The organism is Verruconatronum alginivorum, assembly GCF_056590205.1.
On record NZ_JBWPVQ010000001.1, the window covers coordinates 4,092,147 to 4,149,817 of the forward strand.

Annotated in this window: 38 protein-coding genes (2 of these 38 cut by a window edge); 25 read left to right on the forward strand and 13 right to left on the reverse strand. The window is 58.2% G+C overall.

All coding sequences use genetic code 11. From position 1 onward, the window contains the following. Together uvrA and ACWUI2_RS14740 are read right to left on the reverse strand one after the other, a co-directional pair. A protein-coding gene (gene uvrA, locus ACWUI2_RS14735; protein ID WP_486983613.1) for an excinuclease ABC subunit UvrA crosses the window boundary here: on the reverse strand, positions 1–4,586 show its 5' portion. It extends 1,024 nt beyond the left edge of the window; the window shows 4,586 of its 5,610 coding nt (coding positions 1–4,586); its start codon is at positions 4,584–4,586; its stop codon lies beyond the left edge, outside the window. Positions 4,587–5,394: 808 nt separating this feature from the next. Beyond that, complete coding sequence (locus tag ACWUI2_RS14740; RefSeq protein ID WP_486983614.1) at positions 5,395–6,273, reverse strand: polyprenyl synthetase family protein; 879 nt, start codon at positions 6,271–6,273, stop codon at positions 5,395–5,397. A 41-nt stretch (positions 6,274–6,314) separates the two neighbouring features. Between ACWUI2_RS14740 and ACWUI2_RS14745 the strand changes: the two genes are divergently transcribed. The 5 genes from ACWUI2_RS14745 (at position 6,315) to tatC (ending at position 10,197) form a co-directional block, all read left to right on the forward strand. Next, positions 6,315–6,932 carry a DUF4013 domain-containing protein gene (locus ACWUI2_RS14745; protein WP_486983615.1) on the forward strand — a complete coding sequence of 206 codons (618 nt, stop codon included), beginning with the start codon at positions 6,315–6,317 and terminating at the stop codon, positions 6,930–6,932. A gap of 14 nt (positions 6,933–6,946) precedes the next feature. Further along, positions 6,947–7,273 (forward strand): FmdB family zinc ribbon protein, encoded by a 327-nt coding sequence (locus ACWUI2_RS14750; RefSeq protein ID WP_486983616.1) that lies wholly within the window; start codon positions 6,947–6,949, stop codon positions 7,271–7,273. A 44-nt stretch (positions 7,274–7,317) separates the two neighbouring features. Then, positions 7,318–7,980 (forward strand): hypothetical protein, encoded by a 663-nt coding sequence (locus ACWUI2_RS14755; protein ID WP_486983617.1) that lies wholly within the window; start codon positions 7,318–7,320, stop codon positions 7,978–7,980. Continuing rightward, entirely contained in the window at positions 7,977–9,161 is a 1,185-nt protein-coding gene (locus tag ACWUI2_RS14760; protein WP_486983618.1) for a hypothetical protein, read from the forward strand. The genes ACWUI2_RS14755 and ACWUI2_RS14760 overlap by 4 nt, the downstream gene beginning before the upstream one ends. Before the next feature lie 193 nt (positions 9,162–9,354). Then, on the forward strand, positions 9,355–10,197 hold the full coding sequence (gene tatC / locus ACWUI2_RS14765; protein WP_486983619.1) for a twin-arginine translocase subunit TatC: 843 nt from the start codon (positions 9,355–9,357) through the stop codon (positions 10,195–10,197). Positions 10,198–10,574: 377 nt separating this feature from the next. On the opposite strand, the gene ACWUI2_RS14770 is transcribed toward tatC, so the two are convergent. From ACWUI2_RS14770 to ACWUI2_RS14780, 3 genes are all read right to left on the reverse strand, one after another. Continuing rightward, positions 10,575–12,509 carry a M48 family metallopeptidase gene (locus tag ACWUI2_RS14770; protein ID WP_486983620.1) on the reverse strand — a complete coding sequence of 645 codons (1,935 nt, stop codon included), beginning with the start codon at positions 12,507–12,509 and terminating at the stop codon, positions 10,575–10,577. 74 nt (positions 12,510–12,583) lie between these two features. After that, complete coding sequence (locus tag ACWUI2_RS14775) at positions 12,584–13,183, reverse strand: LemA family protein (RefSeq protein ID WP_486983621.1); 600 nt, start codon at positions 13,181–13,183, stop codon at positions 12,584–12,586. Positions 13,184–13,339: 156 nt separating this feature from the next. Beyond that, positions 13,340–14,506, reverse strand: a complete 1,167-nt coding sequence (locus tag ACWUI2_RS14780; protein WP_486983622.1) for a PQQ-dependent sugar dehydrogenase — start codon at positions 14,504–14,506, stop codon at positions 13,340–13,342. Positions 14,507–14,867: 361 nt separating this feature from the next. Here ACWUI2_RS14780 and ACWUI2_RS14785 point away from each other — a divergent pair, with 361 nt between their 5' ends. Next, positions 14,868–16,769, forward strand: coding sequence for a TonB-dependent receptor plug domain-containing protein (locus ACWUI2_RS14785; protein WP_486983623.1), 1,902 nt, complete (start codon positions 14,868–14,870; stop codon positions 16,767–16,769). A 34-nt stretch (positions 16,770–16,803) separates the two neighbouring features. Here the strand turns inward: ACWUI2_RS14785 and ACWUI2_RS14790 are convergent, their stop codons facing one another. Further along, on the reverse strand, positions 16,804–17,562 hold the full coding sequence (locus ACWUI2_RS14790) for a PEP-CTERM sorting domain-containing protein (protein WP_486983624.1): 759 nt from the start codon (positions 17,560–17,562) through the stop codon (positions 16,804–16,806). Positions 17,563–17,890: 328 nt separating this feature from the next. Here ACWUI2_RS14790 and ACWUI2_RS14795 point away from each other — a divergent pair, with 328 nt between their 5' ends. Continuing rightward, positions 17,891–22,429 carry a CBM96 family carbohydrate-binding protein gene (locus ACWUI2_RS14795; protein ID WP_486983625.1) on the forward strand — a complete coding sequence of 1,513 codons (4,539 nt, stop codon included), beginning with the start codon at positions 17,891–17,893 and terminating at the stop codon, positions 22,427–22,429. Positions 22,430–22,741: 312 nt separating this feature from the next. On the opposite strand, the gene ACWUI2_RS14800 is transcribed toward ACWUI2_RS14795, so the two are convergent. Genes ACWUI2_RS14800 through ACWUI2_RS14820 form a run of 5 tightly spaced genes read right to left on the reverse strand, consistent with a single transcriptional unit; the run spans position 22,742 to position 28,614 of the window. Then, positions 22,742–23,848 (reverse strand): Gfo/Idh/MocA family protein, encoded by a 1,107-nt coding sequence (locus ACWUI2_RS14800; protein ID WP_486983626.1) that lies wholly within the window; start codon positions 23,846–23,848, stop codon positions 22,742–22,744. After that, positions 23,835–25,154 (reverse strand): glycoside hydrolase family 2 TIM barrel-domain containing protein, encoded by a 1,320-nt coding sequence (locus tag ACWUI2_RS14805; protein WP_486983627.1) that lies wholly within the window; start codon positions 25,152–25,154, stop codon positions 23,835–23,837. The genes ACWUI2_RS14800 and ACWUI2_RS14805 overlap by 14 nt, the downstream gene beginning before the upstream one ends. Before the next feature lie 30 nt (positions 25,155–25,184). Further along, on the reverse strand, positions 25,185–26,519 hold the full coding sequence (locus ACWUI2_RS14810) for a sulfatase-like hydrolase/transferase (RefSeq protein ID WP_486983628.1): 1,335 nt from the start codon (positions 26,517–26,519) through the stop codon (positions 25,185–25,187). Positions 26,520–26,533: 14 nt separating this feature from the next. Beyond that, entirely contained in the window at positions 26,534–27,895 is a 1,362-nt protein-coding gene (locus ACWUI2_RS14815; protein WP_486983629.1) for a sulfatase family protein, read from the reverse strand. Continuing rightward, positions 27,892–28,614, reverse strand: coding sequence for a hypothetical protein (locus ACWUI2_RS14820; RefSeq protein WP_486983630.1), 723 nt, complete (start codon positions 28,612–28,614; stop codon positions 27,892–27,894). The genes ACWUI2_RS14815 and ACWUI2_RS14820 overlap by 4 nt, the downstream gene beginning before the upstream one ends. Before the next feature lie 294 nt (positions 28,615–28,908). On the opposite strand from ACWUI2_RS14820, the gene ACWUI2_RS14825 reads away from it, so the two are divergent. The 7 genes from ACWUI2_RS14825 to ACWUI2_RS14855 all read left to right on the forward strand — a co-directional run bounded on the left by ACWUI2_RS14825 (position 28,909) and on the right by ACWUI2_RS14855 (position 38,950). Next, complete coding sequence (locus ACWUI2_RS14825) at positions 28,909–30,453, forward strand: sialate O-acetylesterase (RefSeq protein WP_486983631.1); 1,545 nt, start codon at positions 28,909–28,911, stop codon at positions 30,451–30,453. A 45-nt stretch (positions 30,454–30,498) separates the two neighbouring features. After that, entirely contained in the window at positions 30,499–30,729 is a 231-nt protein-coding gene (locus ACWUI2_RS14830) for an AbrB/MazE/SpoVT family DNA-binding domain-containing protein (protein WP_486983632.1), read from the forward strand. Continuing rightward, positions 30,726–31,130, forward strand: a complete 405-nt coding sequence (locus tag ACWUI2_RS14835; RefSeq protein ID WP_486983633.1) for a type II toxin-antitoxin system death-on-curing family toxin — start codon at positions 30,726–30,728, stop codon at positions 31,128–31,130. The genes ACWUI2_RS14830 and ACWUI2_RS14835 overlap by 4 nt, the downstream gene beginning before the upstream one ends. A 187-nt stretch (positions 31,131–31,317) precedes the next feature. After that, positions 31,318–33,105 (forward strand): sodium:solute symporter family transporter, encoded by a 1,788-nt coding sequence (locus ACWUI2_RS14840; protein ID WP_486983634.1) that lies wholly within the window; start codon positions 31,318–31,320, stop codon positions 33,103–33,105. A gap of 792 nt (positions 33,106–33,897) precedes the next feature. Further along, entirely contained in the window at positions 33,898–34,101 is a 204-nt protein-coding gene (locus tag ACWUI2_RS14845) for a hypothetical protein (protein ID WP_486983635.1), read from the forward strand. Between the two features lie 27 nt (positions 34,102–34,128). Further along, positions 34,129–36,369 (forward strand): TIM-barrel domain-containing protein, encoded by a 2,241-nt coding sequence (locus tag ACWUI2_RS14850; protein WP_486983636.1) that lies wholly within the window; start codon positions 34,129–34,131, stop codon positions 36,367–36,369. A 241-nt stretch (positions 36,370–36,610) separates the two neighbouring features. After that, positions 36,611–38,950, forward strand: coding sequence for a hypothetical protein (locus ACWUI2_RS14855; RefSeq protein ID WP_486983637.1), 2,340 nt, complete (start codon positions 36,611–36,613; stop codon positions 38,948–38,950). Positions 38,951–39,218: 268 nt separating this feature from the next. Here ACWUI2_RS14855 and ACWUI2_RS14860 read toward each other — a convergent pair whose 3' ends face one another. Beyond that, positions 39,219–39,791: a hypothetical protein gene (locus tag ACWUI2_RS14860; RefSeq protein WP_486983638.1), complete on the reverse strand. Its 573-nt coding sequence runs from the start codon at positions 39,789–39,791 to the stop codon at positions 39,219–39,221. Here ACWUI2_RS14860 and ACWUI2_RS14865 point away from each other — a divergent pair. The 9 genes from ACWUI2_RS14865 (at position 39,756) to ACWUI2_RS14905 (ending at position 54,822) form a co-directional block, all read left to right on the forward strand. After that, positions 39,756–40,985, forward strand: coding sequence for a right-handed parallel beta-helix repeat-containing protein (locus ACWUI2_RS14865; RefSeq protein ID WP_486983639.1), 1,230 nt, complete (start codon positions 39,756–39,758; stop codon positions 40,983–40,985). The two genes, ACWUI2_RS14860 and ACWUI2_RS14865, sit on opposite strands and share 36 nt — an antisense overlap. 76 nt (positions 40,986–41,061) lie before the next feature. After that, the gene (locus ACWUI2_RS14870; RefSeq protein WP_486983640.1) at positions 41,062–43,422 is read left to right on the forward strand and encodes a glycoside hydrolase family 95 protein; all 2,361 of its coding nucleotides are present in this window, start codon (positions 41,062–41,064) and stop codon (positions 43,420–43,422) included. Next, positions 43,419–46,277 carry a glycoside hydrolase family protein gene (locus tag ACWUI2_RS14875; protein ID WP_486983641.1) on the forward strand — a complete coding sequence of 953 codons (2,859 nt, stop codon included), beginning with the start codon at positions 43,419–43,421 and terminating at the stop codon, positions 46,275–46,277. Before ACWUI2_RS14870 ends, ACWUI2_RS14875 begins: the two co-directional genes overlap by 4 nt. Positions 46,278–46,288: 11 nt before the next feature. Further along, complete coding sequence (locus ACWUI2_RS14880) at positions 46,289–48,475, forward strand: Sip1-related alpha-galactosidase (RefSeq protein WP_486983642.1); 2,187 nt, start codon at positions 46,289–46,291, stop codon at positions 48,473–48,475. Then, the gene (locus tag ACWUI2_RS14885) at positions 48,472–49,425 is read left to right on the forward strand and encodes a metallophosphoesterase (protein WP_486983643.1); all 954 of its coding nucleotides are present in this window, start codon (positions 48,472–48,474) and stop codon (positions 49,423–49,425) included. Before ACWUI2_RS14880 ends, ACWUI2_RS14885 begins: the two co-directional genes overlap by 4 nt. Positions 49,426–49,497: 72 nt before the next feature. Beyond that, positions 49,498–51,990: a right-handed parallel beta-helix repeat-containing protein gene (locus ACWUI2_RS14890; protein ID WP_486983644.1), complete on the forward strand. Its 2,493-nt coding sequence runs from the start codon at positions 49,498–49,500 to the stop codon at positions 51,988–51,990. A 28-nt stretch (positions 51,991–52,018) separates the two neighbouring features. Further along, the gene (locus tag ACWUI2_RS14895) at positions 52,019–52,588 is read left to right on the forward strand and encodes a sugar-binding domain-containing protein (RefSeq protein ID WP_486983645.1); all 570 of its coding nucleotides are present in this window, start codon (positions 52,019–52,021) and stop codon (positions 52,586–52,588) included. A gap of 81 nt (positions 52,589–52,669) precedes the next feature. Then, positions 52,670–53,890, forward strand: a complete 1,221-nt coding sequence (locus tag ACWUI2_RS14900; protein WP_486985070.1) for a glycoside hydrolase family 2 TIM barrel-domain containing protein — start codon at positions 52,670–52,672, stop codon at positions 53,888–53,890. Between the two features lie 14 nt (positions 53,891–53,904). After that, positions 53,905–54,822 carry a hemolysin III family protein gene (locus ACWUI2_RS14905; protein ID WP_486983646.1) on the forward strand — a complete coding sequence of 306 codons (918 nt, stop codon included), beginning with the start codon at positions 53,905–53,907 and terminating at the stop codon, positions 54,820–54,822. A 236-nt stretch (positions 54,823–55,058) separates the two neighbouring features. On the opposite strand, the gene ACWUI2_RS14910 is transcribed toward ACWUI2_RS14905, so the two are convergent. Beyond that, entirely contained in the window at positions 55,059–55,766 is a 708-nt protein-coding gene (locus tag ACWUI2_RS14910) for a hypothetical protein (RefSeq protein WP_486983647.1), read from the reverse strand. Positions 55,767–56,159: 393 nt separating this feature from the next. On the opposite strand from ACWUI2_RS14910, the gene ACWUI2_RS14915 reads away from it, so the two are divergent. Then, positions 56,160–56,945 carry a polysaccharide lyase family 7 protein gene (locus ACWUI2_RS14915; protein ID WP_486983648.1) on the forward strand — a complete coding sequence of 262 codons (786 nt, stop codon included), beginning with the start codon at positions 56,160–56,162 and terminating at the stop codon, positions 56,943–56,945. Positions 56,946–57,243: 298 nt separating this feature from the next. Beyond that, positions 57,244–57,671 carry the beginning of a TIM-barrel domain-containing protein gene (locus ACWUI2_RS14920; RefSeq protein ID WP_486983649.1) on the forward strand. Its footprint extends 895 nt past the window's final position, so only the first 428 of its 1,323 coding nucleotides appear in the window; the start codon lies at positions 57,244–57,246; its stop codon lies off the right edge, out of view.

Genomic DNA, 57,671 nt, shown 5'->3' on the forward strand with positions numbered 1-57,671 from the left:
CGCAGGACGAGCCAGTCATCGGAAATCTTGCGTTGGCGCGGACCCGGCTTCGGCGAGAGGGAACGGTAGTTGCCGAGCAATGGATGGCGCATCCCTGACTTTAAATAACGTCCGGTCAGCGACGCCTCGTTGCGGGAAATCTCCTCGATGGTTCCCTGGGCCAGGATTTCGCCCCCATGCCGTCCGGCGGCGGGACCGAGGTCGATCACGGAGTCGGCGTGGCGCATGGTGTCTTCGTCGTGTTCGACGATCACGAGGGTGTTGCCCTTGGCCCGCAGATCCTTCAGGGCGTCGATCAGCCGGTGGTTGTCCCGGGCGTGTAATCCGATGGACGGTTCGTCGAGGACGTAGAGGACGCCGGAGAGGTTGGACCCGAGTTGCGCGGCGAGGCGGATCCGCTGGGCTTCGCCGCCGGAGAGGGTTTGGGCGGACCGGCTCAGGTTCAGGTAGCTGAGACCGACTTCATCCAAAAAGTGGAGACGCTCCGCAATTTGGGGAAGGATGTCGGTGACGATCGCCTTGCCCCGCTTGTCGAGGCGGAGGCGACGCAGGGAGGCGACCAGATCGCCGGCGCTCATTTCGAGCAGTTCCGGGAGCGAGCGGGCGGAGCTGTCATTGAAATACAACTTCACCGCGCGGCTGACCGGGTTGAGCCGTTCCCCCTGGCAGGTGCCGCAGATCGGAGCTTCGTCGGACCAGGTGGAGTCCGGCTCGACGTCGACCAGGGGAGTTTCCCCTTCCTCGTGTTCAAAGAGCCACGGGTAAAGCCGTCCGTAACCGCGGCACTCCGGGCACCAGCCGCGGGAGGAGTTGAACGAGAAATGTTTCGGATCGAGCTCGGGAAACGCCTCGCCGGTGACCGGATCGGTGCGGGTGGTCGAGAACCAAGTGAGGATCTTTCCCTTCGGATCGAGCAGGCAGCAGGAACCTTTGCCGAGGGTGATCGCCTCCTTCAATTTCTTGCGCAGATCGGCGGGACTCAACGCTTCCCCGGCGGAGCCGAGATCGGCGACCACCACTTCGATGTCGTGTTCGCGATAGCGGTCGAGCTTCTTGAAGGCGGCGACCTCGATCAGGCGGCCGTCGACCCGCATCTTTTCGAAACCGTGCTGGGCGATCCAGGTGGCGATCGGTTGGTGGTGACCCTTGCGTCCGCGGATCAGCGGACTGCAGAGGTAAAGCTGCCGCATCTTGCGGACGTCGGGTTGGGCGAGGACCTGTTCCAGCCGTTTGTTCAAGGCGGCCTGGGAAAGGGCGGCGACCGGTTCGCCGGTGAGCGGACTGTGTTGGACGCCGATCCGGGCGTAAAGGAGGCGAAGGTACTGGGCGACCTCGGTGACGGTGGCGACAGTCGATTTGCGATTGCCGGTGGTGACCCGTTGCTCGATCGCGACGGTGGGCGGGATGCCGGTGAGGGAATCCATGTCGGGACGGGGGAGTTGCTCGACGAACTGCCGGGCGTAGGCCGACATCGATTCGAGGAAGCGGCGTTGTCCCTCGGCGAAAATGATGTCGAAGGCGAGCGACGATTTTCCGGAGCCCGAAACTCCGGTGATCACGGTGATCTCTTTGTGACGGATCGACGCGGTGATGTTTTTCAAATTGTGCTCGCGGGCTCCGGAGACCAGCAAGGTGCCCGGGTGACTGGCGGCGTCGCCGTTGCCATTGCTTCCAAAGGAAGCGGGCGATTCGGCGGCCATGGCGGGGGTGAAACTGTCGGCGGTGGACCCGTTCAAAGCGGCCTGCAAGAACCGCGCGGTCGGGGCGTCGCTTCCGGCGATCTCCTCCGGGGGACCGGCGGCGACGACCTTCCCTCCGCCGGCGCCGGCTTCGGGGCCCATCTCGATCACCCAGTCGGCCGATTTGATGACATCGGTCTGGTGTTCGATCACCACCAGCGAGTGACCCTGCTCGACCAGTTTTTGCAGGACTCCGATCAGGCGGCGGATGTCGTCGCGGTGGAGACCGGTGGTCGGTTCGTCGAGCAACAACAACGCGTGGGCGGGCGGGGCGTCGCCGTTGACCGCTTTGCCGTTGCCGAGTTGCGGCAGGTAACGGACCAGTTTGAGCCGCTGGGACTCGCCCCCCGACAGTGTGTTCAACGGCTGCCCGAGGGTCAGGTAACCGAGACCGACCTCGCGCAACGCCTGGAGGCGGGCGGCGATCTTCGGTTGGGAGTCGAAAAAGGCGTGGGCGTCGTTCACGGTCATCTCCAGCACCGCGCTGATGGAGCGACCTTCCCAGGTCGCTTCGAGGATCTCCGGTTTGAACCGGCTTCCTTCGCAGACCGGGCAGGTGACGAAGACGTCGGAGAGAAACTGCATCTCGACCCGTTCGTAGCCGAGGCCCTTGCAATGGTCGCAGCGGCCGTCGCCGGCGTTGAACGAAAAGCTGGAAGGCGTCAGGCCGGATCCCTGGGCGATCTCGGTCGAGGCGTAGAGTTTGCGGATCTCCTCCCAGGCGTTGCAGTAAAGGACCGGGTTGGAGCGGGGCGTCCGGCTGAGCGGGGATTGGTCGACCAGGACCACCTCGTCGATCGTATCGCCGCACTGGATCGAGCGGATATCGGCAGGGTCCTCGGCATTTTGTCCGCGATGGCGGAGCAGGCCGTCGTAAACGACGTGGTTGAGCAACGTCGATTTGCCCGATCCGGAAACGCCGCTCAGGCAGACGAAACGTCGCAACGGAATGGATACATTGAGATCGCGGATGTTGTGTTTGGATACGCCGGAAAACTTCAGCCAGCCCGACCGGGCGCGCGGCTTGGGCGGCTCGCGGCGGAGGGCCGGAGGATCGATGCGGAGGCGGCCGGAAAGGTAGCCGCCGGTCAGGCTTTCGCCGCTGGCGAACAAAGCTTCGCGGTCGCCCTGGAAGACGAGTTGTCCCCCCTCGCGTCCGGGGCGCGGGCCGATCTCGATGATTTGGTCGGCGGCGGCGATGATCGCCTCGTCGTGTTCGACCACCACCACGGTGTTTCCCTGGTCGGTCAACCGCCGGAGGATCGAGACCAGACGGTCGATGTCGCGGCAATGGAGTCCGACCGACGGCTCGTCGAGAACGAACAAGGTGTCGACCAGCGAGGTGCCGAGGCAGGCGGTGAGGTTGACCCGCTCGACCTCGCCTCCCGACAACGTGCGGGAGGAACGGTCGAGGGTCAGGTAACCGAGTCCGACCTGGTCGAGGTAACCGAGGCGCGACAGAATCGACTCGTAGGCGATGTCGACCTGGCGGTTGCCGGCCGGGGAGAAGCGCTCGCGCAGGAGGGGGAGCAATTCGGAAATGGGAGTGGCGTAAAGCTTGGGCAACGTCCTGTCGTTCCATTTCCAATACAACGACTCCGGCTGCATCCGGCCGCCTCCGCAATCGGGACAGGTGACGTAGGCCCGGTATTTGGCGAGGAAGATGCGGACATGCATCTTGTAGGTCTTGGTTTCGAGCCAATCGAAAAACCCCTTCACGCCGTACCAGGCCTCGGGCCATTCGCGGCCGTTTTCGCCGTATCCATCTTCACCCTCCATGACGAACTTCCGGTCGGCCGGGGAGAGGTCGCGGAACGGCACGTCGAGCGGCAGATTCCGTTTGCGGGCGAAACGGACGAGATCCTTGTAGGACTCGCCGTAAACGCTTCCTTGCCAGGCCTTGATCGCCCCCTCGCGGAGGGTGAGCGATTGGTCGGGGACGGCGAGATTGTAGTCGATTTCGATGATCCGTCCGAACCCGCGGCAGCGCGGGCAGGCGCCGAGGGGGGAGTTGAAGGAAAACAAGGCTGGCGAAGGGGCGCGGAATTTCTGGCGGGTCACCGGGGATTGCAACCCCTGGCAAAACCGTCCGAGCGGGGCGCCCGCTTTGGTGAAGGCGATCAATTCGCCATGGCCGTAGTGGAGGGCGGTTTCGGCCGCTTCGAGGAAACGAGCCCGGCTCTCGGGGCGGAGGGCGAGGCGGTCCTGGATGACGAACAACGGTTCGTCGCCGGGGAGCGCGGAGGAATCGCTGGAGTTGCGGGATTCGACGTTTTCCAAGCGCTCGACTTTTCCGTCGACGACGGCCCGGGTGTAGCCCTGTTTCTCGAGGTTTTGGAGAATTTCGGAGAGTTCGAGATTCTCCGGTTTGGCGACCGGGAAGGTGATCAGGATCTCCGCCGCGGGATGGGAAGCCGACAATTTTTCCCAGATTTTGGACGGATTGTCGTCCTCGATTTTCTCGCCGGTGACAGGGTCGAATAATTCGGCGGCGCTGGCGAACCAGACTTTAAAGAAGTCGCAAAGCTCGGTCATGGTCCCGACGGTGGAGCGGGAGTTGCGGACCGTGTTGGTTTGTTCGATGGCGATCGACGGCGGGATGTTCTCGATCGACTCCACCTTGGGGCGGTCGAGAAGTTCGAGGAACTGGCGGGTGTAGGGGCTGAAAGTTTCGACGTAGCGGCGTTGGCCCTCGGCGTGCAACGTCTCGAAGACCAGCGACGACTTGCCGCTGCCGCTCAATCCGGTGACGGCGATGAGCTTCCCGAGCGGAAGGTCGAGGTCGAGATTCTTCAGGTTGTTCTGCCGGACACCCCGCAGACGGATAAAAGACTGGTCGTTCGCCATGTTGGAATAAGGAAGAGAAAGAAGGTAAAACAGTTAGTAGCGGAACGCCATCCCGCAACCGTTGGAAGAAGAAAAGAGAGTGAATTCAGAAGTTATCGCGAAGAAGCGGACGCAAGTTGGAGTCCCGCATTTATGCGGTCCGGGCATGCCACCCGAAGAATCGGATCCCCGTCGCGTCGGGCTTTCGTCTAATGACCCGGTTTCCCAATCTTCGTCCCTTGCGCAGCGCTCATCCGGCGAAAGCCGGCATGCTACGTTTCCCAAATCTAAATTCCAAAATCTAAAATCCGCTCCGCTTTCCTCCTTTGCGCGGCACCCATCCGGCGAAAGCCGACATGCTACGTTTCCCAAACCTAAAATCCAAAATCTAAAATCCGCTCCGCTTCCCTCCCTTGCGCGGCGCTCATCCGGCGAAAGCCGGCATGTTACGTTTCCCGAATCTAAATTCCAAAATCTAGAATCCGCCCCGCTTTCGTCCCTTGCGCGGCGCTCATCCGGCGAAAGCCGACATGCTACGTTTCCCGAATCTAAATTCCAAAATCTAAAATCCGATCCGCTTTCGTCCCTTGCGCGGCACTCATCCGGCGAAAGCCGGCATGCTACGTTTCCCAAATCTAAATTCCAAAATCTAAAATCCGCTCCGCTTTCCTCCCTTGCGCGGCACCCATCCGGCGAAAGCCGGCATGCTACGTTTCCCAAACCTAAAATCCAAAATCTAAAATCCGCTCCGCTTCCCTCCCTTGCGCGGCACCCATCCGGCGAAAGCCGGCATGCTACCCGAAGGACCGGAATCCCCGTGACACGCTCGTTATGAAAGCCGGTGTTCGAGTTTCCGGACCAAAGTGGTGAGAAAGGCGGCGTCGCCGGGGAGCGTTTCGCAGAGGGCGGCGGCGTCGCGGGTGAGGGCACGGGCGATTCGGCGGGATTCTTCGAGCCCGTGGACCTTGATGTAGGTCGTTTTTTCGGTTTTGGCGTCCCCGCCGGCGGTTTTCCCGAGGGATGCGGAGTCGCCGGTGGCGTCGAGGATGTCGTCGATGATCTGGAAGGCGACGCCGCATTTGCGACCGATTTCGCCGAACAAGTCGATGACGGCGGGATCGCCGCCGGCGATACGGGCTCCCATGGTGAGCGAGGCCGAAAGGAGGGCGGCGGTCTTGTTCAGGTGGATGAAGTCGAGTTGTTCGGCGGTGTAATCGGATTTTTCGCCCAGGATGTCCTCGACCTGGCCGCCGATCAGGCGACGACTGCCGGCGGTTTCGGCCAATTCCCGGACCAACTCGGTGGCCAAGGCGGGTTGGGAGGCGTAATGCCGTCCGATCAACTCGAATGCGAACGTGAGGAGGGCGTCTCCGGCCAGGACGGCGGTCCATTCATCGAACTGGCGGTGGCAGGTCGGCTGGCCCCGCCGGAGGAGACCGTCGTCCATGCAAGGCAGGTCGTCATGGATCAAGGAGTAGGTGTGGACGCATTCGAGGGCGACGGCGGCCGGGAGGGGGTCGGTTCGGGTGTCGAGAATCTCGGCGGCGGCGAGGCAGAGGACAGGGCGGAGCCTCTTGCCGCCGGCTTGCATGCTGTAGCGCATCGCCTGGTGGATTCTCTCCGGACGGGTGTCGCCGGGAGGGAGGAGGCGGTCGATCGCCTCTTCTACCCGCTGGGTGTAGTTTTCGAATTTTGCTTTGAACTCCATCGCTCTTGATCTATTTTGCGCAAATCGTCAGAGTATTGCTTATGCCTGAATTCGAGCAAGTTTGCCGTCGATTATTTTGCGATTCGGCGTGGCTGGGAAAGTGCCTTCTCGGGGCGGTCCTGATGGCGGTGCCGATTTTGCACTTTTTTGCCTTCGGTTATTTCGGGCGATTGGCGGCTGGAGCGGCCCGGGGGGAGCGGTTCGATCTGCCGCAATGGCGGGATTGGCGGGAGTTATTTATCTCCGGCGTGATGTATTTCGTCATTTTTCTTGGATTGGCGGGCGGCATATTCCTGATCGCGTGGATATTGAGCCTGCCATTCCGGCCGTGGACGGGGGTGTTGGCGTATCTTCCCTACATGCCGGCGATGATCGTGGCGCCGCCATTGGTGGGGGCGGGATGGTATCGGTTCGCCCGGACCGGTGACCTGGTGGAAGCCTTCCGCTTCACGGAGTTGTTCCGGTTGCTGCACGATGCGGGATTCGGATTGATCCTGCCGACGCTGGCGTTCGTCGGTTTCCTCTTCGTGGGAGCCCCGCTTTTTCCGCTTGCCTTCTTCATCGGGGGGCTTGTTGTTTTTTATTTTTACAGCTCTATATTCTGTCACATCGATGCCGGGGGGGCGGACCAACCGGACATTCCTTTTTCAGTTTTGTAGTCTTTCAGCAACCTATGCCAACTTACGAATACGCCTGTGATCTTTGCGGTCATCAAATGGAGGTCTTTCAATCGATCCTCGCCGAGCGGCTGGTCACTTGTCCGGCCTGTTCCAAAGAGGGACTGCGCCGCCTGGTCGGGACTGGGGCGGGGTTGATCTTCAAAGGCTCCGGTTTTTATCAAACCGATTATAAGAACCAAGCCGCGCCCAAGGCGGAAGGTGGCGGAAGCGCCGAAAAACCTGCCGCGGCGGGGGGAGGAGATTCGGCGGCCAAACCGGCGGCGACCTCCTCCGGCGGAAATTCGGGGAGTGCGGCAACCACCTCGGCCACGGCTGGTTGAGCCTTTCCTCCAGCGAAACCCATCGATCCAACCGACATTGATTTATGCCCAAGCCCTCAGATAAAGACAAAGGACCGAAACCGGTCGAAATCGCCGTCGCCGCGGTCCTCAGCCTCATCGTGGGAGTGATCGGGGCAGTGGCCTTTCTGGCATTGCAGGCCCCGGAACGCGTGAGTGAAATGCCGGAACCGGAAGACCGGGAACTCGGCCGCCTCTACTATGTGGAAGAAAAAGCGGGTGGGGCGTCGCACGACACCTGGCAACCGAAGGAGACGGCGGTGCAGGTCGGACGTTCCGGGCGGATGACCTTGGTTGAGGAAGAATTGAACCGCTGGGCGGCGGCGAAGGAGTTTGAACGGGACGACAACGGCGACGGCGGTTTTCTGACCCTCGTTCCCGGAACGCCGCGGTTTCGGATCGCCGATGGTGAAATGACGATCCGGGCACCTTTGCGGTGGAGTGTTTTTGGGGCCAGCCGAACCTTCGACGGATTGACCAGTGGCAATTTCGTCCAGTCGGGCGGGACTTATGCGTTCGACCACGGTCGGGTTTATGTCGGGTCGTGCCCGGTTCCGGGATTCCTCGGCAACCGTCTTTTCCGCGACGTGGTGGCGAGTTACGCCGTGTCGGACGAGCTTAGGACCGGCTGGGCGGGATTGGAACGGGTCGAGCTCGAAGACGAGAGCTTGAGGCTCGTGATTCCGTGACGCAGGGGCGGCGGCAGGCGATTTTCCCTCGGGCCCTCCTGCTATGGGCGGCGACGGTGGTTCCGGTTTTCGCCGAGGTCGCCGATGAGGAAATTTTGTTGCCTGAACCGCCGGGAGTGACCGCTCGCAACGCCTTCTTCGAGGTGACGGCGGACGACATGTTGAGCGCCCAGTTCGTGGCGATGACCGGCGAGCTTTTCGCCACTCGATTTTCCCGGATATTGCCCCGTCCTTCCGGAGCTGGAATCATCCATCCGGTCCGGATCGATCTGTTTCCGGTGGGCGAGGATGAGTCCCCCGCAGCGTTTCAGACGCGGATTCAGCCGAGCGGGGAAGTGAATGTCTCGGTTGCCTGGAGTGATCGAACCACCCGTGCATGGATGGAGCGGGGGGTGGTGCAAGGGTATCTGACCTACCTATCCGGAGCGTATTCGGCCGGGACCATCACGGTCCCACTTTGGCTGGAGTTGGCGGGTCAGCATTTGGCGCGGGCCCAGGCGATTCCGGCTCACGGACATTCGCTCGCCCGACGGGTGGTGGAAAAAGGGCCGATGCGCTTGGAGACGATTTTAAACGCCCAGCGAGGAGAAGGGATCGACGAAGAGTTGGCCGCGCAGGCGTATTGGCTGTTGCTTTTCCTGGAGCGGGAAGGGCGGGGCCAAGGACGGGTCCGGAATTTTCTGATTCGAATCCTGCGGGGGGAGGAGCCGATGGTGTCGTTGGCCGCGACGTTCGGCGATCAACTCCGGTCTACGGCCGACGCCCAGGCGTGGTGGCTGGTTGGGGTGAACGAACTGCTGCGGGCGCCCGGATCGCCGATGCCTCCGGCCCGGGAATCGAGGGCCCGGGTGGTGGAGTTGTCGGGATTTGTTTTTACCACCCGCGACGGCACCATCCGGCTATTTCCGGACGATTTGTGGCAATACCGGGCGAGCGCGCGGCTTCAGGACGAACTGCAGTTCCGGATCCGGGTCTTGCGGGTCGAGACGGCCGCGACGCATCCCTATTACCACAATGTGCTTTTGTCATTGGAGCGGCTGTTTCAATCGGTACTCGACGCCGACGAAGAGGAATACCGGCGGGCGGTCCTGGCGGTTCGCCACGATCTGAGGACCGGCGACGAGTTATTGGAAGACACCGCCTCGATGCTGGACGACTTGGAAAAGGAATTGGCCCGGTAAGCTGCGGGGAGGCGGGGAGATTTCTGGACGAGGAGGAGAGCCAGTTTTTGAGCTGACCCGCCTCAGCAAGGGATGGCAACCTGCCGTTCGCTTTCGGCTTCGTTTCGGCTGAAGCGGTCTTTCGAATTCGGAAGTTGCGATTTTGGCGGGATGCATTCTCTCTTTTTGTTTCCAAGCTAAGGGAAGAGTCGCGATGAACAGCTTACCGACAGAGAACGAGCCGGAGCTGGACGAGGAATCGTCCGGGGAGGAAGAGCGTGGGCAGATGGGATTTCTTGACCATCTGGAGGAATTACGCTGGACGCTCTTCAAGTGCCTGGCGGTTTTTCTGGTGGCGGTCGGTCTGGTCGGTGCCTCGATCAGGACGGCGTCGGGATTACTGAATTGGCCGTTGAATTGGGCGAAAGCCCAGCATGGTTTGGAAATCGGGGGCCTGATCACCAATTCGCCGATGGGCGTTTTTTCGGTGTTGATTCAAATCTGCTTTTTGGGCGGGTTGGGCTTGTCGTTGCCGTTTATGATTCTTTTTCTGGCCCGGTTCATCGCCCCGGCTTTGAAGAAGGAGGAAGTCAAAATGTTGACCCCGGCGTGCATCGCGGCGTTCCTGTTGTTTCTCGGCGGGGCTGCGTTTAGTTACGGTTTCATCGTGCCGCACGCGTTGAAGTTTTCCATTGGGTTGAACGCCATGCTTGGTTTCGAAATCCTCTGGACGGCCGACCGGTATTACGGGCTGCTGGTTTGGACGATTTTGGCTCTCGGGTTCTGTTTTCAATTTCCGCTGATCATCTACATCCTTGTGCACATGCGGGTGGTGAGCGCTCAAAAGCTGGCGGTTTCGCGGCCATATATGATCGTCGGATTTTTCTTCATGGGAGCGCTTTTGACGCCGACCTGGGATCCGGTGACCCAGGCGATGGTGGCGTTGCCGATGTGGCTGTTGTTTGAGGTTTCTCTGGTCCTGGCGAGGAGACTCGAAGCGCGACGTATCGCGGAAATTGAACGGGAACTGGGCGAAGCCGGCGACGACGGGTTCTGATCTGACGGCGGGATCTGGGATTTGAACCGCAGATTGCTTGGCGCGGCGACTGATTGATCCGATAGGAAAGCAGAGGTTTAGAGCGATTCTCAAAAGTTTTCTGAAATTGTGCTGGGAGGGCTAGCGCGAAGACCGCGAAGCCGGGACTCCAACCTTGAACGGCTTGTCAGGTTGGAGTCCCGCATTTATGCGGTCTTCACGGAGCGGGAGCCCCCCCGGGAGAAGCATATTGGAAACCGAGATTCATCGACGGGATTTCTTAGGGAATTTTCGAGAATCGCTCTAACCGCAAAGGGCGCAAAGGAAGAATGTGCCCTTGAGTTCCGGCTAGATGAAATAGCCCTGCCGGGACGGCGGCTGAAGCGCACCGCTCCTATTTAAATCGGGGGCATCGGACAATCGAGGCTGTCGGCGATGGCGCGGATCAATTCGGCCTCCTCGGGGGCGATTTTTCCGTCGGAGATGACCACGGCCAGGGCGGCGTCGAGGAGACGCTTTTTCACCGGGAAGGCGGCCAGGTCGAGTTTGGTCAGGGCTTGATCGATTTCTTGGAGAGAGCAGTCCTTTTCGTCGAGGAACGTGAGGGAAATCTGAGGAAGGCGGGATTGGCCGGCGGCGAAAGCCCGTTTGGTTTCTTTGTCCCCGGCGTGGGCCAACGCGGATAGGAGAATGGAGAATTCGGGGAGGAGGCCGCCTGGGGCGTAATATTGGACGGCGGTTCGGCGCTGTTCGCTGAAATGATTCTCCAGGTGGCGCATCAAGACCTTTTCCAGGGAAAATTCGAACAGGGAGAGATGGTCGTCGCTGGCGATCAGTTGGGCGATCGTTTCGCGGAAAGATTGGAATTGGCGGGCGGAAAGTTGGCGGAGGGCGGGGATGGCGAGGTCGACCAGCGGCAGACGGGTGCGCGGGGGAAGGGTGGAGATGAGGGGCTGGAGTCGTCCGATCTCGGTGGTGACGGCTTCTCCGGAGGATCCGGCGGTCACGATCGCGAGTTGTTTTTCGCGCAGTCCGGATTCGGGGGAAAGCAACAAGGCGTAAATGATCGCCTCGGCAGAAACGGGGTCGGTGGCGGCCTGTTTCAATTCGGCGGGTATTTCTCGCAGAATTTGTTCGGCGCGGGAGATGTTCTCGGCGCCGAGGGTGCCGATGGTGGCCAGGAGGACCTCGGGCTTCATCGGCAGCGGGCCGGTGACGGCGTCGAATGGGCTGCGCTTCGCGGGCGGGGGTTGCTGTTTTTTCGAGCTCTGGCGTTTGGAGGGTGGTGTTTCGGGAGCGATCCAACTTTTGCCGTCGAAGGAAGGGTCGATCGCCTGGATCCGCTTGGTCAGGGGCGGATGGGTGGCGAACATGTTGGAAAAGGAGGAGGTGATGCCGTTGGCGAAAAACATGTGGCTGGTTTCCATGGCATGGCTGGCCTGGATTCGCGACCCGTGGCGGACGCCGCCGATCTTTTTGAGGGCTCCGGAGATGCCCCCTGGATTACGAGTGAACTGGACCGCGGCGGCGTCGGCGAGGTATTCGCGTTGCCGGGAGACGGCGGCCTGGATCATTCGGGAGCAGAGGACGCCGATGTAGCCGATAATCATTAAGGCGAGGCCGACCAGGATGATGACCAGGATCAGACCTCCCCCACCGCCCTTGCCGCTGCCACCCCTCGAACGTCCGCTGCTGAGGGCGGAGAAGCGGAAGGAGCGGACGACGATATAGCCGATGAGGTGCAAGAGGAGAATGCCGTTGAGGATGCCGATGAGCCGGATGTTGAGGCGCATGTCGCCATTGAGGATATGGCTGAATTCGTGGGCGATCACCCCTTGTAATTCATCGCGGGAAAGCTTTTGCAAGGTGCCGCGGGTGACGGCGACGGCGGCGTCGCTGGGGGAATAGCCGGCGGCGAAGGCGTTGATGCCGGACTCGTTGTCCATGACGAAAATCTCCGGCACGGGAGTCCCCGAGGCGATTGCCATTTCCTGGACTACGTTGATCAGCCGCTGTTCGTCGGGATCCCGGGTGCCCGGATTGACGCGGCGGCCCCCCATCATTTCCGCGACGCGGCTGCCGCCCGAGCGGAGCTGGACGATCCGGTAGAGCGAGCCGAGGAGGATGACGCCGATCACTCCGGCGCTGACGCCGAAGAAGGTCTCGGGGTGCCAGAAGAAGTGGGGTCGCTCGAACCGGACGCCGCTCCATTCGCAGGCGAAGAGGACGACCAGATAGACGGAAACGACGATCAAGGCGACCGCGAACAGGTAAAGGAAGATCAGGCGGCCGGTCCGCTTCCGGGCTTGATCCTGGGATTCGAAGAAGTCCATCGGGACGGCTTGGGCCCGGCTGCCGGAGGCCTCGGGAGCCGGGTGTCAGTGGTCGGATTGTTCGCGCGGGTGGGTCAGAAGGAGATTTTGGGGGCTTGGCCTTCCTGGGCGCGGTCGATTTCGAACAATTGGGCTTCCTGGAAGTTGAACATTCCGCTGACCATGTTGTTGGGGAACGTTTCGCGGGTGGTATTGTAGGTCATGACCGAATCGTTGTAGGCCTGGCGGGCGAAGGAGATTTTGTTTTCGGTGGAGGTCAACTCCTCGGTGAGTTGCATCATGTTCTGGTTGGCCTTGAGATCGGGGTAAGCTTCGGACAAGGCGAAGAGGCGGCCGAGGGTGCCGGTGAGGCCGGCTTCGGCGCCGAGGAGGTTTTTCATCGCGTTCGGGTCCTCCGGGTGGGCCGCGGCTTTTTTGCTGGCTTCGCTCGCGGCGTTGCGGGCCTGGATGACCGCCTCAAGGGTTTCCCGCTCATGTTTCATGTAACCTTTGGCGGTTTCGACCAGATTCGGGATGAGATCGTAGCGCCGTTTCAGTTGCACGTCGATTTGGGCGAAGGCGTTCTTGAAGCGGTTGCGGAGGGTGACCAGCCGGTTGTAAATGTTGATGAGGGTGAGGGCGAGAATCACCATGACCGCCACCAGCACGAGCAGAACAATCGTCGAAGTATTCATAATATCAAAGCAGGGTTATCGGTTAAAACTACATCTTCTTAAGAGACTTGCAGCCGGAGAAGCGAGTTTTTTTGAGGAAAAGAATGCAGCGAATGAACGCGGTGGAAAGCCGTGGTCGGGCGGAGGAACCAACCCGACCACGGAGGGGGCGGGGGGTCACTCGACCGGTTCGAGGCGGTAGACGCCCCCGTTGGATTCGTCGGTGACGAGATAGACGAAACCGTCCGGACCGGTGCGGACGTCGCGGATGCGGCCGATTTTGTTTTTGAGTAGTTCTTCTTCGCGGACGAAGGATTCACCATCGAGCTCGACGCGCCGAATGTGTTGCTGGCGGAGGGCGCCGACGATCAAGTTGCCGCGCCATTCCGGGAAGGCGTCGCCGTCGTAGAGGGTCATCCCGGATACGGCGATCGACGGAGTCCAGTGATGAACCGGATGGGGCCCGCCTTCGAATTCGTCGGGGGTGACTCCGATTTCGCCGCCGCGGTATTCCTCGCCGTAGGTGGAGAGGGGCCAGCCGTAATTTTCCCCTCCCTTGACGAGGTTAAGTTCGTCTCCGCCACGGGGGCCGTGTTCATTGAGCCACAACCGGTTGTTTTCCGAGTCGTAGACGAGTCCCTGGGCGTTGCGGTGTCCGTAACTGTAGATCTCCGGAAGGGCGTCGTCGCGGTCGGCGAACGGATTGTCGTCGGGAGCGGTGCCATCGTCATTGAGCCGGAGGGTGGTCCCGTGGTGGGAACCGAGGTTCTGGGCTTCGTACCGTTCCCCGCGGTCGCCGATGGTCATGAACAGATAACCGTCGTTGTCGAAGACCAGCCGGGAACCAAAGTGTTGGCCCCGGTTTCCGGGCGAGCTCATTTGAAACAACTCTTCGAAATCGGTCAGGCGGTTTTCCTCGAGGCGCGCCCGGGAAAGGGTGGTTCCGACCTCGCCGTTGTAGGTGGCGGAATAAGTGAGGTAGATCCAGCCGTTCTCCTCGTAATCGGGGTGGAGAATCACGTCGAGCAGCCCGCCTTGCCCCGTGGCGGTGATCTCGGGCAGTCCTTCGATCTCAGTCAGTTCGCCGTCGGCGAAGAGTTGGAGGCGACCCGGGCGTTCGGTGATCAAGAGCCGGTCGTCGGGCAGGAAGGCGACGGCCCAGGGATTTTCGAGGCCATTCACGACTTGGACCAGGCGAAACGTCGCTTTTTCGGACTCGATCCGTTCGTCGAGTGTTTCCTGCGCGGCGCAGGCCGAAAAAAGGCCGGTTCCGAGGCCCGCTGCCAAAGCGATCCGGCGACCGAAAAAACCGAGGAACGCCGGGCGAGAGTGTCGTTTTTCCATTTGCATAAGTGGTCAAGGATAGCGCGGGCGGGGGGAGATGACAAGACCGGAGCGAGCTGGGCCGGGAAACTGGGTGTAATCAGACGTGGTGGGATCACCGTCGTGTCATTGCGAGGAGGCTTTGCCGACGAAGCAATCCACGAAACAGCGATCCGTGCCCCTTTTCCAGAACGTGGATTGCCGCGTCAGTCGTTCCTCCTTCCTCGCAATGACAGACGGTTGTCGTTTTTTCCACCACGTTCAATCACGTGGCGGGAAACTCTTATTCGCTTGACGGTCACCAATCCAGGAGAAGAGATCTTCCCGGGTGAAATCCATCGCTCTTTCTCAAGTTGCCCGACAGAACCGCCTCCGGTTTCGAATGGTTTGTTTCGTGGTGCCGTTGACTCTATGGGCGGGCGTTTTGGTGAATCCGTCGAATGGTTCGATTCTCCAATACGCCGATTTGTCCCTGGATGAATTGATTGATCTCCGGGTGGTCTCGGTCTCCAAGCGGGAGCAACCGCTCAACGAAGCCGCCGCCGCCATTTACGTGCTGACCGAGGATGAGATCCGGCGGAGTGGGGCGACCACGATTCCGGACGCTCTCCGGGGGGTGCCTGGAATGAACGTCGCCGCCCTGAACGCCAACAATTGGGCGGTCACGGCCCGCGGATTCAATCAACTCTACGCCAACAAACTCCTGGTGCTGATCGATGGTCGGGCGGTCTACAATCCGTTGTTTTCCGGGGTGTTTTGGGATTTGCAGCAACCGATGCTCGAAGACCTCGATCGGATCGAGGTCATCCGGGGACCGGGGGCGACTCTCTGGGGTAGCAACGCGGTGAACGGAGTGATCAACGTGGTCAGTCGCAGCGCCCGGGAGACTCAGGGAGTGGCGGTCTTCGGCGGCGGGGGCGACATTCATCGGGCGATGGCGGGGGTCCGGTATGGCGGACAGCAAGGGGATGTTTATTATCGGGTTTTCAGCGGTTATCAGTCGACGGACGATTTTCCGCTGCCTGACGGCGCTCCGGCGGGCGACGCTTGGGAAACCTGGCATGGCGGTTTCCGGACCGACCGATATTTGGAAGGCAACCGCCATTTGACGGTTCAGAGTTTGGCCACCGTGATCGAGAGCGACGGTCAGGAACTGTCGGCGCACGATATCAATCTACTGGGCCGGTGGACCCAGGAGCTGCCCGATGGATCGGAACTGGAAATCCAGAGTTATATCGACCGGTTTGACCGGGACGCTGGTCCGGTCGGGGATGGCTATTTGACGACCTTTGATGTCTCGGCCCAACACCGGTTCGAGGCGGGGGATCTCAACACGATTATCTGGGGCGGCGGTTACCGTTTCGCCACGGCGCGGTTGCGGGAAGGCGGGCAAATTGAACCCCGGCGCGAGCGGGAACGATTCAATCTATTCAATGTGTTTGTGCAGAATGATCACGAATGGATCCCCGACGAAGTGGTCCTTACGACTGGACTGAAGGTCGAACACAACGATTACACCGGATTCGAGTTCCAGCCGAATTTCCGGGCGCTTCGGAAAGTGGACGAGCGGCAGACGGTATGGGCGGCGGTTTCGAGGGCGGTGCGCATCCCGAGCATGATGGAAGGATCGCGTTTGATGGCGATGGAAGTGGATCCCGGTCCGCCGGCAACGAGATTCGTTGGTGACCCGGACCTGGACTCCGAGATCCTATGGGCGTATGAGATCGGTTACCGCATCCAGCCGAACCGGCGGACCAGTATCGACATCGCCACCTTTTACAATGACTACCGGCGGTTGATCCTGATTGATCCGGCGGCCGCGCAAGTCAACCCAGGGCCGCCGCCGGCCGCGGAGTTGCCGTTTCAAAACGTCGGACGCGGGGAAACCTATGGAGGCGAAGTCGTTCTCGCGATGATCCCGGGCGAGGCGGTTCGGCTGGCTGTCGCTTATTCGCTTTTGCTCGCGAACATCGAAAGCCCGCCGACCGATACGTCGGAACGATCTTCGCCGGTCCATCAAGTCAGTTTCCGGCCCACCCTGCAGTTCACGCCGAGCGTCTCCCTCGACACCCATATCCGTTACGTGGATACGGTTCATTACGCGCCATCCTACGTCACGGCGGACTTCCGGCTCGCTTACATCCGGCCGCACGAGCAGTTGGAACTCTCCCTGGTCGGGAGGAATTTGTTCCAGTCCCAGCACCCGGAGCGCCAGTTCGACTATTTCGTGACTCCGGCCGAGGTCCCCCGCAATTTCTACGCGAAAGCGACTTGGCGGTTTTGAGCGGGGGAATCCTGGGCAGGTCCCCGGGCCCGGTTCAGCAAATCGACCGAATGGACGGAGTTTTTTTCGCGCGACGGCGGATCAACGCCGCGGCCAAGACCGTGAAGCCGCCGAACAACGCATAAGTCGATGGCTCGGGAATGACTTCGATGAACGGTTTGTTGGTGGCGTGGTCGGCGGTGTGGAAGAGATAGCGGTTGGGAATCGTATCCATGATCGGAAAAATATTCCCGGGATTCGCTTGGAAACGGAAGGCGAGGATCGTGTTTTCGTTGGCGATTTCGTTCTTGGCGAATCCGGTGATGTCAAATGAGAGAAAGCCGTTCGGCGTGGATGCTGTCACCGCATTCGCATGAAGAAGGGTGACACTGAGGTTCTGGTAATCGGAGATAAAACCACCGATTTGGGTCCGATTGGTGAAGCCGTAAATGTCGACATTGAAGCCGCTAACATTCGTTTTTTCTCCCAAGGAAATATTCAAGGTGATTGCTCCAGGAACATTCGGGGCGTTCGCGATGGCGGTGATTTGCTCGGCGGTTAACACGCCGAAAGGCAGGAAATATCGGCTCTGGTCGTTGTCCGTCCCGGTCTCGCCCACGGCGGCGGTTGTTGGAGGAAGATTGCCGGCGGCATTGCCCACATTGTCGCCGGGATTCGATGTGTCTCGAAGCACACGGTCGTTGGTGTGGCCGAAAATCACGATCGAGGCGTCGGCGCCCAAGGCTGAGCCGAGAATGGCGGCGGTGGTGAAGAGGGCGATTGAAGGGATGGAAGGCAGATTTGTTTTGTTCATAACTGCAGCCAAGTGGTGGGTTGTGTTGGAGAGAAAACAATCCGTCTATGGGACGGATATCTGGCGCCAATCGTATCCGATTTCCCGGCACTTCTCCATGACAGTTACTATCAAGTCCGTTGTCATTTCCTGCCCGTAGGGCCGACGGGCCTCCTTTAATGTCGAATTTGAAATCCTCCGGAATGTTGGATTCCTGCCGAATCAATGAGCGGTTGAGCAGGTTCTGAAAGGAATTTGGGCAGATAGTGACATTGGTTTCAGAGGCCGCCCTCTAGTAAACTGGCGGGGATCGAAAAACCCTTTCCCATCGCCCTTCGAGGCTCTTTTTATGATCTTTCATCAGCAGACCTTTCTTTTCGGGACGTATCTGCGATCCCGGTTCCTTTCCACTGTAGCTTCCGCTCTCGCGATTCTTGTGTGTTGTGGAGGCGCCACCGCGACGGGGTGGGCGGCGACGACCATTTTTGAACATAACGCGGGCCGCATTTTAATCGATTCCAACGGCGACGGCCTTGGCAATACCGTTGGCTCGGCCGCGGGGGTCGCGCGGGTCGGGGAGGTGGACACGGACGTAAACCAAGGGCGCTATTTCATGCCGTTTGTGTTGACCGAAGCCGACCGCCAGGCGATCGCCGCCGGCCGACGGGTCAATCTCCGGATTTCCTATGGCGCGGCCGGAAATGTGGCGAATGTGGCGGTGCCGGGCGGCGGTCCGGTCGATCTTCGGGTTGATATCTTCGGTTTCCGGGGCCGAACCAGCGCCGTGCCGTTCGCGGCGGATTACCAGGCGACGGACGGGGACTTGTTGCACGCGGGGGCGATCACTCCGCAAATGTCGCCCGGAGGATACCGCAGTTTCGATGTCACCGATTTCGTTCAGGAGGAGAGTGCCGCCGGAAACGTGGTTATCTTCCGGTTGCAGATCGATCCCCCCTCGGTGTTGCCGAATTCGGACACCCTGGCGAATCGTTACAGTTTCCACACCCATGCCGACGCGACTCGGAAACCGCACCTGGAGATTCAATCCGGACCCCCGATCGCCATGGAAGGGCGGGTGTTGGTCGATAACAACGGGGATGGACAAGGGAATACCATCGCCGCGCCGCACCGATTGAATTGGGTCGGTGAGGTGAACACGGATGCCGACCAGGGACGGATGTTTATTCCGTTCAAACTCAACTCGGCTGACCGTCAAAAGATCGCCGCCGGCAGCGAGGTCAGTTTGAAAGTCTCCCTCGGCACTTCCTCAAGTGTGACCAACGTGCAATCGGCGGCGGGAGGAACTGTCGATTTGCAGGTCGACCTCCTGGGGTATCTCGATCGGACAGCCGAATCGCCGGTGCCGGCGGATTACCATAACCCGGGCGTCGTCCTTCTTCGCACGGGCGCGGCGACTCCCCAAACACCGACCGGATATCTCACCTTTGACGTGACCAATTTCGTACGGGACCAGGCGGCCACCGGAAACGTCGTCGCGTTTCGTCTGCAAGTCGATCCGGCCACGGCCGTGCCAAATTCGGACGAAGTTCCGAATCGATACATCTTCCATAGTTATCTGGAATCCGATCGCGAACCGTTTTTGGAAATCCAGGAGCCTCCTGAAACCCCCGACGACCGACTGCTCGGCACCGACGGATTTCGCAATGTCGATTACGCGAGCTCCATCGTTCGGGGGGCGAATCCCATCATCGCCGGATTCGATGGCCCATGGATCGGGACGACAGCCAGCGCGGTGCAATTGGCCGGGACCAGTTTATTGTATCCCGGTTACACCACGTCGCCGGGCGGCGCGCATGTCACCGCGGGAAATCGTCGGTTCTCGGTCAACGCCAACACCGCCCTCAGCCGCCGTTTCCTCACTGGCAACAACGGGCCATTGGGCAACTTCGTCAATGCGGATCGGGTGATCTCCAATTCCCGAAACGGCCATTCTCTTTATCTTTCATTTCTGATGCGGGTGACTTCGACCGGGACGACTCCGACGGAAGGAGCCTTTTCGCTCTACAATGGAGTGGCTTCCTCCGAGAACGAGCAGTTTCGCATCGCCTATTCGGGTGACCGGATGGTGGCCGTGGCAGGCCCGTCCGGGACTCCGGTCGATATGGGAGCGCGGAGTGCGGCCACCCGGTTGGTCGTGGTGAAAATCGGTTTTGGGCCCGGAGACGATCGGATCGACGTTTGGCTCGATCCGGAGATCGATGGGGCTCAGCCGACTCCCGACGCCACGCTTTATTACGACCTCTCCTTTGACCGGATGGGGCTGACGTTTGAACGCCCGGCGGGAACGGATTCCGCTGGCGAGCTTGAGCTCGACGAGTTTCGGATCGCCGCCGACTGGGCGGTCCTTCTCGATCCGCAATCGGTCGTCGATTATCCGGCGCCGGTGCCCGCGCCTCCGCAGTCGGAATGGGGGATGGCTGGGTTTCCTCCCTCGCTTCGAGCCGACGGATTGTATCCGGAAGGATTCTTCCCGTTTATCGATCGTTTCGGGCAGTATCGCCACCAGGATTGGGAGGATAAGGTTTATTCGGTCGCCGATTTGGTGGCCCGAACCCAAGCGGAAGCGCAAGAGTTGGCGGCGTATCAACCGCCGGGACGAAGTCGATTCGGCGGATGGAGTCAGGGACCGCGCCTTTTCGGAACGGGATTTTTCCGCACGGCCAAATACAATGGTGATTGGTGGCTGGTCGACCCGGACGGTTATCTCTTCTTTTCAAATGGCATCACCACCGTCGGCAGCGTGGTCAGGACCGAGACCGGCGCGCTCTCGTCTCAAAAGACCGGAATCACCGGACGGGAACGCTTTTTCGCGGATTTCCCGGCCTCCGGCGAAATGGCTCATGCCCTCGGATTGTTCGGCGAGGAAACGGCGACCGTGACTTCCGGATTTTACCATGGCACCCGTCCTCTCGCGCAGAATTTCTTCGCGACCAACGCGCTCCTGCAGTTTCCGGAAGCGACGAGTGTCGGTGCCTTGCGGGAGATCACGGGTCAGTTGGCGCTCGACCGGCTGCGTAGTTGGGGATTCAATACAGTAGCCGGATGGTCGGATTTTCTCTACAACATCCATCCCGACCGCCTTCCGTATACGCCGGTCTTGTTTCCGGCGAATCCTCCCGGGATCGGTAGTTCGGGCAATCTCTTTCCCGATTACTTTCGCGACGTTTATGCCACCAATGTGAGAAATCGTTTGTTGCAGGAAGCCGACGGATCCCTCGGCGATCCCTGGAATATCGGGTACTTCATCAACAACGAGCCCGACTGGGCGAAGTCGAATGTCGCCGACATCGACGTCGGACTGGTCACCCTGCAATCACCTCGGCTGCAATTGGCGAATTACGCCAAACAGGCCTTCGTCGAATTGATGCAGCAACGGTATCCGAACATTGATGCTCTGAATGCCCAGTGGTTGTCCAATTACGCTTCCTGGAACGCGATGCTCGATCGGACCGACCTTTCCTTCAACGTGGGGAGGGCAACCGCCGATTTGGTTGCGTTCAGCCGGGCTTACGCCGAACAGTATTTCAGGACCAACCGCGACGCTATCCGGGAGGTGGCCCCGCAACATCTTTACCTGGGCACCCGGTTCACCAGTGGAGTGATTCTGCGGCCGGAAATGAGCCGGGCGGCGATCCTTTATTGCGACGTGTATTCGATGAATCGTTACGCGACCACGGTCGGGGTGTTCGAGGGGATGGAAGGGGACGTCCCGATGATGGTAACGGAGTATGCGACCTGGACGACCGACACGGGTCTCTTCGGCAACACCCAGGGTCCGCAGCGGTCGGAGGCCGCCCGCCCCGGCACGTTCGGCGACCAGCTTCACAGTGCGATCGTTCATCCCCGCCATGTCGGAGCCCACTGGTTCCAGTATTTTGATTTCCCGCCGAGCGGACGGCTGACCGGGGTCAATAACAACAGCAATTACGGTTTTGTCCAGGTGACCAACGTGCCGTATTCGGCGATGGTCGACGAAGCCCGCAGCCTCGGTTATCCGATGTATGAACTGCGGGCTGGGGTGACTCCGGGGGGACCGGTGGCGGACGCCTACGTCGCGGACGGATCCGCCGCAGACCAAAATTTCGGCGAGGCACCGGAATTGTTGGTCGGCACCGGTGGAACGGGGATGAATCGAATCGCTTACCTCCGCTTCGCCACGACGGGTGCGGTTGGCCCGGTCGACCGGGCGATCTTGACTTTGTATCCGACTGAAACCGCCGGAGATCCCCGGCACACGGTTACGGAGGTCCCGGATGCTTCCTGGGCGGAGACCGGAATCACCTGGATGAATCGTCCGGCGGCGTCCGGCGGTGGACTCGCGACGTGGAGCCCGGTCGCGGGGCAACCGGTCGATCTGGATGTGACTGATGCTTACAATGCGGCTGTCGCGGATCAACGGCCGTTGAGTGTCCGAATCGAGGCCCGGGGCGGATCGGGTTTTGCGGCGTATGGTTCCCGGGAAGGTGCTCTGGCGGACCGCCCGCAACTCCGGGTGGTTTCCGGTGCTGACGATTTGGAAACGTGGAGGCGTCAATATTTTCCAGTTGGCGCACCGGAAGGGGACGATTCCGCCGATCCATCAGGCGACGGTGTGACTAATTTGATGAAATACGCCTTCGGGTTGAACCCGGTGGTTCCTACGGTGCGGGGCCTTCCGCAAGTGGGCCGTGACGGAGAAGCCTTTTCTGTCACATTTAATCGGGCCCGTAGTGATATTGTTTATACGGTAGAAACCTCTTTGGACCTGGTAACGTGGGCGGAACTTGCGGTCGATCCGGGAGAGGTCGGTCGCAACGTCACCGTGACATTCGGACCGGAACCCTCCGAACGATCCCGTTTCTTCCGCGTGCGGGTCCGCGAGCGGTAGTTGAAATAGGAGATCGCGTTCCTTCGAATTGGCCCGGGCATAGCGCGGGCTGTTCTTACGGTTTGCGGGGTTACGAAATCGGAGGGTTGGCTTCCAGCCGACCTTCTTCTGAGCCCGACGCCGACGGCGGACGGCAGGATGCCATCCCTCCCAGTGGCGAGGAAGCTTCTATTCGATTTTTCTTAGGTTTTCGCGCGAAGCGCTTTGGAGTGCGGTGCGTCCCCGCACCGCTTTCGGAATGGTTGGCGTTGACCAAAGAGGCTTCGCCTCAGGCAGCCAAGTTTCACTCAAAGTGCTTCGCCGGTGGTTGCTCTACCAGGTGAATCCAGGCGGAAGAGGGGCCGGGCGGGTGCAGGTGGAATCGATGTGGACGTGGCGGGATTCGGCGGAGGATTCGAGGAAGGCGTGCATGGTGTCGAGCACGTGGTAGGCCATTTCTCCGTTGGCCCGGTGCGGGCGATTTTCCTGCATTGCAACCACCATGTCGGCCAAGCCGATTCCGCGGGAGTTTTCCGCGTAGGCGTGAGTGTGAGCGAGCTCCTCCCATTCGGTCTGTCCGCCCTTTCGCAGGAAAATCTGTCCGCCAAAAGTGTTGGGATTGGGAATCGAGAGACTCCCGAGGGATCCGTAGATTTCGATTTGTGGAAGGCGGTGCCCCCAGACGTCGAAGCTGGTGATCAGGTTGCCGATGGCCCCGTTTTCAAAATCGATAACGCCGGCGACATGGGTGGGAGTGTTGACCGGGATCGTTTCTCCGCGTCTTGGCTCACTTCCAATCTCCCGTTCGGTGAAACTGGCGCGGGCCGACGAGCAGACCCGGGCCATGGGACCGATCAGGTTGATCAGGGCGGTGAGGTAATAGGGACCCATGTCGAAAAGAGGGCCCGCTCCCGGTTGGTAGAAAAAATCGGGATTCGGGTGCCAACCTTCGGGACCGTGGGTCATCATGAAGGCGGTCGCGCCGATTGGTTCTCCGATCGCGCCGTCATCGATCCATTTGCGGGCGGTTTGGATCCCGGCGCCGAGAAAGGTGTCGGGGGCGCAGCCGACTCGGAGTCGGCGGGCTTTGGCGACGGCGAGGATCTCGCGGCCTTCCTCCCGGGTAATCGCGAGCGGCTTTTCATTGTAGACGGATTTTCCGGCTTCGAGGGCGGCGATGGCGACGGTGGCGTGGGCGGCGGGATGGGTGAGGTTGAGAACGAGATCGATATCCGGATCGGCGAGCAATTCGTTGAGATCGAGCACCCGGGGGATATTGTATTCGCGGGCATGACGTTCCGCCGCCTCCCGGTTGAGATCGCAGCAAGCGGCGATCTCAAACACGGGAAATTTTTGGGGCGATTGGAAGTAAATGCCGCAGATTTTTCCGCAGCCGACGACGCCGATCCGGGTTTTCGTGACGATCTTATTCCTCGACATAGAAGGGGAAATTGGCGGTTCCGATTCTGCCGGTCGGGCTGTAGGCGTAGAAATACAACCGGAAGGCCCCGCTCTCGTCTGGCGCGGCGAAGCGGACCCGATTGCGGTCGAGTTTTTCGATTTCCTCCTCGCGACTGGCGACATTGATCGGTTGGCTGCCTTGTTGATGTTCGATCACCCGCACCTCGGGAAGGACCTCCCAACGTAATTCCAATTGGTCGGCCTCGTCGTGAAGGTATTCGACTTCGGCTTCGAGAATTTGGCTGCGGCTCACCCGGAAATTGTCTTCGGGTTGTTTCCCTTCGATGGAAAGGGAACGGACGTCGGGTGCCCGGTCTTTGGGCCAGGAACCGGTCCAATTGTAGGTCATCACGTCGACGACGGAATTGGGTTCGCCGTTTTCATAGAACAAGCTGTACCACGTCGAGGTGCCCTTGGGCACGAAGCCCCATTTGAAAACGAATGTGCCGACGCAGCGGTCGGTGTCTTCGATCAACCGTTGATAACGGCGGTCGTAGATATCCGCCTTCACTCCGCTGGGCGGTTCCACGGGGGCACCCCATTCGGTTTTGAAACTCGAACCGGCCCAGGTGCCGTCGATGCCGAATTCAGTCACCGCGTAGGGGCCGACCCATCCGGCTTCCCGTATCCTCTGTTTGGTGACAGTGTAGCCGCCGTAGACGTTGACTCCGAGAATGTCGATGTGGGGGGCGCGGTCGCGGACCGCTTGGATGCGGTCGATGGCGGTGCCGGCCAGAACGGCCATGGTGGGACGGTAAGGATCGACCTCTTTGATGAATCGCGCGATATCGTCGACGGCGTCCCAGAGGATCGGATCGGCTCCACCTCCTTCGACTTCGTTTCCTACCCCCCAGGCGAGAATGGCGGGGTGGTGTTTGTATTCAAGAACGGACTGGGTGAGGCGGTCGTATTGCTCCTTTACACGGGCGGTGTTGTGGTAATCGAAGCCCTGGCGCTCGTGTTGCATCCATAGGCCGACCACTACAGCCAAGCCCCGTTCGTGGGCTTCGTCGAGGAGGCGTCCGCCCTCGAGGTGATTGATTCCCCAAGTCCGGATGGTGTTTGCTCCGGCGGCGACTGCTTCGTCCAAGTATTCGAATCCGGAGCAACCCTTGATGTAAAACGGTTCTCCGCCGCGGGTCAGATAAAAGCGGTCGCCATCCTGTTCGATGGTGACGGGAATGATTCCCGGCGGTGGTTCGGCTTCCACCCGGGAACATCCGGAAAGAAGAGCGGCGGCGAGGCCGGTCAGTGCGGTGAGGTTGAGTAGCTTGGAGGATGTCATAAAGGAATGTTTCAGTATTTGGAAAAGGGGTCAGGTTTCAAGTCGCTCGCGGAAGTCGCTCAACATCCCGGCGTGATTCTCCACGAGGGATTCGAACCCGGGCTGTTTGGCGAGATTAGTCGTTTCGCCGGGATCTTCCTGCAGGTCGAACAACTGAACGAACGGGTCGCTGTCGTATTTGATATACTTATACCGATCCGAGCGGACCATATTTCCCCCGGCGGCCGCCTCGGCCACGACGTATTCCCGGCTTGGGCGGGCGGATTGGTGTTCCTGGAGAAAGTCGATACCGGGAAGTCTTCCGGGTGCCGGAATCCCGGCCGCGGCGCAAAACGTCGGCATCAGATCGATTCCGGAAACGAAGGTCTTCGTGTCGGTCTGGTTTGCCGGCAGGCGGTTCGGCCAAACGACGGTGAACGGGACGCGGACGGACTCTTCGTAGAGGAATGCCTTGGTGGCCAGCCGGTGGTGGCCGTTTCCTTCGCCGTGGTCGGAGGTGTAGACCAGCAAAGTATTTTCCGCTTCACCGGAAGCTTCGAGGGCATCGAGGACCAGTCCGAGGGTGGCGTCGACCATGTTGCAGAATCGGAAATACATCCAACGGTAAAGCCGCCAGTCGAGGTCCTCCCAGTTGGCGTGGGTCGTGCGACGGTCGGATCCTCGGATACGCGCGCGGAAAACCGCCGATTCCTCCGGAAGGTTGAAATAGTTATGCGGTAGTGGGGGCAGATTTTCGACTCCACCCCAGGCGATGTTTTCCTGCAGCGAAGGGAGCATCGAAATCTGGCAAATGTCGTGGGGATTCATCAGCGACACGTGCATCAGGAACGGTTTGTCCCGGTTCCGGTCGAGCAAATAGGAGCGGGCGAACTCCGCCCGGCTTTGATCGCTGTATTGGCCGGCTGGATGCGCTCCGGCGAAGAATTTGTAACTGCTGGCCGGGTCTCGTCCGCTGACGCTCCATTTCCCGATGTGAATCGTCTCGTAGCCATGGGAGCCGAACCATTGTCCGAGGTCGACGAGGTCTTCGCGGATCCTGCTTCCACCTCCGAACGCGCCGTGTTCGGATGACATTCGTCCCGTGATCCAGGAACCACGGGCCGGGGTGCAAGTCGGATTGGCGGCATAGGACCGGCGGAAGTCGACTCCCGCCGCGGCGATACGGTCCGACTGCGGGGTCTGAACGTAAGGGCAGCCGAGATAACCGAACGTGTCCGGATGCCATTGATCAGTGGTGAGCAGAAGGATATTCGGTTTGCGGGAGCGAACGATGGCGGGAGCCTGGCCATGAGCCCACCCCGGAAGGGCGCCGGCGACGGTCGCGGCGGCGCAGCTCTTGATGAAATCTCGACGGGAAACGGGCATCTCGCGTGAACGAATCAGCTTTCCAGGCGGGACTGGAAGTCGGAAAGCATCTCGGCGTGCCGGGTGATCGTGGCGGCGAGGTCCGGGCGGTCCGCCAGGTTGACGGTTTCATCGGGATCTTCCTGAAGATCGAAGAATTGAATGAACGGATCACCGTCGTATGCGATATATTTATACCGTTCGGACCGGACCATATGGCCGCCGGCGGCCGCGACCGAGACAATGTATTCCCGCGCGGCCTGGCCCGATTCATGGGCTTGAAGGAAGTCGATGCCGGGCAGATTTTTCGGCTGCGGGATTCCGGCGGCGGCGCAGAAAGTCGGCATGAGATCCATGCCGGAAATCATGGTCAGGGAGTCACTCTGATTGGCGGGCAGACGTCCGGGCCAGACGACGGTGAAAGGAACTCGGGCGGATTCCTCGTAAAGGAAAGACTTGGTGGCCAGCCGGTGATGACCGTTTCCTTCGCCGTGGTCGGACGTGTAAACGAGGAGAGTGTTTTCGGCTTCGCCGGAAGCCTCCAGGGCGTCCAGAACCAGGCCGAGGGTCGCATCCACCATATTGCAGTAACGGAAATACATCAGGCGGTAGAGTTGCCAGTCGAGGTCGTCCCAGTTGAGATGGTTGAACCGACGCTCGGATCGGCGAATTCGTTGTTTGAATACATTCGATTCCTCGGGACGATGGAAATAATTCCGGGGAAGTTCCGGCAACTCGTCGGGGTCGTGCCAGGTGACATTGCCCTTCATCGACGGCAGCATCGAAATTTGGCAGATGTCGTGCGGATTCATCATGGCGACGTGCATGAGGAACGGTTTGTCGCGATTTCGATCCAACAGGTAGGACCGGGCGAACTCGGAGCGGCTTTGGTCGCTGTATTGGCCCGCGGGATGGGCGCCAGCGAAGACCTTGAAACTACTGGCCGGGTCGCGTCCGGGAACATGCCATTTTCCGATATGGACGGTTTCGTAGCCGTGGTCGCCGAACCATTGCCCGAAGTCCGGCAGGTCGTCGCGCAACGGATGTGCTCCGCCGCCCACGGTCGCCCGGTGCTCCGATGGCATCCGGCCGGTCATCCATGAAGCGCGGGCGGGCGTGCAAACCGGATTGGTCGCGTAAGACCGGCGGAAGTCGACCCCCATTGCCGCGATGCGATCGGAGTTCGGGGTCCTGACGTAAGGGCATCCGAGGTAACCGAATGCGTCCGGGTGCCACTGGTCGGTGCTCAGCAGCAGGATGTTTGGTTTCTTTCGGCGGACAACGGCAGGGGCCTGGCCGGAACTCCAGAAAGGAATAGTGGCCGCCGCCGCCGCTCCTGCGGTGGCGCAGGTTTTGATGAAATCGCGGCGGGAAAAGGGACCCGGAGAATGGCTCATGACAAGTCCTCCATGGTTTGCAGGAACAGGGCGCGATTGGGACCGACGCAGATATAAATCACGACGCCATGTTGGTTCACCCAAAACTCGACCGGGAGGTTGGCCGGATAGTCCAAGGCATAACCGCGAAGCCCCCGGGCCATCGGATGCTCGGTGACCAATTTCGGAATCGGAATCAGTCTCGCTCCGGGGTTGATGACCGAAACGTCTTCCAGGACCGACGTTTCGGAAGATTTTGGATGGGGTTCCAGATGCGTGGGGAAATCCGCGAGCAAGGAATAGAGGGAGGTGAGGGAGGCGACCCTTTCGGTTCGGGCAAACTCCTCGGTCCGGCGGCTGACGAGTTTCGCCTGCCCCTGGCTCCATTCGCCCGATTCGCGAAAGTTCCGGATCCCTGGACTGCCTCGGAACTGTTGCTCGAAATCCCAACTTACGGGAGACCGCCAATCGTTCCGTTGGACCCGCATGGTTCCGTCGAGAACATGGCGGACCCCGAGGTCCTTCTGATGACGGATTTTCAATTGAAGAAGATCATCACCGTTGTCTATTTTTTCGATGATCATCCCCGTCCGGTCATCGACGTTGGGCAGAAGGTTGCCATCTTCGTCAAATTCCCGGAGAAACCAGCGGATGACGCGTTCGCCGTAGGTCAGCCGGCAATGCGAGGAAGGCCGTGCCTCAAGGATCAACCGCTCGTCGACCTTGAAATGAGCGGGCATGATTTGAAAGGGGTGCCACATGAGATAAGTCCGATTTTCACGCGGGGCGACATTGCCCGCGAACTGAAACCACTTTAACGGAAGGTGGGGGATCAGACAATGGCAGTTTGTACTCCAATTCCTGTCGGTTCCTGCTCGGGTGGGTTTTGAGAGTGGTGCCGTACTCACCGCCATCTCCGGAGGGCCCGATGCCTTTCCCGGCTCTCCGCTATGAAATGCCAGCAATGAAGGTGGTAAAGGCCATGGCGAAACGAGCCTGGATCCTATTATGATCGAGGAATGGGAAAACCGGGAATGATCTGTATATGTCTCGCGGTAATCTTTCTATTTGGCGGAGGGAGCGGGCACGCGGCGTTGAGATTGCCGGCGGTGATCGGGGATTCGATGGTGTTGCAGCGCGAGACGGAGGTGCCGGTTTGGGGATGGGCGGAACCAGGGGAGCGGGTGACGGTGGAATTCGCCGGGAGGAGTTGGATGACCCAGGCCGGCGACGACGGACGGTGGCGGGTCGAATTGGAGCCGATGAAGGCAAATTGGGAAGGGCGGACGCTCGCGATATCGGCGGGAGAGGAGCGGATCGAGTTGGCGGACGTGTTGGTCGGGGAAGTTTGGCTTTGTGCGGGCCAGTCGAACATGCAGATGGGATTGGCGCGCACGGAAGACGGGGAACGGGCGGTGGTCGAGGCGACGCATCCCGGGATCCGGTTGTTCAACGTGGCGAACCATATCGTGGAGCGGGGCGAAGACTTGACCGGCAGTTGGGCGGTCTGTTCGCCGGAAAGCGCGGCTAGGTTTTCCGGAGTCGGGTATTGGTTTGGGCGGAAATTGCAGGAGCGACTCGAGGTGCCGGTCGGGCTGATCAACAGCTCCTGGGGCTCGACTCAGGCGGAAGGATGGACGCCGGTGGAGGCATTGGGAGAGGTGGAGGCGTTGCGGGGATTTTTGGAACGGGACGCGGCGAGGGAACGGGAGCGGCCCCGGCGTCAAGCCGAGCACGAGGAGCGGGTGGCGCAATGGCGCGAGGAAGCGGAACGGATTCGGGGCGAAGGGGGAACACCGCCCGCGCCACCCCGCGTGCCGAATGTGCTGCGGCCGCAATCGATGGCGGGGAGTCTCTTTGATTCGATGGTTCATCCGTTGATCCCATTCGGGATCCGGGGAGTGGTCTGGTATCAAGGGGAAGGGAACCTTGGGCGCGCGGAGCAATACCGGATCCTTTTACCGGTGATGATCGACGCGTGGCGAGAGCGCTGGGGGCGGGGCGAGTTTCCGTTCGGAATCGTCCAACTGCCGAATCACCGGCCGGTAGCGGAGGAGCCCGGCGCCGAGTCGATCTGGGCCGAACTGCGGGCGGCTCAGTCGGACGTCCACCGGCGGGTCGCGAACACCGGACTGGTGGTCACCATTGACATCGGGGACGCCGATGACGGCCATCCCCGGAACAAACGTGACGTCGGGCTGCGGTTGGCCCGCTGGGCATTGGCCGACGTCTACGGCTGGCCGTTGCTCGCGGGCGGTCCGGTTTTCCGGGAGGTCGTCGTGGATGGGGATGACGTAATAATCACCTTCGACCGGGTGGGGGAAGGATTGCGAACCCTCGATGGCGAAGCCCCGCGCGGTTTCGCGATGCGAGGGGAGGACGGGTGGTGGAAATGGGCCAAGGCGCAAATTGCGGCGAACGATCAGGTCTTAATTCGAGGAGCCGGGAGAGGTTCGGCGATGACCATTCGTTATGCCTGGTCCGATAATCCCGGAGACCTCAACCTCTCCAACGAAACCGGATTGCCCACGAAACCGTTTCGGGCGGACTCGGAGGATGAAACGCAGCCTGGGCATTGACTTGGGATGCTTGACAGGCGGTGGGTTATTACATTTGTTATACCTATGGCCATTGAAACTAAAGTTCGCCGGATTGGGAATTCGCTCGGGATTGTGCTTCCGAAGGAGGCGTTGCACCAGTTGAAGGTGGAGGAAGGGGCTACGATTTACCTCACGGGGGACGCCGGAGGTGCGATGCGGTTGACCCCTGACCGTCCGGGGTTTAAGGAAAAAATGGCGATCGCGGAGGATCTGATGAACCGCTACCGCAACGCGCTGCGCGAACTTGCCAAATGAACGAGCCCTCCTGGCTGGAGCGCAGTGTAGTCCTCGCTGTCCACGCCGAACTCCTTGATCGCTTCGGCGGATTAGATGGTGTTCGCGACAATGGCTTGCTTGAGGCGGCACTCGATCGGCCGCGCAATCGTTTTGCCTACGAATCGCCTGCGCCGGACCTCTCCGTCCTCGCCGCCGCCTACGCGGGGGGTATCGTGGGCAATCATCCGTTCGCGGACGGAAACAAGCGGACCGGATTTGTCGCGGCCGCCCTCTTTTTGGAGACGAACGGCCTTCGGTTCATCGCTCCCGAGGAGGAGGCGGTCGAACGAACGCTGGCCCTCGCCGCACGCGCCATCGGCGAGAGCGAATACGCCGACTGGCTGCGTCGGTCCAGCCAGCCCCGCCCAGACAAAGAGTAGGCTGGTGAGGCAAAGCCTGTCTACCCGGAACCGTAGAACGCCAATACGGGTGGGCTCAACTGTACACCCGGGAACTTGTTGCAGCCGATAGCGGAATTCCGCTTTCTTCCAATATGCACTCGGTTCGATTGATGAACCTGATTCGGATTCTCTCAAACCCTGGCAATATCACGAGAGATGTTTTTCCATGACGAACCTTGATTACGGAATTTTGATTGTTTACCTGGTCGGCATTGTGCTGGTCGGTGTTTTGCTGTCGCGACGCAACCGCACCAGCGCCGACATGTTCGCCGCCGGTGGGCAGTCGCCCTGGTGGACATCGGGACTGAGCGCCTTCATGACGATGTTTTCCGCCAATACCTTCGTGGTGTGGGGAGGGATTGGATACAGACTCGGGTTTACCGCCGTAGCCATCAACCTGATGTATGGTATCGCGGCGATCGCGGTTGGTTATTTTGTCGCGGGACACTGGAAACGAATCGGCGTGCGGACGCCGGCCGAGTATATCCAATTGCGATTCGGCAGCGGCGCGCTGCACTTTTACACGTGGGCGATGATGATCTTCCGGATCGTCGGCACGGCGGGGGCGCTCTACGCGTTGGCCACGATCCTGGTAGCGTTGATGCCTTTGGCTGAAGGGAACATCCTGCGGGATCCGGCGACCGGAAACCTCAGTCTCACCTGGGCGATCCTGATCTTCGGGGCGATCGTGGTTTTTTACACGATGATTGGCGGTCTCTGGGCGGTGCTGATGACCGACGTCCTGCAGTTTATCATTTTGAACCTGGCGATCGCGTTTGTTGTCCCGCTCGTCTTGTTGCAAGCCGGCGGATTCGGTGAATTTGTCCAGGCGGCGCCGGAAGGGTTTTTCGCGGCGACCGGGGGAACTTATACCTGGTTCTTCCTGGCGGGCTGGTGTGCGATTCATTTCTTTATGATCGGGGCCGACTGGGCGTTCGCTCAGCGGTTTATTTGCGTGCCGAATGTTCGGGACGCGCGCCGGAGCACCTATCTGTTCGGGGCTCTTTACCTGGGCAGCCCTTTCCTGTGGCTGTTGCCGCCGATTGTCTGGCGGGTGATCGAGCCGATTCCGGAAGGAGCGACGGCGGAGACGATCCGGCATCTGTCTGAGACGGCCTATATCAATTCGGTGGCGGCGGTCCTGCCGGCGGGAATGGTCGGTTTGATGGTGGCGGCGATGTTTTCCGCGACCGCCAGTATGGTGAGTTCGCAGTTGAACGTCTTTTCGGGAGTGTTGACCCACGACATTTACCGGCCGTTGCGAAAAGTGGCGGAGACCTCGCGTGAGTTGGTGACTGCCGGCCGAGTCTTCACCATCCTGCTGGGCATCGTGATCATTGGCATCGCGCTGGCGATTCCGGCCCTGGGAGGGGCGGAGCGGGTCATTGTCGGCATCACCGAACTGATGGTGGTGGCGTTGCTCGCCCCGGCGGTTTGGGGACTCTTCAGCCGGACGATCAACGGCAAGGCGGTTTGGATAACCGGTGGCATCGGTTTGGGGGCGGGGCTCCTTGTCCGGGGCGGTTTGGCGGCGGGTGGTTTGCTGGAAGATGTCGTCGGGTTCCAGACGCTGGCCCAATGGGTCCAGGCCAATGGCACCTATGTGACCACCTTCACTGGAGTGGTGTTGCCGATCGCGATTTTGGGGGTGATCCAGCTGCTGACGAAGAAGCCGGCTGCCGGGTACGCCCGGGTGGAGGCGTTGGCCAAGACACGCCACGAGGAAGACGCGGCGTCGCCGTCGCTGCCGAGCAGGATGCCGGCGATCATTGTGGGTTGGGCGCTGTTGATATGCGCGGTGATGATGACGGTTTTGGTGGTCGTGAACCAGGACGGAGGAGATCGGTTGGTGATCGGAATCTTTGGTGCCATCGTTCTGCTGCTGGGAATCGCAGTTCTGTTTGGTTCACGAAAGATCGCTGACAAGACTGGTCTCGGTTCCAAGACTGATTAGGGTGAGGTAAGCTCGTTCAGACAACGTTCGTTATGAGATCGATCGCCCGAAACCTTAGACTTGGCACGTTCCGGGTATTCATTTTGTGGGGACTTCTTGTTGGGGGAGGCTTGCGGGGGGAGCTGCCCGAAGAGTTCCGTGCTCGTGGGGGACTTCCGCATTTTTACGCCAAGCTTGAAGCGGGTGAGGGCGTTCGGGTCGCCTTCCTGGGGGGGAGTATCACGGCCGCCAACGGCTGGCGACCGGGGATTCTGGAGGAATTGCGCCAGGCATATCCGCGGGGCATCAGATTTATACCGGAGTGCTCGCGAACGCGATGAAACGGTTGGTTGCTGAACCGGCGGAACCCCTTAAACTTCACTGTTCATACGGGCTGGGGGGCGATCAGGTTTTCGCGCGAAGCGCTTTGGAGTGCTGGTGCGTCCCCGCACCGCTTTCGAACGGCCGGCGACAGCCGCACGCCCGGCAGTCATCCGACGGTCCAAGCTCTTCCGCACGCCCGAAAGCTCCGCGGGGACGCGTAGCACTCCAAAGAGGCTCCGCCTCAAAAACCAGTTTCATTCTATGTCGCGTTTGGCATTTATCAGACCGGACCGTCGACGAGCGACGTGGATTGCGGAAGATCCTGGCACCGTTCTCCATTTCACCTTCACGGGAACGACGTTTGGAATCGCCGGAATCAAGGGCCCGGATTCAGGGTTGTTCCGAGTCGAAGTGGAAGGCAGGGAGGGGCTAGTCGCGACTCTTTTTGACAGCGCTTGTCGAGCGGAGCGATATCGCATCCGACGCTGGATGTACCCGGAAGAACTTTCTCCGGGCACCTACACGATCAGAGTCGAATTGCTCGAGACGGCCCCCGATAAGGCGGCCATCCTCGGAGAGCCGCAGGAATATCTTCTCACCGATCCGGCGTTTGCGCGAAACGCGTTGATTCTCGCAGACCTGATCGTGGTGGAGGTCGAAAACGGTGGTGCCGCCGGCCATGACATCAAGTAAGGAATAAGGGCCGGCCAAGTTCTTAAAATGAAAGCATCGGATCAGAAGGATTTGCGACGTCCCTTACGCCTTTTGATCACGACGGCGCTCTTGTTTTTATCTCCTTGGCTGTTACCCATTACGGTCGGAGAATCGCCAAAAACCACGGTCCTCGACGTGAAGGTCGACGGTGGCGGCTACAAGTTGATCGTCGAACCCAATCCCTTTCGATTTGCCTTCACGGATTCAGCAGGGGTGATCCAAGTGCCTCCTCATGCCGACTACGGTATGTCGATTAACCGGCACCCGGTTGTCATTGTGAAGACGGTCGACAGTGAAGATAACGAATTCATTGTCGAATCGAAGGACGGCATAAACGCGCTTGTCCGGTTTCACCTTGAGGAAGGGCACGTCGCTGTGACAGTGACTCCCACTGATGGCAGGCTTCACGAAATCGCACTCCAACTGGGGGGCATGGCTGCCGCTTACGGTCTCGGTGATCACGGAGGATATCATGACACTTTAAACCTCGTCGGTGGCGAATTGACTCGGTTTGATATTCAAAATAGCGGTGGCCGGTATCGATGGCTCAGTTCCTTTGTGATCTTTCCTCAGAACCAACTGGCGGGCGTTGTTTTTGGCGGGCAGGCGCGTTCTGTGGAACTCGGACCTGAGCAGTATACCATGACCGTCGATACTGCAGGTCCGATTACCTTTCACTATTTCGTCGGCAACCCCCATAGCATTTATGGGAACTATCTTGCTGTTCGACAACGGAAAGGATACCCAAATATCAGACCGAAATTCCGGCTCTTCGAGCTGGGGTGGGAGTCGTGGGCAGCGCTTGGTTGGCAGGTGAACTCCGATACGGTTCTTCGTTCTATCAGCGATTTTCAGCGGGATGGCTATCCGATCCGCTGGGCGGTGACCGGGTCGGGATTTTGGCGGGAAGGCGGAACCACGACCAGTTTCGGCGAATTTGGTGACCCTTTTCCCGATCCCCGGAAATTTAGAGAGCAGCTTCACGAACGAGATGTTAAATGGTTGATTGGTTTGCGCACCAATTTTGTTCCGCCGGGAGGCCCGTACAAACCGTATACAGATCGGCGAAATGTGAATTTAAAAGTTGAACATTTTGACGGTAATCCTTTATCCGAAATCGGTGTGAATGAAGGTTATTTCCTCATGGACGAGGAAGGCGAACTTGTCACCCTAAGATCCGGTGTTTTTCCGCTCGTGAGCACTTACCTTCTGGATGGGCGCAATAAGGCGGCTGCAAAGTGGTTCGCCGAGAAATACGAAAGATGGAACGTGGATGGTATAAAAGAAGACACCATGCTCTCGGTGGGACCGAAATGGATTGATATTTTCAACGGACCGCAGGAGGAGATTGCGAAGAATGGCGGGTTGGTGATGGCGAGGAATGGAAGCTTTAGTGCGGGCGGGACGCTGCAACGGGTTGAAGACACCTACGGCACGAGATCTTTACAGCGCCGACTGCCAATCAATTACCTCCAGTATGCCGCCTCCGGTGCGCCGAACGTTTATTCCGACACCATCGGCTTCCGAAATATGGATAACTATTCCAAGGAGGTGATGCGACACGGCTGGCTTATGGCGACGACGGCTGGCCTTTCGGTTGGCGAATCACCAGCGAGCTGGGAGCCGAGGCAACAGGAAATGTTCAAGAAGATTATCGATTTTCATTACAAAATCGGTCCCTACCTTTATGATGCCGCGATGAAATCGTATAAAACCGGATATCCCTATACGTTAACTCCTCTTCCAATTGCTCATCCGAACGACTCAGAAGCAGGCAGGACGCCAAACTTTCAATGGATGGCGGGAGAGTCATTACTTGCAGTGCCCCCGGCGAAACGGCCTAATGAAGACATCATTGACGTGTACCTGCCAGAAGGTACTTGGTTTGACTATGAGACAGGTGAACGATACAAAGGGCCGGTGATGTTAAATGATTTTCTAATGCCGGTTGATAAAACACCGGTGTTTGTCGGTGGGAAGGGAGTGCTGGTCCTTAGAGAAAAGAACGACAAGATGTTGCAGGCCCATGTGTATCCATTGGAGCGCGAAGATGATTTGTTTGTTTTTCACCATCCTGACGGTATATCAAAAAGCAGAATTGTGTTAAATAGTTGGGGGGAGGGAAACCCAACCGTAATTGACAATAATACCGGCAAGGGAGTCCCGGTTCAACTAAACAGTCCTCAAGGAAGCATTGTTTTTTCTATCGAACCGGGGCATGATTACAAAATTGTTAAAAAGGATTAAATGATCGTAACCTGCAGTCTGAATTCGCTGTGCAACGAAATGATTACTCTTGGTCGGACGGGCTGCATTTGTGGAGTATTCCATAGTCGCAAGGGACTGATGCGAACTTTCATACAATTTACACATGTTAATAGAAGAAGGCAAACACCAATAACACCCGCTCGCTATCTATTCCGAGATGAGAAGTACAACATTTTCAGCCGCTCTCCTTTCCACCTTCGGATTCCGCACTCTCGTCTCCATGAAAGGGCTCATCCAGACCGGTTCCGGTGCGCGGGTGACCACTGCGCTTTGGTGCAGGCGACCCACGACCGCCACAACACGGCGATCCGACAAGGGGGACGAGGCAATGGTTGTGATGGGACGGCAAGGGTTTCTGCTGGCATCACTGGGCGCAGTTGTTGTGGCACTGCTTTCAGGGTGCAGCGGTGACCACCGGGCCAGCGCGCCAACCAGCGCATTTGGAGAGCCCGAGGGCGTGCTCGCGGCGCCTGGTACGCCCGGGCTCGTCGACGAGGCGGCCTACCAGGCGCGGATCGACGCCTACCTCGCAGCGGCGACGACCAGGCTCAACGCATCGAGCCCGGTGAGCATCATCACCCAGCTCATCGCGTCGCATCGGAACCCGGACCATGTGTGGGACCCATCACAAGTGACGGTCGAATCGCTCGGCGAGGTATGGGAGCGGATCGACCAGTGGCAAGACACTCGCGACTTCCGCTTCATGTATCTGCACTGGATCATTGAGCTCGCCGACGGCTCCTCGGAGATGACCAGAATCGACCCAGAGGTGATCGAAGCGGTGGAGCAGCGGATGGCCGACAATCGGTGGCGCTACGACGACCCTCTTCCCGAAGGGCGTCTCGACAACTTGTGGTTCTGGTCGGAGAACCACCTGATCATCGGCTACGTCGCCGAATACCTCGCCGGGCAGCGCCTGCCGGACGCGACGTTCACGATTACCGGCCTCACCGGCGCGGAGCACGCCGCTCGGTCGAAGCAACCCATCTTGGACTGGGTGCATGAACGGGCACGCTTCGGGTTCTTCGAGTGGCACAGCCACGTATACATGAAAAAAAATCTCGAGGCGCTCCTCACCCTGGTGCGCTTCGCTCAGGATCCCGAACTGGTCGTCGCCGGCGCGATGGCACTCGATCTGTGCGTGCTCGACATGGCCGGCCACAACCACAAGGGGAGCTACACGGCATCGCGGGGCAGGTCCTACGCAATGGACAAAACCGCCCCCCGAGAAAGCACCTTTGACGTGTTCAAGCTGCTCTTCGACGACACTGAGTTCGACTTCCGAGGCGGCGCCGACGCGGGTGCCTCGCTCCTTGCCGGCTGCGACCCCTACCGTCCTCCGCAGGCGTTGATCGACTTGGCTGTCGCCGAGGCTCCCGGAGTGGTGCGCGAGCGTCACGGCATCTGGGTCGACGGATCCGAGCCGGTCACCGAGGACCCTGAGGCGCCGTTCGGCTACGACTTCGATGATCCCGCCAACTTGCCGTTCTGGTGGTCGCAGGGTGCGCTCGGCATGTGGCACCTGACCGGCGTCAGCATGGCCGAAGCCGAACGTTTCCGGATCTTCGAGACCGAGGCGATGCGCGTAGTCCAAGCGCTGATCGCGATCAACGAAGGTGATCCCGACCGGGTGCGCGAGTGGGTGCAGTCAAACCATGCGATTGTGAACTACGGCCACCTCCGCGAAGCCAATACCTACGCCTGGCGCGGCGACGAGGTCGCACTCGCATCGGTGCTGGACCACCGCTTCGGCGAAATACGCGACCAAATCCACGCGTGGCAAGCCACCATCGATCCCGAAGCGTTCGTGTTCACCACCCACCCGGCCACCGACCTTCCAGAGGGCAGTGACCTGGGAGGCGACGGTCGTCCCGGTTATTGGACGGGTGAGGCGTCTATCCCGCGTTCCGCACAACACGAGCGCACCGGAATCCACATCTATCAGCCCGCTTGGGACGAAACGACCGACGAGTTGCTTTGGACGTTCTTCGGCTACCAGGACTACACGCACGCCTTCGTGCCACAGGACCGCTTCAACGAGGTCGTGCGCGACGGCAACTGGACCTTCGTACGCAAGGGCGACGGCTACATCGCACTGTGGTCATGGCGCGAGCCGACGTGGCGCGTATACGACCCGGACATCCATCCCATGCGGGGCATGAGACAGCCCTACGACCTCGTCGCTGAAGGCGGCCCCGACAACGTGTGGATCGTCGAGGTCGGCGACGCCACGGCGTCCGGCTCGTTCGAAGAGTTCATGGCGGCGATCACTGCGTCAGCCCCTGATGTCGAACGAGATGACCACGGGTTCACCGTGACGTGGCGCTCCCCCACCTCGGGCGAGGTGCGCTTTGGGTCCGCCGGAGCGTTCACGGTCGACGGCGAGGAGTACCCGATTCACGACTTCCCACGGCACGAGTCGCTGCTGGGAACGGTCGGCCACCTCGACACCGTCTTCAACCTTAAGAGCGACAACGCAATCCTCGAACTCAATTTCGACACGTGGACCCGCGTGGTCGACGCGATCGAGCGGCCTGCGCAGTCTCGGACAGACGACTAATCGAAGCGGTTGCTGTGGTGCGTCTCAATGATTCGCACCGTGGCTGGACCTCCCGAACACCCGTGTCGAAAGTCTGACGGCGGGTGACACCGTATACATCGAACTCGAAATTCAGTTGCGTTCTTTTCGAGTCGAGCCGGAGCGGAGAGGGTGTCAACTGTCTACCTGCGGTAAAATTGTCGACTCGCTGGATCCCCGGCAACCTTTGTGAAGAAAATTTCTAGGAAAACCCAGTTTCGAATCCACTACCAGGACGAACAAGAAAGTATTAATGATGCGCCGACGTTTGGTCTTTTTTACCGCACTGCTCGCAGTTTCCATCACAACGGCCTGCCACGGGCCCCACCGGCTTGGAGCTTCTCCGTCCGGCGACTTGGATTCCAGACCGGAGCCTCACACCATTGTCCATGTAAAGGATTTTGGCGCCGTGCCGGATGACGGTGAGTGTGACGTGTCCGCCATAACCGCCGCGATCGCGTCGGTTCGAGGAAAGCCGGAGTCGGTGATCGTTTTCGAGGCGGGGGTTTATAATCTGAAGGAAGACTCCGCCACCCGGCGAAACAATCACCTGGCCATGATTCACATGAGGGACTTGGAAGGGATCACGTTGCGTGGTGCGAAAACTGCGGACGGAGAGCCCGCAACCGTGCTGGAGATGAATCTGGAGCTGGACAATGATGTCACGGGCGCAACCCACATCGACATCCGGAATGGCCGGGACATCCGGGTCGAGAACCTGGTTCTCGACCATCAGCCTCGGTTTGCCACCGCCGCGGAGATTGTGGCGATCGATGTGGAGAGAGATGTGGTCGAGATCGAGGTACTGCCCGGGATGCCACATTTCGATGGGATGAAATCCTATTCGGCAAATAATTGGGATCTGGATACGCGGCTCCTTATCCGCGTGCCCGCTTTGACGATTGGCATCGATCAGGGCGCCTTTCGGCGGTGGGAGAAAATCGATGGACAGGAGCGGCGGTATCGAATCGCCGGCTCGGGGTTTTCCGAACGGGTTGCCCTCGGGGAGGGGATTTCCTTTCATTTTAACGTAATTGCCGGGGATGCGCGGACCGTGGACATCTATGGCTCGGAGGATGTTGTATTTGAAAATATATACATCCACAGCACGATTGGCATGTCTGTCGGCGCCGGGGATAACAGAAACCTGACATTCCGCCGATTTCACATAAAACCGGAAGGCAATTCGCTGGTGGTGGGGCCGAGGGATGGTTTCCATATAAACCGAAGCACCGGCCGGCTTCTGATGGATGACGTGGTCGTCAAGGGCGTGCGCTGGGACCCGATCGTCAGTTATACGCAATCAAGGAAGGTGGAAGAGAGAACGGGAGAATCCAGCATCAGGCTTTCCCCTGGAGGTGTCCTGAATCTGCTAAGAGAGGGGGCCGAGGTCATTTTTTGGACAGGCAAGATCCCGCACGCAGCGGTGGTGAAGGAGAGGCATCAGAATGGAATCGTCGAGTTTACTGCCCCGCTTCCCCAGTCGGTAACGGCGGGAACGCATTTCACCCCGGACGCGTGGATATGGAACGAGGCGATTATCAGGAACAGCCTTGTGGAAGCCAATTATGGGACGGCAATTGTTTACCAGAGTGCGAATCTGTTGGTGGAGGATAGTGTTTTTAGAAACAACTCCTATACCAATATTGGACTGGGCCCCACCAGTGGAGGCGCCGGGGTTTTTGCCTGGAATATTGTCATTCGCAACAATCTGTTCGAGCAATCGACCTGGGATGAAAAATACCGAAACTCGGTGAGTGCCCACCGCGGAACAATCACGATGTTTCAGAACCATCCGGATTTTCAGAGCGAAGCGTATAACCGGAACATTCTCATCGAGGACAACATTTTTCGTGATCTCGACGTGGGCGCCCATGCCGCGGCGATCCATGTCAAGAACGCTCGGGATGTGACCTTGCGCCGCAATCAATATGAAAACGTGAACCATGAGGTGATCGTCGATCCCAACTCGACGCACGGCGTCGACGATCAGGGGCCGCTCTCGTTGAGTGATTGAAAACCCAATTACCCCGAGTGTGGTAAAAATCCGAACTAACCTGGAGAATGAAAGACGCCGATAGAAGGAAGGAGTGATGAAAACAGCCCTGTTTTTTTTACTTATGATGCCGACGTTTCTCTTGCCGGGCCGCGTTTCCGGAGACGTTTGGACGTTGTGGTATGAGCGGCCGGCGGATGTCTGGCATGAGGCCTTGCCAGTGGGCAACGGGCATCTGGGGGCGATGGTACACGGCGGCGTAAAGCGGGACTTGCTACAGCTCAACGATGACACGGTGTGGTCCGGAGATCGATCCCGCGTCTATGATCGCGTGGGTGCGCACGAGCACTTTCCCGAGATCCGGCGATTATTGTTTTCCGGGAATTACCGCGAGGCGGCAAACCTGGTAAACAGACATATACTCGGGGAGCGCCCGCGCGGGGCGTATCAACCGCTCGGCGATCTGGTGCTGGATTTCCCCTCCTTGGGCACGGTGAGCGAGTACCGGCGGGAATTGGATCTCGATACGGCGGTGGCGCGGACGACATTTCGCGAAGGGGATACCGTTTTTACGCGCGAGGTGTTCACCAGTGCGCCAGCCAACGTTTTGGTGGTGCGGCTGAGCAGCAGCGAACCGGGACGCATTACGGTGCAGGCGGGATTGACGCGCGAGGAAGGCGCTTCGACCGAGTCCGTCGGACGCGCCGCGCTTGTTATGCGCGGTCAGGCCGATAAGGGCAAGCCTACGGACGGCGTGAAGTTCATTGCACGACTGGAGGCCATTGTCGAAGGCGGCACCCTGCGCAATACCGATGGTGAGCTCTCCGTGGAGGCGGCCGATGCCGTGACCTTCCTGCTGGCCTCGGAAACCGATTTCCGGCATCCCTCCGACGACAGGGAGGATGTCGTCGCCAAGCGTTTGGCACGGGCGGCTGAACACACCTACGATTCGCTGCATGCCGACCATCTGGCCGATCACCAACAGTATTTCCGGCGCGTGGCTATCGATTTGGGTGAAACAGAATCATCCTCCCTGCCAACGGACGAACGGATAAAGCGTGCGCGCGATGGAGAGGTGGATCCGGCCCTTTCGGCCCTTCATTTCCAGTACGGCCGCTATCTGCTGATCGCCTCCTCAAGGCCCGGGTCCATGGCGGCAAATCTACAGGGCTTATGGAATCATCTTCTGAATCCACCCTGGTTTTCGGGCTATCACATCGACGTGAATGTGCAAATGAATTACTGGCCTGCGGAAACCACCAACTTGCCGGAAATGCACCAGCCCAAGTTCGACCTGATCGACCACTTGCGCGAACCCGGCCGCCGGACGGCACGCGACGTGTATGGCGCCAGAGGTATGGTCGTGTCACACCGGACAAATCTGGGATTCTTCACCAGTCCGGTCCAAGGCTTGACGATCTGGCCGACGGGAGCCGGCTGGATGAGTCAGCATCTTTGGGAACACTATCGCTTCACGCTGGATCGCGAATTCCTGGCGGAACGCGCCTTCCCGGTGATGCGGGAAGTGGCTGAATTTTATCTCGATTGGCTCGTTGAACATCCGGAAACCGGATTGCTGGTCAGCGGCCCGTCTTTTTCGCCGGAGCACTGGTTTCTGTCGCCGGAAGGTACGGGGGCTCCGCTTAGCATGGCACCCGCCATGGATCAGCAAATCATCGCCGAGGTCTTCGACTATGTGCTGCAGGCGGCGGAAATTCTGGAAATCGATGACACCTTTGTGCAGGAAGTGCGGGCGAAACGCGCCCGTCTGGCCTCCGGTGAAAACATCGGTTCCGACGGTCGCCTCATGGAGTGGGCGAAGGAGTACGAGGACCGCGATCCGGGACATCGCCATGTCTCGCATCTGTATGCGGTGTATCCGGGCTGGAGCATCACGCCCCGTACCACACCCGAGCGAGCGGAGGCGGCAGCCAAATCCCTCGCGCACCGGATCAGTTCGGGCGGTACCGGCGACCGGGTCAACCTCAGTGACAGCAGCAATACGGGCTGGAGCCTGGCATGGAACACGGGACTGTGGGCGCGGCTCGGCGAGGCGCGTCTGGCCCACGAGGCCGCGACGGCGCTTCTGGAGCGTGCTACCTTCCCGAATTTGATGACGCTGCATCCGAGCCCCAACAGCCCAGGGGTATTTCAGATCGATGCGAATCTGGGCGTAACCGCGGGCATGGCCGAGATGCTATTGCAGAGTCATGCGGGCGAAATCGAACTGCTGCCGGCACTTCCCGCCGGTTGGCCGTCCGGACAAGTTCGCGGCCTTCGCGCACGGGGCGCTTTCACCGTGGATATCGAATGGGATGAAGGGACCCTCGTCCGGGCCGCCATCCAGTCGGATATGGGTGAACCGGCGGTCGTCCGGTTCGGCGACAAAGTCTCCCGGTTTGAGACCCGCCGGGGAGAGACCATGATTCTAGATAAAGAACTAACTAAGGTGAAATGAAACATTTCAAGCAGACAGGAGAAAACAGGAGAAATAATATGGAAATATTGCAGAAAGAGAATCGCCGCGGAATCGGATCGTTTGTCTTCGCATTCGCGGCCGGCGTTTGCCTCGCGGTTTCCCCTGCGGATGCGTCGGCGGAATACGAGTTGCGACTGGTGGAGGACGGTGCGGTGGATGTTTCCGTGCACGGATCCGATCCGGTGCGTTTTGAGCCGGAATTCAAGATCCTGTTTACCGATCAGCATATCACCCAGCGACGCTTCAGGCTCGAGATTCCGTTTCATGAAGTGACCGCATGGCAGATCCGCGGAGAATCCACCCCGGTCCTCAATCACTTCGAGGTTGCGGATGTCCACAAGATCCGCGCCACGGGAGCCGAGGAACGAGACGGCGTCATTCATTGGAGTTTTCCTGAACATGAGCTGTTCGCGCTTGAGGCGGAAGTGCGCCGGTCAAAGGACGGCAAAGAGCCACAGGTCCGCTTTCGGTTCACCGCCCGGAAAAGCGGCTCTTTCTCGGTCGGATATGCCGGAGCTCCCGAGCGTGCGCCGGAAGATGTCGATGCGGTTTTCCAGCCACTGATCTGGCATGATCAGCGATTCCCGGAAGAAGCGTACCTGACGCTTGAATACAACGCGTCGATCCCCGGGGTGCTGGCAACGGCGGTGGGGCTGACCTATGGGGTGTTGGCGGATCCCGGCTCGCTGCCGTTCCGGATGCCGACTTTCCGTAACAATCTGTTCGGGGTGATGGTGCGCAATGAAGCGGATCAGGCCCAGCCCATGGTCTTCGCCCCGGTGCTGGGCGCGCAAGGGTCGCGGATGTCGGACGGCGATACCATGAGTTTCGACCTGCTGCTGCTGGTAAGACCAGGTGGCTGGCTGGAAACATTCGAGTATGCCGCCCGCGAAATCATGGGATTCCGCGATTATCGCGAAAACACGCTGACCTCCATGAACCAGACCCTCGACAACATGATCGAGTACGGATTGGGCGAATACAGCCGGTTCATCAAGGAAGAGCGCGGGGCTTCCTATGCCACCGATATGCCAGGCGCGGTGAAAAACGTGACCGCGTTGCATCCCCTGAGTGCGGCACTGGCGGTGGATGAAGCAGAAATTTTTACGGATCGCGTCAAGTTGTTTATAGAATACCTGATGTCCCGTGAAAAGTTTCTCTTTTCCAACACCGGCGAAGTCGGTTCTCAAACCGCCACCAGCAATATTCTCGGACCGGCCTTCCCCGTGTCGGAACTGGCCGAACTCCATGCCCTGACAAAAGGAAACAACCCCGTGTTTCTTCACCACGCACGCGAACTGTATGACCAGGACCGTGTTTTGAACATGACCACGGTGGTGGAAGGCGGCACCTGGAAAAGGGATCTCTCGCTCTATCGGGCGACGGGAGAAACGCGTTATCTCGAGGAGGCCGTCCGCAAGGCCGACATATACATTGAGGAACGAATCAAAAATCCGCCTTCTGATTTTGCCGAGGCGGCTACCAGCACGTTCTGGGACTATATCTTGCCGCGATGGCCGCAGCTCTTCGAGTTGTATGAGCTGACGAAGGAAGAAAGGTTTCTGGATGCGGCCGTTCACGGTGCGCGGGAATATGCCACCATCATGTGGTTTTATCCGCGCATCCCCGATGAGGAGATCGTGGTTAATCGCGGCGGACAAGCGCCTCTCTACCGGCGTGGCAATCGCATCCAGCTACCCGAGGAAACCGTTCCAGCCTGGCGTGTCTCCGAAATGGGACTGATCGCCGAAGGACTGGGCACCGCCGGCGGCGGGCACCGCGGTCTCTTCCTGAATACCTACGCCCCCTACTTCCTGCGGATCGCCAAGCATTCCGGCGATGAATTCTTGCGAGACATCGCACGTTCCGCGATGGTCGGACGTTACAGCAACTTTCCAGGGTATCACATGAATCTGGAATACACCACGGTGTATGAGCAACCGGACTTCCCCTTGCGCGCACACGAGGATATGACCAGCACCTCGATGCACTACAACCACATCTGGGTGCACGTTCCGATGCTGATCGATTACCTCGTCTCGGATGCGTTTGATCGTTCAAACGGAGCGGTGGATTTTCCATCCCGTTACGTCGAGGGCTACGCCTATCTCTATGGCAAGGCCTATGGAGACCGTCCCGGCCACTTCTACGGGGATGAGAACGTGTGGCTGTGGATGCCGCGTGGCGTGCTCGAAATTGACAATGTTCAGGTGAATCACGTCACCGCAAGCGGCAATGGAAACTTCTATGCGGTTCTGAAAAACCAATCCAACCGCGCCATTGAAGTGGACGTGCGCATCAACCCGGAAGTCGTTGCCGATGCGGCCGCCCGGTCCTATCCGGTGCGGATTTGGAAGGATAATGCGGCCGCGCCCGCTGGTGAACTCAAGGACGGTGTGATCCGCGTGACGCTCTCGCCCAAGGGAATCACCGCTCTGGCGGTTGATGGCTTGTCCGCTGCTCCACGGTTCCGCGACACGATTCTGGCCACCGAAACGGCGCCGTGGCAGCAAAGCTTTGCCATGGCGGAATCTCCCATCGGTACGATTCAGGGAATGTACCTCGGAACGCTGACCGGCATGGTGTTCAATTTCGGCGAAAAGACCTGGCTCTACGGATACATGGCCGGGGACTTTGAGGACCTCCGTGAAATGGATGAAGTGACCTTTCACTACCGGACAGGTGAGGACTGGGAGGAATACACCGTTCGCCATTTCCCCTGGGAATTCAGCGTGCCTTTGACCGGCAAGGAAGAAGCAGTTGAAGTTTACATCTCGACCCGCAACCCGGCCTCAAAACAAGAACTATCCGAACAGATCCGGTTGAGGAAATGATGAACACCACAATGAATCTTGCCGCCGGTTTGATCGCAAGCATTATGATCATATCCACAGTGGCTGTGGGCTCAGCAGATGGGAGTGAAACGAAACGACCGGAATCATTGGGGGGGCCGTCGAAGAACTTCTATGCTCTGCCAAAAGAGGATGATACTCTATCGTTTCACAACGCAAAAAAGCATGGATTAGCATTCATCCAAGATTTCTCGGGAATACCAAACGAGAAAGGAGAGCTTGGCGTCTATACACTGGACATACCGGGGTTTACTCGCGGTGTCATGTATAGTGATCGAAAAATGGCAGGGAGCTGGCGCGGTGGAGGCAATCAGTTTTTTCCGAATATTTTGTTCGGAGATTACCGGAATGTGTTGACTCCCAGAAGGGTGTTCCGAGGAGCTTTCCTGGTCTTTCAGTTGGAAGATGGCGGCTATCTTGCGCTTTTGCCTGTTTCGAGCAATACAACTATGTCCTGGATTCAGGCCGGGGATGTAGAAACCCTCATGTTGTATTATGGAACGCTGGGAACAGCACCGGTGGAAGGGGATGTGCCGCTTGTGGCTTGGAGCAAGTCTGATAATGTTTATGACGCTTGCCGTAAAGTATGGGAGTTAGCCTTGGATTCAAAATTTGTGAAAGGGCGCACCGATTGGAGATATAAGAAACATTATCATGAGGTGTTCAAATATTTGGGGTGGTGCAGTTGGGAAGAGTATAAAAAAGACATAAGCGCTGATTTACTCGTTGAAACTGCCCGGAAAATTGAGCAATCCAATCTGCCGATCCGCTATATGTTGATCGATGATGGGCATCAGCAGGGGATAGCGGAAAACATGCAGTTGAAAAGTTTCGCACCCGATCCCGAAAAATTCCCCAACGGTTGGGATTCCTTGCTAGACATGCGTAGTGAGGACGGGATCAAGTGGATGGGCATCTGGCATAGTTTTGCCGGTTTGCAAAACACATTGCATCCAGAGAATGATTTTGGAGACCTGAACGATCATTTCATGACGCTGAATCCAAGGAATGAAAGAGATGTCGGGTTATTTGTGAAACCCAATGAAACTTCTTCACAACTGTTTTATGACGCATTAATCGGGTCAGTCAAAGCGTATGGCTTCGACTTTATAAAAACGGATTATCAGATGCGCGACTTGTGGTGGTATAGCGGAACGGAGAATGCCGTTCGGGCCACGACCATCAATCTGCAAGCGATGGAATCGGCGGTTCACCGTAAACTTCCGCAAGGCTTGATTAATTGTATGGCTCACAATCAAGTCTGCATTATCAATACACGGCACAGCGCGATTACACGGATCAGCCGGGACTATAGATCGGGTGATGCCAGCATAAGCAAATTCCAGTTGTGGCAGTCATTCAACAACACGCCCTGGTTCTGTCAGACCGTTTGGGGGGATCACGATATGTTCCATTCGAACGACCCATACGCGGGCAGAATTATGTCTGTATCCAAAGCGATAAGTGGAGGGCCTGTTTACCTCTCCGATAATCCGGCTGAATTTTTAGCCGAATATGTCACACCGCTCTGTTACGAGGATGGCGAACTTTTGCGTCCTCTGGCTCCCGGGACGCCACTCCCGGAATCAATTTTTGTTGATCCGTTGAGAGAACGGGTCTCATACAGGACCATTGCCCCGCTTGGAAATGGGTCGGCGGCAATTGTACTCTACAACCTTTTTAGTGGGGAAGAATTCGACTATTTTGATAATTCAACCTACAATGTGGCCGCTGACATTACGGTGGTCAGTTATGTTTCTCCCCAGGACTACGAAGAAGCTGCTAACATGATACAGCCATTTAATGGCAAATGGGAGGTGCCTGAAGAGGGGTTGGTGGCCTACGACTTTTTTGAAGGGAAAGGGTTCAAGCTTGATAAAAAAACAGAATTCGAACTCTATGGGTTTTCCGACAAACTCCTCATCGTAAGTCCAATACAAAATAACTGGGCGGTCATTGGCAGGACGGATAAATATCTCTCCGCCGTGGCGGTAAAATCAATTAAATACGCTGATGCGCACCTGAGTCTGACGCTTAAAGAGTCAGGCCCTATTGTTGTTTGGAGCGGGGAAGGAGAGCCTAATTCAGAAGGGCTGAAATTTGTCAGCATAGGCAATGGCTTTTACAAAGCAGATATCGATGTAGGTGACAGGAATCGTAAAATCAACATTGCGAGATGAAAAAAGCCCTTTTAACTATGTTGATTCACAGGCAATTCCGGGCGACGAACATTTTGCCGCGTTTTAAGGTGCTATTGCTGGCCGGGGGGATCGGCTTGCTGGCCGGGGGCTGTGGGTCTGCGTTGGCAGGAAATGCCAAGTCGGATGAGCTGATTATTCGTTTTGGCATGGTGACGGATGTGCATTATGCAGACGTAAAGACGAGTGGCGGGCGCCACTACAAGATGTCGCTCCCGAAGATGATCGAGTTCATAGATGCGATGAATCAGAAGGAGGTTGCCTTTGTGATACAACTGGGCGATTTTGTGGACGGTGTTTCCGGATATGACGGCATTAGGAGCGATTTGCTAACGATAGTTTCCGAGTACGATAAATTTAACGGGCCGCGTTATCATGTGCTTGGTAATCACTGTCTCGATCGCTTAACCAAGGCGGATCTTCGCGATTTACTGGGAACGCCACTCCACGAGGATGATGGTTCGTATTATTCGTTTGTGCACAATGATATTCTGCTTCTTGTTCTCGATGCGAATTTCAGGCGCGATGGGACATCGTATGCAAAAGGCAATTTCAAATGGACGGATGCCTATATTCCCGAAAGTCAGCTTGCCAGGCTTGAATCGACACTGGCCGCCCATTATGGCAGGGCGGTGGTCTTTTTGCATCAGGAGCTTAGTTCGAATGATCTCTACAGTGTGAGCAACGCGGATCAAGTCCGGGATATTTTGCGGGAATCAGGTAAAGTTGCGGCGGTTTTCAGTGGACATCGCCAATCGGGTGGTCACCAGACGATTGATGGCATTCTGTATTACACACTGCGCGGAATGGTTCAGGGAGACGACAACGCCTACGCCACGGTTGAAATCAAGGCTGATGGCATGATCGGTATCACTGGTTACGGCAGGGCGGAATCGGTTGAGGTGGATACCAAGCCAGTATCTTTCCGCTAACCCGGTAAAGTATGTAGATATGTGAGCAGGCTATGCGCGAAGGCCCAGAAATTTTGAAATGAACATTGTGAAATGAAAACAGTTCTTATCGCAATTATGGCGACGTTGATCTTCGCTGCAGGGACCGACGGAGCCACCGTTGTGCGGGTTGCCGATTACGGGGCGCTGCCTGATGATGGAGTCTGTGACGCGGCGGCCATCAGAAGCGCCATCGCCGCCGCCGGGGGACAGCCGAATGTCGTTTTGGAATTTGACGCGGGGGTCTACAACCTGAAGGAGGATGCGATCATCACTCGCAGCGGACACAGGGCACTGATCTTTGTGTGGGGACAAACGAACTGGACCCTGCGCGGCGCCGTTGATGCGGCGGGCGATCCTGCGACGGTACTCGAAATGAACTTGACGCTCGAGAACGAAACGACGGGAGCAACCCATCTTGATATCCGCAATAACACGGGGATCGCGGTCGAGAATCTGGTTCTGGACCAGAACCCGCGGTTTTGCACGGCGGCGGAAGTGGTTTCCGTCAACAGCGGAACAAACGAGGTGATCATTGATGTGTTTGAAGGCATGCCGCATTTTGACGGGATGATGTCGCATTCAGCCAATAATTGGGACTTGAGCACACTACACCTGATTAAAGGTCCGCCCGTGACGATCGGATTTACCGAGGGGCTGAATAATCAATGGTCCAAAGTGCCGGGCTATGATCGCCGATATCGAATCACAAGTTCATTGATCCGGCCCAAGGTCCAGGTGGGCCAGGGGCTGTCTTTCCATTTCCAGGTGATCGCCGGTGATGCGCGCACAATCGACGTCTACGGCAATCGTGATGTTAGCTTCGAGAACATTTTCGTTTACAATGCTATTGGGATGGTCATGGGGGTAGGCAGAAATACGAATATGACGTTTCGCCGATTCCACATGAAGCCCGAGGGCAACTCGCTGGCGGTCGGACCGCGCGACGGCATTCACATGGCAACCGGAAACACGGGTATTTTGCTCATGGAGGACATTGTGGGCAAAGGTCTGCGCTGGGATCCCCTTGTCAGCTACATGCGCTTTGTTCCGGTCAGCCAACGTGTCGACAACCATACCCTTCGCCTGGATGGTTCGAGTCCCCACCATTCCGGGGCATTGGCGGCAACGAACCCCGGCAGCTATTGGCGTTTCTTTTCCGGCACAGTGCCCACGGAACGTGTCATCTCTGAAGTGAACGGAGGCACGATTACGTTCACCGAACCGCTGCCCGCATCCGTGCAAGCGGGAACGCTCTTTGCCCCCGGGGGCTGGTTCTGGGATGAAGCAATCATTCGACGTTCTTTGTTCGAGGACAATTACGGAACGCCGATTGTATGGCAAAAGAACAACCTCATCGTGGAGGATTCAGTTTTCCGTTTCAACGCCTACGACAACATCGGCTTCGGGCCGTCCAGCTCAACGGCCGGGGTATTTGCGCATAACATTGTCATCAGGAACAATATCTTCGAGGACAGCTCATGGGAACCGAAAGGCACCAACTATCGCGGGACCATCATTATGCAGAGCAAGAGCCAGTATTTCACGACGCAGAAATACCACCGCGACATTCTGATCGAAAACAACCTGTTTCGAAATATTTATGGTGCCAGTGACCCGGCCGCCATCCAGATCGAGAATGCGGGCGACGTGGTGATTCGGAACAACCGGTATTATGGAAATGTTCCACGCCCCTTGCTTGTAGAAGGTGTCAGCACGGAAAATATCGTGAATGAAGGGATGCAGATCCGCCGGTGTACGGGATCGAGCCTGACGGTTGATAGCATTCCAACGTATCTTTATGGTGCAACACTGGTTACGTTTTCCCGAGGTGCCAATGCGCCCGTGCCTGCTTTCAGCTTTGAATCGACGGAGCCGCTCACCGTTTACATCGCGGTCCACGACCGCGGCACACCCACCATCCCTACCGAATGGGTTGCCCAAAGCAATAAAGTTTCGTGGCGGACCTCAACGGCCGTCGGTTCAGCCGCGCACACGGATACGATATACAGACGTGATTTTCCAGCGGGTACGGTCGATATCCCCGGTCATGACGGGTTTTCCGGTAACTTTTACGGTGTTCCCCACATGCTATTCCTCTTTTCTGCGAACGGCGGCAAAGGCAGTGTCTCGACGGACGGACTCACTGGCTTGCCGGATCCGAATTTCATTGATGTGGATCCGTATCTGCTGTGGACGGGAGATCATCGGAGTCCTTTGACCTGGGCGGCCGAGGTAGGCTGGCAGAATGGCACGGCTCTCAGCGTTTTTGATGGCTACCTGATCAACCGCAGAAACCTCGACCGTGCCTTTCGTGTCGAGTCAATCACTGTGGACCACGATGGTTCGGTCGAACTGGCATGGCCTTCGGACGGGTTGCCGAACGGCAAGCTGACGGTGTATGCCTCGGAGGATCTTCAGTCTCCCTTCTCCGCGTGGTTGCCGTTGTCAGGGCTACTTACCTTTGCCAATGGATCAACACAGTGGCGGAGCGAGGGATCGGGTAGTTCCTACCAGCGTCTCTTTTTTATCGCCGAATTCGAATGATGAACCTTTCTCCATAGAAAGAAAACCCATGCGAAAACAGTTTCGAGTGTATTTGTTTTGTATCCTGGCCATTCTCTGGTCCGCAAATGTGCGGGCAGGGAATCAGATCGACACCGCAGAGTTTTCGCTCGATCTCCACGGGGATGGCTGGCACTTCGCCATCGATCCGGTTGAGCACGGGGAAAGTACCGGATGGCACGCGCCCGTGGAGGGCTGGGATGGCGCGAGGCCGCACGCCCGGTTTGCATGGGATGAGCTGGAGGTCCCGCATGACTACCTGATCGATCGGCGCTTCGAATACACCGGCACGGCATGGTATCGACGCTCTTTTTATATTCCGGAGGATGCGGAGGATAACTTTACCTGGCGACTGCAGTTTGATTCGGTGTTTCAGCGGTGCCGTGTGTGGGTCAATGGCGCACCGGTCGGCGAACACGAGGGGGGCTACACGCCGTTCGAATTCGATGTGACCGATCACATCGAGCGAGGTCGCTACAACCTGGTCGTGGTGGAGGTCAACAATAGCATTCGATTCCGGGCGCTCCCGGGCGCTCGATCGCCGACCCTCCGAAACGAGGCAACGCCGAATCCCAAATAGTATGCCTGGCGCAACTACGGAGGGATTCTCGGAAAAGTCCGTCTGGTCGGCCACAGTCCTGTCTTTCTTCGCAGACAAATCATCCGCAGCGAACTTAACGAAGGTATGGACCGGGTTTCGGTTGAAATCCTCGCCACCGCCCGGAACGACACCGGTCAGGACGTCCGGGCGGTCGTGGGCGTGGATCTTGGGGATGACCTCCTGAATCTGAATCGTGAAGTATTGCTTCCCGCACACAGCGCGAAAACCGTCCGTCTTTATGGAGAACTTCCCGCCGATGCCGACTGGGCGCTCTGGGAGCTTGACGATCCTGTGCTCTACTCCGCCACGGCCAGGATTCGAAGCGACGCGGGCGAACACCGGATCGAGGAGCGGTTCGGTATTCGGAAGATCGAGGCGCGTGACGGCCGGGTGTTCCTCAACGGCCGCGTGGTGAGGCTCCCCGGGGCCAACCGCACCAAGGGGCATCCGGTTTACGGGGGGCGGGATCCCGATCACCTCATCACACACGATTTGATCCTTATGAAGGCGGCAAATCTGCGTTTTGCCAGAATCCAGCATACGCCGCCGGGCAAACACCTCTTACGCTGGGCGGACGAGAACGGCTTCCTGTTCATTCTCGAAGCCGGCTTCTGGGGCTACACCGCCCCGGACCAGGCCTCCAGAGAACTCCGGGAGCAATTCCAATTTGAGATGGAGCAAATGATCAACGCAAGCGCCAATCACCCCAGCGTCATCGGCTGGAGCCTCGGCAACGAATACGAATCCTGGCTTCCGGAAGGCATCGCATGGACCCGGGATATGGCGGATTTCGTCCGCAGCCTGGACCCAACCAGATTAGTGACCTTCAATACCCTCGGCACCGCCTTGCGTGAGATGAAGGAGGGGCGGGACGACCCCGACGCGGAACATGCCTTCGACCACGTCGACCTCATCATGCTCAGCGCCTATTTCGCCATTAACGATCTCCCGGCTTTCATTGATCCCGTCCACCATCGTTGGCCCGAGAAACCGGTTTTTATCGGAGAATACGGCCGACGGGCGGATAACTTTGAAGAGGAGGAACGCATCGCGCATTTTGAAGAGTTTTTTTCATTTGTGCGGGAGCGCCCGTGGATCTGTGGTTTATCCTATTGGGCTTTCAACGATTATCGCAGTCGCTATCCCGGCACCAGCCTGGATGGGTACCGTCGTTGGGGCTTGGTGAATGAGTACCGCACTCCACGAAGCCTCTATTTTCACATACTCGGAAGCTTTCGAGAAAACGACTGGATGACTTCTCATCCTCCCCGCAAGCGATAAGATTCGGTTCGGACATGAATTGTTCGAAAAGTCATATCCATCTTGTTGTCTGGGCGGGGGTGGCGCTGCTCATCTTGCTGCTTGCGATTGCCATTCTTCTTTTCGACCGCAAAGAGCCATGGAGCTGGCTGGAGTCTTATGGATACGCGTCGAAAATTGGTCACGCTGGAAAAGGAATGGATGGAAGACCGCCTGGTACGCACTATTCGGAGCGAGTCTACTGGGATGACTTATTTCGTACCAAAATAAACACGTGGTCGAATTTGGCTTATGTTGTTGTCGGATTTTATGCCTTTGCACTCGGGTGGCGCGACACGCACGCAAAAAAGTCGGCGACAACCGGCTACCTCGCGCGAACCCCATGGATGAGTTTTCTGTTCGGTTTCGGGTGCGTTTCGCTGGGATTTGGGAGTGGCCTCTATCACGCGTCACTGACCCGCGTCGGACAGCAGCTTGATGTTGCTGCCATGTGGATGCCTCTGATGGGACTTATCGCCATAAACATCGGACGATGGTTCCCGAATATCCGTGTTGCCAGGGTCGGAACGCTTGAAATGTCCTGGATAACCACAATTATTTTTGTTATTCTTACCTTTTATTTCTATTACTATAAATGGTCTCTGTCGTCGTTTTCGTTATTGATAGTATTTGCCGGCATCGTCGCGTCGTTCGGTGTCGCGGACTTGTTTTGGAGAGCAAGGAAAATGCAAATCAGATGGGTCATGCTGGCCGGCTTTTTTCTGGCCCTTGGGGTTTCTTTCCGGCAACTGGATGCCGCCGGTCGTTTCTCCGGGCCGGATGACTGGTGGCAAGGGCATGCTTTATGGCACGTCTTCACAGCACTATGCCTTTTGAGTATGTATGTCTACTTGCGCGTTGAGGAGGTTGTGTATAAGACTCCTGGGAGATGTTTGTTGGGGGGCGGCCCGTAGCCATTGTTTTGAAAGGTAGTGAAAACTTGATGATTACATTGGGAGTAAGCTTCGAAAATTGCGTCTATTGCGGTGGATTATATATTAGATAGTAAGAACATAATGCTTCAAGGAGCCTTCGATACGATACGTCCTCCACCGACTGCCGCTTCGCGGCCATACATTGATGCAGGCCCCACAAAGACTCCCGGACGAACCGAAACGGCACGGAGAGTCTACTTATCCCGAGTGACGCGTCAGAGTTGGCGCACCTGAAAGTTGCGGTATTCGACGCCGGTGCCGAACATATGGCGGAGGCCGATGCGCCCGCGTGTGCTGGGGGTGGGGCGGCGTGGATCAAGCCCTTCGAGGCGGCTAAAGGTTCGGTCCAAGACATTATCGGGATTTCCGATTTCCTCGATGCGGATGCGCATGGTTTCGGTACGCAATTCGACGTCGACCATGTAACGGTTTTCTTGGGGAATCCAATCATACTCTGGACTTTCGATAAATTGGCCGATGCGAGTGTCTCTGAGGCGATTGCCCGCCTCATCCACCCAAGGGTAGCGACGGAGACGGATTTGCCAGCGGAAGGTGACGCAGGTGAGGTTCATGCCGTCGTGATACAGGTCCATGCCGGGAATGGTGCGGAGGTGGTTCCATTCGGTAATATCCTCGGCATATGGCCCCCAGCCCACGCCTTGAGCGAGCATGTAGAGCAGGAAGGTGAAGCCACTCGTGGTCCGGCTCATCTCAAAACTCACCCCAATCTCGCCTTCAAATTCCTCTTTCGTCCAGAGGACTGCGTGGTAGGAGTCGTATAACTCCCGTAATTCAGGGGATTCATTTCGACGCTGCTGGACGTTCGGTTCCGAGCCAGCGGGGAAATGCAGTCCGTTTTCGTCCTGAGTGATGATGGCTTTTTCACCGTCCAAAAACCACTGGTCCCGCCAATCGGCGGTCATGGAATCCTCGAAAAGGATGTTTGTGGACTCGGCCGCTGATGAATCCGCGATGCCGTGGGTCTGACAGCCGGTGATGAGTAGGGGTAATATCGTGAAAAGGGGGAAGAGGACTGTGAATTTCATAAATAGGTCCTTTCTGGTGAAGATCGCGAGTCAATCAATGTCTACCTTGGATTAGCCAGGCGCCCAGTTGGGTTGGAGATGAACCTTTGCGATCTCAAGCCAAGAGGCGACAATGTATAAGCACAAGGTTTTAATACAGAAAAAGGGGGGTGGCTGTCAAGTTGAAGCTGGTTTCATTCGGCCTGCGGGCCTGAAGATATAACTTTCTTTTCGCTTTTCCGTTTACAGCGTTCTGCGAAAAAACAAATCTGAGGCTAGATGAAGATTAAGATGAAAATTTTCACCATTTTGCTCCTGCTTGCTTTCGGTTCTCCGGACTTATTCCTACGATGCGGGTTTGCCATAAATGATCGATCCCTCCAGGCGAAACCGGCGGAGATCGTCGGCGAGAAAATCGCGGAGCGCGAGCCCGAAGCCAGAGTTCCCTTTGATCTGGAGAAGTTTCAACCTGTGCTCTCTGAGTCCAGGCTGCATAGCCCCGCCACCAGCGGGAATATTGCGGTAAAAAGTGGACGCTTTGACGGCTACGAACTTCCCAGGCGTTTTTACCTAGGGGAAGGCGGGACGACGATGGTTCTGGCGACAACCCGCCGTGACCGTGATCGGAGTGAACTTCGCCATAATTCCACTTGGCCGGTGACCGAAGGAGAAGTCCACTACTCTGCACGGTTGCGGTTCGACGCGCCTGTCGCCGAAGGACAGGGTTGGAAAAGAAGACGTTTAAACTTCGTGCAGATCTACATTCCAGGTATCCGGTTGGGGCCGGCGGTTTTGGTAAGCGGGACGCCAGGTTACGATGGCAAGGGGGACCATCTTTGGGTCTGGGTACAAAAAGGTGCGATGCACGATCTTGGGCCTCGGCCTGATGGCTTCTTCAACTTGGATATCCATGTCAAGGATGGGGTATTGCAAGTATACATTAATAATGAGTTGAAGGCTGAGGATAATCTTCTTTCGTTTGAAGGGAGGAGAGCTTTTTTTAAGACGGGCTCCTACCATAGAGGCATCGAACCCCATGCGGTTGAGTTCGAATCGTTGTCGATCAGCACACCCTAGCGAGGGATCATTCTCTGCCCGTTTGATTGGGGGACTTTTCGTCGTAGTAATCGACAGGGGCCCTCCAGGCACGGGATTCCAGTGGGAGGACGTTATTAATCGGCCGCTTTGCATTTGGGTTGCCGAAGCGCCGGCCGGAGGGCAAGAATCTGGCCATGCGTATCGAACCACCTCTGGATGTATTCGGCCCGGCCAACACGGTTACCGGCCCGGCACGTCCCACCGTATCCGCCAACATGAGCATAAAACTTTAAAACCAGAGAACGCGATGAGATTAAAAAGAATTAACAGATTACTGATGTCTTCCATCTGCTTGCTAGCCGTTTCGTGCGCGCTGCTAGCTTCCGAACTGAGCTCAGTAAATACTGTAGTCAGGGTGACGGATGAGAGTGTTACGATCACAACTGAAACCTACATTGTTGGAATTGAAAAACAAGGATTTCGCTTTGAATTCCGAATGCCTGATGGAGAAATCGTTGCGCCTGCCCATCCTCACTCGGGCATTCAGATCGGGTTGGCGGATCAACCCGTATCCAATGTAGTGCATACGAGATTACTTGAAAAAAAGGCGGATCAGGTAAGATTCGAAGTGAAAACTGACCATGGGGTCAGAGCTGAAGTCCTTCTTTCACCGGAGGACCATGCGGTGAGAATCCAAGTGATACCGATCGAGGACGGAAAGTATACGATAACCGGCCGGACTGCTGGTTTGGGTCCAGCCTATGG

What these genes read in the sequence shown, in the direction of transcription:
- ACWUI2_RS14795 (WP_486983625.1), top strand. Translation starts at nt 17,891, where the DNA reads ATGATCTTTCATCAGCAGACCTTTCTTTTCGGGACGTATCTGCGATCC.
- ACWUI2_RS14785 (WP_486983623.1), top strand. Translation starts at nt 14,868, where the DNA reads ATGGTTTGTTTCGTGGTGCCGTTGACTCTATGGGCGGGCGTTTTGGTG.
- ACWUI2_RS14815 (WP_486983629.1), bottom strand. Translation starts at nt 27,895, where the DNA reads ATGAGCCATTCTCCGGGTCCCTTTTCCCGCCGCGATTTCATCAAAACC.
- ACWUI2_RS14755 (WP_486983617.1), top strand. Translation starts at nt 7,318, where the DNA reads ATGCCCAAGCCCTCAGATAAAGACAAAGGACCGAAACCGGTCGAAATC.
- ACWUI2_RS14915 (WP_486983648.1), top strand. Translation starts at nt 56,160, where the DNA reads ATGAAAATTTTCACCATTTTGCTCCTGCTTGCTTTCGGTTCTCCGGAC.
- ACWUI2_RS14875 (WP_486983641.1), top strand. Translation starts at nt 43,419, where the DNA reads ATGAAACATTTCAAGCAGACAGGAGAAAACAGGAGAAATAATATGGAA.
- ACWUI2_RS14825 (WP_486983631.1), top strand. Translation starts at nt 28,909, where the DNA reads ATGATCTGTATATGTCTCGCGGTAATCTTTCTATTTGGCGGAGGGAGC.
- ACWUI2_RS14835 (WP_486983633.1), top strand. Translation starts at nt 30,726, where the DNA reads ATGAACGAGCCCTCCTGGCTGGAGCGCAGTGTAGTCCTCGCTGTCCAC.
- ACWUI2_RS14885 (WP_486983643.1), top strand. Translation starts at nt 48,472, where the DNA reads ATGAAAAAAGCCCTTTTAACTATGTTGATTCACAGGCAATTCCGGGCG.
- ACWUI2_RS14830 (WP_486983632.1), top strand. Translation starts at nt 30,499, where the DNA reads ATGGCCATTGAAACTAAAGTTCGCCGGATTGGGAATTCGCTCGGGATT.
- ACWUI2_RS14910 (WP_486983647.1), bottom strand. Translation starts at nt 55,766, where the DNA reads ATGACCGCCGATTGGCGGGACCAGTGGTTTTTGGACGGTGAAAAAGCC.
- ACWUI2_RS14820 (WP_486983630.1), bottom strand. Translation starts at nt 28,614, where the DNA reads ATGCCCGCTCATTTCAAGGTCGACGAGCGGTTGATCCTTGAGGCACGG.
- ACWUI2_RS14770 (WP_486983620.1), bottom strand. Translation starts at nt 12,509, where the DNA reads ATGGACTTCTTCGAATCCCAGGATCAAGCCCGGAAGCGGACCGGCCGC.
- ACWUI2_RS14745 (WP_486983615.1), top strand. Translation starts at nt 6,315, where the DNA reads ATGCCTGAATTCGAGCAAGTTTGCCGTCGATTATTTTGCGATTCGGCG.
- ACWUI2_RS14850 (WP_486983636.1), top strand. Translation starts at nt 34,129, where the DNA reads ATGAAAGCATCGGATCAGAAGGATTTGCGACGTCCCTTACGCCTTTTG.
- ACWUI2_RS14750 (WP_486983616.1), top strand. Translation starts at nt 6,947, where the DNA reads ATGCCAACTTACGAATACGCCTGTGATCTTTGCGGTCATCAAATGGAG.
- ACWUI2_RS14855 (WP_486983637.1), top strand. Translation starts at nt 36,611, where the DNA reads ATGAAAGGGCTCATCCAGACCGGTTCCGGTGCGCGGGTGACCACTGCG.
- ACWUI2_RS14800 (WP_486983626.1), bottom strand. Translation starts at nt 23,848, where the DNA reads ATGTCGAGGAATAAGATCGTCACGAAAACCCGGATCGGCGTCGTCGGC.
- ACWUI2_RS14895 (WP_486983645.1), top strand. Translation starts at nt 52,019, where the DNA reads ATGCGAAAACAGTTTCGAGTGTATTTGTTTTGTATCCTGGCCATTCTC.
- ACWUI2_RS14905 (WP_486983646.1), top strand. Translation starts at nt 53,905, where the DNA reads ATGAATTGTTCGAAAAGTCATATCCATCTTGTTGTCTGGGCGGGGGTG.
- ACWUI2_RS14845 (WP_486983635.1), top strand. Translation starts at nt 33,898, where the DNA reads ATGTACCCGGAAGAACTTTCTCCGGGCACCTACACGATCAGAGTCGAA.
- ACWUI2_RS14890 (WP_486983644.1), top strand. Translation starts at nt 49,498, where the DNA reads ATGAAAACAGTTCTTATCGCAATTATGGCGACGTTGATCTTCGCTGCA.
- ACWUI2_RS14870 (WP_486983640.1), top strand. Translation starts at nt 41,062, where the DNA reads ATGAAAACAGCCCTGTTTTTTTTACTTATGATGCCGACGTTTCTCTTG.
- tatC (WP_486983619.1), top strand. Translation starts at nt 9,355, where the DNA reads ATGAACAGCTTACCGACAGAGAACGAGCCGGAGCTGGACGAGGAATCG.
- ACWUI2_RS14775 (WP_486983621.1), bottom strand. Translation starts at nt 13,183, where the DNA reads ATGAATACTTCGACGATTGTTCTGCTCGTGCTGGTGGCGGTCATGGTG.
- ACWUI2_RS14860 (WP_486983638.1), bottom strand. Translation starts at nt 39,791, where the DNA reads ATGTGGCATCCCGGGCAGTACCTCGATCTCGACCACATCTCTCTCCAC.
- ACWUI2_RS14740 (WP_486983614.1), bottom strand. Translation starts at nt 6,273, where the DNA reads ATGGAGTTCAAAGCAAAATTCGAAAACTACACCCAGCGGGTAGAAGAG.
- ACWUI2_RS14810 (WP_486983628.1), bottom strand. Translation starts at nt 26,519, where the DNA reads ATGCCCGTTTCCCGTCGAGATTTCATCAAGAGCTGCGCCGCCGCGACC.
- ACWUI2_RS14880 (WP_486983642.1), top strand. Translation starts at nt 46,289, where the DNA reads ATGAATCTTGCCGCCGGTTTGATCGCAAGCATTATGATCATATCCACA.
- ACWUI2_RS14840 (WP_486983634.1), top strand. Translation starts at nt 31,318, where the DNA reads ATGACGAACCTTGATTACGGAATTTTGATTGTTTACCTGGTCGGCATT.
- ACWUI2_RS14780 (WP_486983622.1), bottom strand. Translation starts at nt 14,506, where the DNA reads ATGGAAAAACGACACTCTCGCCCGGCGTTCCTCGGTTTTTTCGGTCGC.
- ACWUI2_RS14805 (WP_486983627.1), bottom strand. Translation starts at nt 25,154, where the DNA reads ATGACATCCTCCAAGCTACTCAACCTCACCGCACTGACCGGCCTCGCC.
- ACWUI2_RS14790 (WP_486983624.1), bottom strand. Translation starts at nt 17,562, where the DNA reads ATGAACAAAACAAATCTGCCTTCCATCCCTTCAATCGCCCTCTTCACC.